Annotated in this window: 43 protein-coding genes (2 of these 43 only partly in view); 28 read left to right on the top strand and 15 right to left on the bottom strand. The window is 60.3% G+C overall.

Annotation, left to right across the window (positions count from 1 at the left end):
• Positions 1-378, top strand: the 3' portion of a protein-coding gene (locus tag Q0899_RS13205; RefSeq protein ID WP_298294689.1) for a glycosyltransferase. 84 nt of this gene lie to the left of the window's left edge; the window shows 378 of its 462 coding nt (coding positions 85-462); the start codon falls outside the window, past its left edge; the stop codon is at positions 376-378.
• Here Q0899_RS13205 and Q0899_RS13200 read toward each other — a convergent pair.
• Entirely contained in the window at positions 325-1,305 is a 981-nt protein-coding gene (locus tag Q0899_RS13200) for a glycosyltransferase family 2 protein (RefSeq protein ID WP_299193330.1), read from the bottom strand. The two genes, Q0899_RS13205 and Q0899_RS13200, sit on opposite strands and share 54 nt — an antisense overlap.
• On the bottom strand, positions 1,302-2,615 hold the full coding sequence (locus Q0899_RS13195; protein WP_299193327.1) for an O-antigen ligase: 1,314 nt from the start codon (positions 2,613-2,615) through the stop codon (positions 1,302-1,304). The genes Q0899_RS13200 and Q0899_RS13195 overlap by 4 nt, the downstream gene beginning before the upstream one ends.
• Positions 2,616-2,770: 155 nt before the next feature.
• Here Q0899_RS13195 and Q0899_RS13190 point away from each other — a divergent pair, with 155 nt between their 5' ends.
• Positions 2,771-3,190, top strand: coding sequence for a DapH/DapD/GlmU-related protein (locus tag Q0899_RS13190; RefSeq protein ID WP_299193325.1), 420 nt, complete (start codon positions 2,771-2,773; stop codon positions 3,188-3,190).
• A gap of 184 nt (positions 3,191-3,374) precedes the next feature.
• Entirely contained in the window at positions 3,375-5,603 is a 2,229-nt protein-coding gene (locus Q0899_RS13185) for a hypothetical protein (protein WP_299193323.1), read from the top strand.
• Here Q0899_RS13185 and Q0899_RS13180 read toward each other — a convergent pair.
• Positions 5,600-6,829 (bottom strand): oligosaccharide flippase family protein, encoded by a 1,230-nt coding sequence (locus Q0899_RS13180; RefSeq protein ID WP_299193321.1) that lies wholly within the window; start codon positions 6,827-6,829, stop codon positions 5,600-5,602. The two genes, Q0899_RS13185 and Q0899_RS13180, sit on opposite strands and share 4 nt — an antisense overlap.
• A gap of 91 nt (positions 6,830-6,920) precedes the next feature.
• On the opposite strand from Q0899_RS13180, the gene Q0899_RS13175 reads away from it, so the two are divergent.
• Positions 6,921-8,126 carry a Coenzyme F420 hydrogenase/dehydrogenase, beta subunit C-terminal domain gene (locus tag Q0899_RS13175; RefSeq protein WP_299193318.1) on the top strand — a complete coding sequence of 402 codons (1,206 nt, stop codon included), beginning with the start codon at positions 6,921-6,923 and terminating at the stop codon, positions 8,124-8,126.
• Positions 8,127-8,160: 34 nt separating this feature from the next.
• Positions 8,161-9,372 carry a polysaccharide pyruvyl transferase family protein gene (locus tag Q0899_RS13170; RefSeq protein ID WP_299195375.1) on the top strand — a complete coding sequence of 404 codons (1,212 nt, stop codon included), beginning with the start codon at positions 8,161-8,163 and terminating at the stop codon, positions 9,370-9,372.
• Between the two features lie 9 nt (positions 9,373-9,381).
• On the opposite strand, the gene Q0899_RS13165 is transcribed toward Q0899_RS13170, so the two are convergent.
• The 7 genes from Q0899_RS13165 to idi form a co-directional block, all read right to left on the bottom strand.
• Positions 9,382-9,642 (bottom strand): hypothetical protein, encoded by a 261-nt coding sequence (locus Q0899_RS13165; protein WP_299193316.1) that lies wholly within the window; start codon positions 9,640-9,642, stop codon positions 9,382-9,384.
• 135 nt (positions 9,643-9,777) lie between these two features.
• Complete coding sequence (locus tag Q0899_RS13160) at positions 9,778-11,643, bottom strand: nucleoside-diphosphate sugar epimerase/dehydratase (protein WP_298294670.1); 1,866 nt, start codon at positions 11,641-11,643, stop codon at positions 9,778-9,780.
• 222 nt (positions 11,644-11,865) lie between these two features.
• Entirely contained in the window at positions 11,866-12,489 is a 624-nt protein-coding gene (locus Q0899_RS13155; protein WP_298294668.1) for a sugar transferase, read from the bottom strand.
• Positions 12,486-13,280, bottom strand: a complete 795-nt coding sequence (locus Q0899_RS13150; protein ID WP_299193313.1) for an NAD(P)-dependent oxidoreductase — start codon at positions 13,278-13,280, stop codon at positions 12,486-12,488. Before Q0899_RS13150 ends, Q0899_RS13155 begins: the two co-directional genes overlap by 4 nt.
• A gap of 2 nt (positions 13,281-13,282) precedes the next feature.
• The gene (rlmH, locus tag Q0899_RS13145; protein WP_298294663.1) at positions 13,283-13,753 is read right to left on the bottom strand and encodes a 23S rRNA (pseudouridine(1915)-N(3))-methyltransferase RlmH; all 471 of its coding nucleotides are present in this window, start codon (positions 13,751-13,753) and stop codon (positions 13,283-13,285) included.
• Positions 13,753-14,076, bottom strand: coding sequence for a ribosome silencing factor (gene rsfS, locus Q0899_RS13140; protein WP_298295936.1), 324 nt, complete (start codon positions 14,074-14,076; stop codon positions 13,753-13,755). The genes rlmH and rsfS overlap by 1 nt, the downstream gene beginning before the upstream one ends.
• 174 nt (positions 14,077-14,250) lie before the next feature.
• Positions 14,251-14,787, bottom strand: coding sequence for an isopentenyl-diphosphate delta-isomerase (gene idi / locus Q0899_RS13135; RefSeq protein WP_298294662.1), 537 nt, complete (start codon positions 14,785-14,787; stop codon positions 14,251-14,253).
• A 165-nt stretch (positions 14,788-14,952) separates the two neighbouring features.
• Between idi and Q0899_RS13130 the strand changes: the two genes are divergently transcribed.
• Complete coding sequence (locus tag Q0899_RS13130; RefSeq protein ID WP_298294661.1) at positions 14,953-15,399, top strand: c-type cytochrome; 447 nt, start codon at positions 14,953-14,955, stop codon at positions 15,397-15,399.
• A gap of 57 nt (positions 15,400-15,456) precedes the next feature.
• Here the strand turns inward: Q0899_RS13130 and Q0899_RS13125 are convergent, their stop codons facing one another.
• From Q0899_RS13125 to Q0899_RS13115, 3 genes are all read right to left on the bottom strand, one after another.
• Complete coding sequence (locus Q0899_RS13125) at positions 15,457-16,299, bottom strand: cobalamin-dependent protein (RefSeq protein ID WP_299193310.1); 843 nt, start codon at positions 16,297-16,299, stop codon at positions 15,457-15,459.
• A 163-nt stretch (positions 16,300-16,462) separates the two neighbouring features.
• Positions 16,463-17,866: a transcriptional regulator PpsR gene (ppsR, locus tag Q0899_RS13120; RefSeq protein WP_299193308.1), complete on the bottom strand. Its 1,404-nt coding sequence runs from the start codon at positions 17,864-17,866 to the stop codon at positions 16,463-16,465.
• A 37-nt stretch (positions 17,867-17,903) separates the two neighbouring features.
• Positions 17,904-18,692: a B12-binding domain-containing protein gene (locus tag Q0899_RS13115; protein WP_298360930.1), complete on the bottom strand. Its 789-nt coding sequence runs from the start codon at positions 18,690-18,692 to the stop codon at positions 17,904-17,906.
• A gap of 262 nt (positions 18,693-18,954) precedes the next feature.
• Here Q0899_RS13115 and bchF point away from each other — a divergent pair, with 262 nt between their 5' ends.
• The 14 genes from bchF to hemA are packed head-to-tail and all read left to right on the top strand — an operon-like array spanning position 18,955 to position 34,220.
• Positions 18,955-19,443, top strand: coding sequence for a 2-vinyl bacteriochlorophyllide hydratase (gene bchF, locus Q0899_RS13110; protein ID WP_298294655.1), 489 nt, complete (start codon positions 18,955-18,957; stop codon positions 19,441-19,443).
• Positions 19,440-20,723, top strand: a complete 1,284-nt coding sequence (locus Q0899_RS13105; RefSeq protein ID WP_298360928.1) for a ferredoxin:protochlorophyllide reductase (ATP-dependent) subunit N — start codon at positions 19,440-19,442, stop codon at positions 20,721-20,723. The genes bchF and Q0899_RS13105 overlap by 4 nt, the downstream gene beginning before the upstream one ends.
• The gene (bchB, locus tag Q0899_RS13100) at positions 20,720-22,252 is read left to right on the top strand and encodes a ferredoxin:protochlorophyllide reductase (ATP-dependent) subunit B (RefSeq protein ID WP_299193305.1); all 1,533 of its coding nucleotides are present in this window, start codon (positions 20,720-20,722) and stop codon (positions 22,250-22,252) included. Before Q0899_RS13105 ends, bchB begins: the two co-directional genes overlap by 4 nt.
• Positions 22,242-25,784 carry a magnesium chelatase subunit H gene (locus Q0899_RS13095; protein WP_299193303.1) on the top strand — a complete coding sequence of 1,181 codons (3,543 nt, stop codon included), beginning with the start codon at positions 22,242-22,244 and terminating at the stop codon, positions 25,782-25,784. The genes bchB and Q0899_RS13095 overlap by 11 nt, the downstream gene beginning before the upstream one ends.
• 19 nt (positions 25,785-25,803) lie before the next feature.
• Complete coding sequence (bchL, locus tag Q0899_RS13090; protein ID WP_298294647.1) at positions 25,804-26,700, top strand: ferredoxin:protochlorophyllide reductase (ATP-dependent) iron-sulfur ATP-binding protein; 897 nt, start codon at positions 25,804-25,806, stop codon at positions 26,698-26,700.
• Entirely contained in the window at positions 26,701-27,369 is a 669-nt protein-coding gene (gene bchM, locus Q0899_RS13085; RefSeq protein WP_298294645.1) for a magnesium protoporphyrin IX methyltransferase, read from the top strand. It abuts the gene before it with no gap.
• Positions 27,366-28,796 carry a PucC family protein gene (locus tag Q0899_RS13080; protein WP_299193300.1) on the top strand — a complete coding sequence of 477 codons (1,431 nt, stop codon included), beginning with the start codon at positions 27,366-27,368 and terminating at the stop codon, positions 28,794-28,796. The genes bchM and Q0899_RS13080 overlap by 4 nt, the downstream gene beginning before the upstream one ends.
• A 33-nt stretch (positions 28,797-28,829) precedes the next feature.
• The gene (gene puhA, locus Q0899_RS13075) at positions 28,830-29,603 is read left to right on the top strand and encodes a photosynthetic reaction center subunit H (protein ID WP_298294641.1); all 774 of its coding nucleotides are present in this window, start codon (positions 28,830-28,832) and stop codon (positions 29,601-29,603) included.
• 54 nt (positions 29,604-29,657) lie between these two features.
• Positions 29,658-30,302, top strand: a complete 645-nt coding sequence (gene puhB, locus Q0899_RS13070) for a photosynthetic complex putative assembly protein PuhB (RefSeq protein ID WP_299193298.1) — start codon at positions 29,658-29,660, stop codon at positions 30,300-30,302.
• Positions 30,303-30,306: 4 nt separating this feature from the next.
• Positions 30,307-30,777, top strand: a complete 471-nt coding sequence (puhC, locus tag Q0899_RS13065) for a photosynthetic complex assembly protein PuhC (RefSeq protein ID WP_298294637.1) — start codon at positions 30,307-30,309, stop codon at positions 30,775-30,777.
• A 21-nt stretch (positions 30,778-30,798) separates the two neighbouring features.
• Positions 30,799-31,095 carry a hypothetical protein gene (locus tag Q0899_RS13060; protein ID WP_298294635.1) on the top strand — a complete coding sequence of 99 codons (297 nt, stop codon included), beginning with the start codon at positions 30,799-30,801 and terminating at the stop codon, positions 31,093-31,095.
• Positions 31,092-32,219 (top strand): magnesium-protoporphyrin IX monomethyl ester (oxidative) cyclase, encoded by a 1,128-nt coding sequence (gene acsF / locus Q0899_RS13055; protein WP_298294633.1) that lies wholly within the window; start codon positions 31,092-31,094, stop codon positions 32,217-32,219. The genes Q0899_RS13060 and acsF overlap by 4 nt, the downstream gene beginning before the upstream one ends.
• Positions 32,219-33,016, top strand: a complete 798-nt coding sequence (gene puhE / locus Q0899_RS13050) for a putative photosynthetic complex assembly protein PuhE (protein ID WP_366941497.1) — start codon at positions 32,219-32,221, stop codon at positions 33,014-33,016. The genes acsF and puhE overlap by 1 nt, the downstream gene beginning before the upstream one ends.
• Positions 33,006-34,220: a 5-aminolevulinate synthase gene (hemA, locus tag Q0899_RS13045; RefSeq protein WP_299193294.1), complete on the top strand. Its 1,215-nt coding sequence runs from the start codon at positions 33,006-33,008 to the stop codon at positions 34,218-34,220. Before puhE ends, hemA begins: the two co-directional genes overlap by 11 nt.
• A 58-nt stretch (positions 34,221-34,278) precedes the next feature.
• Here the strand turns inward: hemA and hemC are convergent, their stop codons facing one another.
• Positions 34,279-35,226, bottom strand: a complete 948-nt coding sequence (hemC, locus tag Q0899_RS13040) for a hydroxymethylbilane synthase (RefSeq protein WP_299193292.1) — start codon at positions 35,224-35,226, stop codon at positions 34,279-34,281.
• Positions 35,227-35,326: 100 nt separating this feature from the next.
• On the opposite strand from hemC, the gene hemE reads away from it, so the two are divergent.
• From hemE to Q0899_RS13000, 8 genes are all read left to right on the top strand, one after another.
• Positions 35,327-36,361, top strand: coding sequence for a uroporphyrinogen decarboxylase (gene hemE / locus Q0899_RS13035; protein WP_298294627.1), 1,035 nt, complete (start codon positions 35,327-35,329; stop codon positions 36,359-36,361).
• 920 nt (positions 36,362-37,281) lie between these two features.
• Entirely contained in the window at positions 37,282-46,329 is a 9,048-nt protein-coding gene (locus Q0899_RS13030; RefSeq protein WP_299193290.1) for a polymer-forming cytoskeletal protein, read from the top strand.
• A gap of 93 nt (positions 46,330-46,422) precedes the next feature.
• Positions 46,423-47,757: a type VI secretion system baseplate subunit TssK gene (tssK, locus tag Q0899_RS13025; protein ID WP_299193288.1), complete on the top strand. Its 1,335-nt coding sequence runs from the start codon at positions 46,423-46,425 to the stop codon at positions 47,755-47,757.
• On the top strand, positions 47,758-49,419 hold the full coding sequence (icmH, locus tag Q0899_RS13020) for a type IVB secretion system protein IcmH/DotU (RefSeq protein WP_299193286.1): 1,662 nt from the start codon (positions 47,758-47,760) through the stop codon (positions 49,417-49,419).
• A gap of 11 nt (positions 49,420-49,430) precedes the next feature.
• On the top strand, positions 49,431-53,018 hold the full coding sequence (tssM, locus tag Q0899_RS13015) for a type VI secretion system membrane subunit TssM (RefSeq protein ID WP_299193284.1): 3,588 nt from the start codon (positions 49,431-49,433) through the stop codon (positions 53,016-53,018).
• A 3-nt stretch (positions 53,019-53,021) separates the two neighbouring features.
• Positions 53,022-53,726 (top strand): type VI secretion system-associated protein TagF, encoded by a 705-nt coding sequence (gene tagF / locus Q0899_RS13010; RefSeq protein WP_298294617.1) that lies wholly within the window; start codon positions 53,022-53,024, stop codon positions 53,724-53,726.
• The gene (locus Q0899_RS13005) at positions 53,719-54,474 is read left to right on the top strand and encodes a protein phosphatase 2C domain-containing protein (protein WP_299193281.1); all 756 of its coding nucleotides are present in this window, start codon (positions 53,719-53,721) and stop codon (positions 54,472-54,474) included. Before tagF ends, Q0899_RS13005 begins: the two co-directional genes overlap by 8 nt.
• Before the next feature lie 3 nt (positions 54,475-54,477).
• Complete coding sequence (locus Q0899_RS13000; protein ID WP_299193279.1) at positions 54,478-56,466, top strand: serine/threonine protein kinase; 1,989 nt, start codon at positions 54,478-54,480, stop codon at positions 56,464-56,466.
• On the opposite strand, the gene Q0899_RS12995 is transcribed toward Q0899_RS13000, so the two are convergent.
• Positions 56,463-57,671, bottom strand: the 3' portion of a protein-coding gene (locus tag Q0899_RS12995; protein ID WP_298294612.1) for a hypothetical protein. The gene runs 9 nt beyond the window's last position; the window shows 1,209 of its 1,218 coding nt (coding positions 10-1,218); the start codon falls outside the window, past its right edge; the stop codon is at positions 56,463-56,465. The genes Q0899_RS13000 and Q0899_RS12995 overlap by 4 nt on opposite strands.

The following is a 57,671-nucleotide window of genomic DNA, read 5'->3' as shown; positions in this document are numbered from 1 at the left end:
CCGGTCGTGGCGCAAACCTTTGATGCGCATAAATGCCGAAACCTAATTGTCGAGCCAATGATCCCCGCAGAGCGGTACGGCCGCGTTGTTTCGCGGGCGCGTTTGGTGGTTTCGCATGCCGGGATTGGTACAGTGCTGGCTGCCCGCGACGTCGGAACGCCAGTTGTATTGGTGCCGCGTCGCGCGGAGCTGGGCGAGCACCGGAACGACCACCAGATGAGTACCGTGAGGGAGCTGGTGGGGAGAAGTGGGATTACGCCAATTTGGAATACAGATCGGCTGGGCGAGGCAATTGCCCAACCAGTTGACCTGCTGGATCAGCCGTCAAATCCGACGCTGGACGATCTCGTTTCTCGGCTGCGCAGCTTTATTGGATGAAATAGGCAACCCGTGTAACGCCCGCAACACTGCAACTGCCTGGGGTGTCTGGCCGAGACGTACCATTTGCCCGGCCTTTGCGAGGCCGTACACATACCCGCCCAGCAAACTGAGCGGCTTGTGCCTGCGAAGAAACTTCATGCGCGCGCGGTGTTTGTAATAGGTAGAAAACGGTGATGCGGCGGTCGTGAGTGTCGGTGACCCAATGGCCGTTCCGGCGCGATGGTACACGGTCGCATCTGGACAGATCGCGAGTGGCAGCCCGCCGCGGCGGAGTGCCCAATCCACCTCTTCATAGTAGAGAAAGTAATCCTCCGACATCAGGCCCGCAGCTTCCACAAAGGCGCGGGATGCGACCATGCTGGCGCCGGATATGAACGCGGCCTGACCGGCGTCGGCAATAGCGGTATTGCGCGCCTGCCCAAGGTTCAGGTTGCCGGTCACTCCGGTGGTCCAATTGATCGTGCCGGCATCCAACTGGACGTGATGCGGAGGGTCTGCATAAAGCAGCCGGTTGCCCATCAGCGCAAACCCGTCCGGAGCGTCCGCCAGCTTTTCGGGCGTTTCGGGAGGAACCAACGTGTCTGGGTTTAGTACCCAAAACCGGTCGATATCCGGTTTCTTCAGCAGGTGTTTGAGGCCGATATTGACCCCCGCCGCGAACCCTCCGTTTGATGGCGACTGAAGCAGAGATATGCGGGTGACGGGCTTTGTGACTGGCCATACCGGAAATGGCGCATCACGAGGCGGGGTATAGCCGTCCTTGCCGCTGGCCCAATCGGTTATTGTGCTCACCGTGCTGTCGGTAGACGCGTTGTCGACCACGACGACCGCCATCTTTGCGGCCGACGACAGCAGCGTCTCAAGGCAATCCCTGATCACATCTGCGGAGTTGTAGGTGACGATGATGACGCCAAGGCGGCTCATGATGCGGCTCGTGTAAATTCTGGTTGGAACGGGCGACGAAACGCGGGTTTCTGTGGAACGGACTTGGCCGCGGCAGGTGCAGCGACGGCCAGAGACTGCCCGGCTCCGAACAGGAAGAACACGTAGGAGTAGACCGCCGTCCAGACATGGACTGTGCACAGCGTGAAGGTCAGTCCGACCATGCAAAACATCCAGGCCGTCTTGAGCGAAGATTGAGGTGCCTTCGCTACCCTGATCAAGCCCGTGACCCAGGCACAAGTCAGCAGGACAAAACCGGGCAACCCGTACCTGACAGCGGCCACAAGCCAGAAGTTATCCATGCTGCCGGAGTTCATGAAATGAGGGCGCACCCAATCGTTGAAGCCCAGGCCGAACACGGGGTTTGCCCAGACGTTATGCATCCCCCATTCGAAGATAAGCCCGCGCCAATACGCGTTGTGAGGCGAAAATGTAGCGTAGCTGAAGAACACCCGAAGCGGCGTCCGGTTGGAGACGAGGTCGACGAAGATGTAGCTAACCACGCAGGCGACGAGGAGCCATACCCATTTGTGCCGCACCTGCGCGAACACCAGGGCCCAACCAATCAGGAACAGCTGGATGAGAACGGAAATGAATGCGCCGCTGGACAGGGCGAGGAAAGTCGTCCCGACGATCAGCACGCTTGCAACCATTCGGGTCGGGTGCGGCATGTTTTGCGACAAACCGATATAGACCAGCGATATTGCGGACGAACAAAACAACCCAAAATGGATGGGATGGGCAAAGATGGCCTGCACCCTTTCCAGCCCGAGGCGCGGGGCGATGGTGACGACGTCAACGCTGGTTATGCCGGGGATTGCCCGGATCAACTGGACGACCAGCGGATCGCCGGTTACTGTTTCGGAAATTGCCAATGGCATGCAGAGCAGCACCAACAACAGCACCGCCTTGATCAGAGATTTGAACTGGTCGTGGGTCTGCACGTAGACGCGCGCGAGCGCATAGCCGCCGAACATTTCCAACAGGGTGATGCCCGCGTGTTCCAGTGCTTGACCTGGCGTGTTGACCTGCATCGCGACAAAGACCCAAGCGACGAAAAGCAGCAGCAAGATGTCTGGCGCAATCCATTTGACCCTGAACATGCGGATCAGAACGAACGGCAGCATGGCCAGCAGAAATACCCGCAAACCCGTCATCTGCAGCGGTCCGGCCATGAACCTTACGGGGGTGACGACGCAGGCCAGATAAAGAATGACGGGCCAGGGGAGCGTCGGTTTCTTGCGGGCGGGGTTGCGGATCATTTCGGTAAACTGACTGTTAACCGTTATCATTCTGTAAAGATTTGAGCAGCTACGGTTCCGTTGATACCATTTCATTACCTGAACGGATGACCGTGACTGCATTGCCGAATTTTGCTGAGCCGCCGGCCAAAGCGCGCCGCCGTGGATTGAACCGGCTGAAATGGCTGCGGCGCGGGTTGGTAAATATGCGTCGCGCATATTTGGTGCAGTTGTTGGGTATGGATCTCGCGCCCAGTGCCGAGCTATCGCTGTCGGCAAATCTGGATCGAACCTTTCCAATTGGAGTGCATGTGGGGGCGAACAGCTACATCGCGTTCGGGGCGGTGGTGTTGACCCACGACCGGACGCGCGGTCTGTATTTGCACACACGCATTGGCGAAAACTGTTTCATTGGCGCGCGCAGCATTATTCTGCCCGGAGTAAAGGTGGGCGATGGCAGCATTGTCGCAGCGGGGGCGGTCGTTACCCGCGATGTTCCCGACGACTGCATTGTTGCTGGCAACCCGGCGCGGGTCATTCGGCAGGGTATTGACGCCGGTCCCTATGGCCGTTTGCCGACGGCTGACCGGCAGGAGCATTGTCTCGCCGTCACAGGTCTGACCTAATCCTTAACCATCCGTCCGCCTGACCAGAGTTTGCGGCAACGGCATTCCGGGCCGTGATACGCCCCGTCCGTCAAGCGGCCCGTTCGCCTGCCATTCCCATCCAGAGACATGCTGCGCCCGAAGATCGAGTTGGCCACGCCATCAGAGCGTCCTCTTCGGCTGCCCCAAATCAAAGGTACGTTCTATGATCACTTTGCTTGGCCTTGGATTGGCCGCCCCGACGTCTAACACAACCGAAACGCCGGAGCCGGTTACCTCCATTTCCATTGCGGACTTCTCGCGTGACAAAACGTTGTTCGACAGCGGCGCCGCGTTTGGCCGAAATGAAGCGACCGTACCGATTGGCGGCACTGCGACCGCCGGCGAAACGGTTCAGGTGCGGGTGTTGACGGAGGGCGGCCCCGCCACGGCGTGGAGCGACCTCACCATGGCGGACGGGAACGGCGATTGGACGGGTTCAGTCTCTGCCGCTCGTGGCGCAGGTTGGAGCCGGATCGAGGTGCGCAACAAGTCCGAACCGGTGACCCGGGCAACGACAGCAAACCGGTTTGGAGTTGGCCACGTGGTGGCGCTATGGGGGCAATCCGAAATCGTAAGGATAAGGTCCACGGCATATAACAACCTGACCCCAGAGCCGCTGCTGGCCGATGACGCTGTGCAAGCGATCTGGTTTGATGGCGCGCCGGTGGTGAAACATCTGACCGACGCCGACCCGCATACCGCGGCACTTGCCGCGATGGCCAATGTTTTTCTGGCTGAGCGACCTGATGACAAGGTCGCACTGGTGTTTCAGGCTGTGTCCGGCACCGGGTTCCGGGCGCTAGTTGATGACAGCGACACCAGCCGCAACTGGTCAGAAGACGCGGCGGTGCATGCGTTCGCCACGGCGGATGGCCAGCATGTCGGGTTGCCGTCCGTGTCCTGGTTCGCTTCGCCGGGTTCGCTGGCGGAACATTACGAGGAGGCGCTGCTGCCGCTGTTTGCGGGTAAGACCACCAGCGGCGCAGACGTGACCTTCCCTGCGCAAATCTCGTTTGGGAGCGGGGGCAGCTATCAGGCTGACCACTGGTTTGGCGAGCTTTATGACCCGGCCCAAACCAAATGGGTCGCTTTCGGCCCGCACCGGTTTGACATTGATGCGGACATGCAAAGCGCCACGGTGCTTGCAGGCGGGGCCATACAGAACAACCTGCAGAACAAAGAGCAGGCCCGCGTCAGCTGGCGAGCACTGATGGACAACCCCCATGCTGATGGCATTTTCCTGCCTCTTGGATTGGAGCCGACGACCTACCAAAACGGTGTCAGCGATGGGTCGGGTGGCTGGACCGACCAAAGCCACCCGTCATCCGACACCGACGATGGCGCCCCGATGTTCGCCCGACTTGTGGCGCATGCAATTTTGCAATCGAGCGGGCTGACCAACTGGTCAGTGCCCGTATTCGACATGGCGGAATGGGAGCCTTCAGGCGCTTATGTTGATGTGTGGTCCAGCGCCGGGCCAGTCACCACGACGAGAGCCCTGCGCGGCGAGCCTGAACTGGACAACAGTCAGCCGCATTGGACCGACGTGTTTGGTTGGCAGATCAACGGATTGCCCGCGCATCGGGCCGAGCTTGAAAATGGCCGCGTGCGGATTTATCCGAACGTCGGAAACTTCGTCTCTACTGACGTGATCCGTTTTGGCGAGGGCGGGGCCACCGGTATGGCGAAGTTCCCCGAAGACCACATCGCCGGGACCTATAAGAACCTGCCGGTTGTCGATCTTGGCCTCGCCGGCGTGGACGGCATCCCAGTGCGGCCGTTGCCAGATGCAAGCATGCTGGCCAACACCTTAACACCACCAGCCGGCGGTTTCAGCACCGGGCCGACCGGGCCGTTCTTCTATGATCCTGCCACCCTGGGCGCTGGAGTCTCTGAGCTCTTTGCGCAGATGGACCTGGCGCCTGTTGTGTCCAGTTCCGGATCCAAAAACCTGCTGACAACAACCGGCAACTATTTGCGGTTGGAGATCCTGCCCAACGGCAAAGTGCGCCTGCGCGTGCGGGATAGCGGCGGTGTGGTTCATGTGGATAACGTGCAAAGTGGCGCCGTTTTGGCCGACAACGTCCAGGCCGACATTAGATTTGGCGTTGACCTGCCAGCCGGATTTGCCCGGGTTTGGGTCAATGACGCGTTGGTGATTGACGAAAGTTTTTCGTCTGCCACGCCAACTTTGCCGTCGAACCGCGCGTTGCTGCTCCTGGCGAGCAATACCGGTGCATATCAGGTCGAAGGTGCCGTATCGAGGCTGGCAATCTGGAAAACGGCGACATCGGACGGAAGCTTGCCTGCCGCCACGCCGTACAAGGACTTCATCGGTCCGGCGGCCGTGGTCAACGCGGATCCTTGGAGGAACGGTACCGCCGCAACCTAGCGGGCGGGTAACACGTGGCGGAGAAGTGCGTAGGCTATGACCAGCCCCACACCCTCCGCCGCGGTTGCAATCCAAAGGGCGGTTTCCAATGACCCGCCAGAGTTCAAACTGGCGTAAATCACGGGCAGCGCAGCGACGCGGGGCAAATTTCCCAGGGTCGCGTTCGTGGTGGCGCCTTGCGCAAGGGCTATTACCGTGACGCCGCTCTTTACAACGCGGATTCCGTGCAGCGCCGCCAGGATCGGAAACAGCGTCATAAGTGGCACAAAGTCGCGCCCCAAAATCCACGGCACAGTTGGGGAGGCAATGGCCAGAACGATACCAAGCGTGCAGCCCGCCAACAGGCAAAAACGCAGCACGGACGCGGCCAGATCATGAAACCTTCCGGGGTTATTGCGGACACTGGTCAGCTGCGGAAGGAGGTAGCTTTGAAGGCTGCGCCCAACAATGAGCGCCGGTGTCAACGTCAGCGAAAACCCCATCGCCAGCAGAGCGAGCGATTCCGAGCCACGCAGATGGCCGACGATTAGCTTCTCTCCATGGAACACCGCCAATAGCAACAAGCCGTTCAGGGCAATTGGCCAGCCAAAGCGAAATGCGCGCCGCAGGTGGTCTGCGCAGAAACCGGCAAGATACCTCCGCTCCGCAACCAGATGGGACATCATTGCCATGCCTGTGTATTGCGTGATGATGGCGACCAGAAGAACGCGGAAATCCCCAAACTTGGTCATCAGCGGCCAGACCAACATCAACGACAGAAATGCCGGGCCAAGCTGCACCCAAATTGACGGGCCAAACCGCTTGTTGCGGTGGTAGCGCCAGGCATCAAGATGTGACAGGCCGGTGAGCAGCGGCACCAACGCGAGGGTCCGGTACGCCCATGCCAGGTCAGGCGTCCCAAAGAAGGCGGCGACGGGGTTTGCGATTGCATAGATTACCGCCGCCCCCACGATGCCACGCCCCAGCTGCACGCAGTGAAGCGAGGATTGGAAGTCGACATCTTCGCCATCCGCGTCCTGCACGATCATTTGCTGCGCGCCGAGTGTTGTCACCATTTCGACGGCTGACACCAGAATTGCGAAAGTTGCGGCGATCCCAAAGTTTTCAACACCAATAAGGCGCGCAACAATGATGTTGCGCAGCAGGGTCAACGCCGCCACGCCGCCATGCCCCGACAGCAACACCAGAAACGGATGTGCCGATCGGCGGGGCGCAGAAAGGGTCAAGTTCGCAATCATTTACACGGACTTAACCAATCTGACCTTAACATCGCGTAAAGAGGCGAAACGGAAGACCATTGTGGCCAGAAGATTGGACGTGACTGACCGCATTGTTGCGGCTGATTTATGCGCCGGCTGCGGCGCCTGCGCCGTTGTCGCCCCGGACCATGTCACGATGACCAAAACGGATGACGGCTTTTTACGACCCTCAGCGACCAAGTTGCCCCGCAAACAAGCACATGACATCTATGCTGTGTGCCCCGGAGGTCGGCAGCGCGGCACCATTGGCGGCGTGAATACCCACCCGCTTTGGGGCGGTTATCATGATGTGACCAAAGGCTGGGCCACCGACATTGCGCTGCGCCATGCCGCGGCTTCCGGCGGCGCGTTGTCGGGCGTTTTGCTTTGGTTAATCGAAAGCGGGCAAGTGGACGGGGCGTTGCACATTGCGGCGGACCCCGGAAACCCCACCGGAAACAGGAACACCATCAGCACCTCGAAAGCCGACATTCTGGCGGCAAGCGCATCAAGATATGCCCCGTCCGCCCCCATAACAGCGGTGCCGGAGCTGTTGGCAACCGGTAGGCGCTATGCCTTTGTCGGCAAGCCATGCGACGTTGCGGCGTTGCGCAACCTCGCGCGATTAGACGCGCGGGTGGATCAAGTATTTCCGGTGATGCTTTCGTTCTTCTGTGCGGGGGTGCCGTCTGAAAACGGGGCCAACGTGATCATCAACAAACTGAGCGTTGCGGCCGCCAACGTGGCGCAGTTCCGCTACCGCGGGCAGGGCTGGCCCGGGCGTGCCACCGTCGTTGAACAAAACGGCGCGGAGCGTTCCATGAGCTATCAGGAGAGTTGGGGCGACGTTTTGTCGAGCCATGTACAGCCACGTTGCCGGGTTTGTGCAGATGGGACCGGCATTGCCGCCGACATCGCATTTGGCGACGCATGGCAAACTGACGAGAGCGGGTATCCATTGTTCGAGGAAGGCGACGGGGTCAGCCTCATTCTTGCGCGGACTGCGCGGGGGGCAGGGCTGGTTAAAGAGGCCGTTGAACACGGGATGTTGCAAACACAACCTGTCCCGATCGCCGTGCTGGAGGCGATGCAACCCGGGCAAGTGCGCAGGCGCAGGGAGCTGCTCGGCAGGCTCGCTGGTCGCGTCATCAGCGGGACGCCGATCCCCGCTTATCGCGCCATGGGCATTTGGAATTGTGCGCGACGCGCGGGCCTGTGGCAAAGCGTTAGAGCCGCGTTGGGCATGGCGCGACGGTGCTTTCTGCGTCGACGTCAGCAATCGTAACCTTCCATTAACCACCAGGCGAACATGGTTGGGCATGTTGCATGTCTGCCTTATCCTGCACGCGTCGCGATCGCCCAACCTTGGAGTTGGCGCGTTGACTGTGGCACAGGTCGCTTTGCTTCGAGACCTGTCCCGTAAGCTGCGAATTCCGATCCATATGACTTTGCTTGATTGGCGCGACAGCGGCCCAGCCTGCGTGTCCGGTGATGACATCTCCATCGTGCCAATTGCCGGGCGCGACTTCCTGTCTCCGACGGGGGTTTGGCGGCATTTGCGCAAGGCGGATTTGGTGGTGGATATCGGCGCTGGTGACAGCTTTGCAGACACCTATGGCGGCAAGCGTCTGCGCCGCATCTTTTGGTTGAAGTTCCTGACCCATTTGGCACGCCGACCATTGGTGCTGGCACCGCAGACGATTGGGCCATTCCGTCACCCTGTGTCGAAGATTCTGGCCCGCGCGACGATTGGGCGTTCTGCCTTGATTTGTTCTCGGGACGAGGCGTCAGTGGCGCATCTGCGGGACATCGGGCTGGCCAAGGATGTGACGGTTGCCTCAGACGTTGCCTTGCGACTTGAGGGCGCGCCTTCAGGTCACCAAAGCGCGCGCCCAACCGTTGGGATAAATGTCTCTGGATTGCTGATGGCCGGTGGTTATGCAAAATCAAACCAGTTCGGATTGAGCGTCGACTACCCCGCATTTATTCGCGCGCTGATCAGGATGTTTTTGTCACATCCGGACCGGCCGGAGGTGCACCTCGTCCCGCATGTCATAAGCCCCGATGCACCTGTCGAAGACGACATGGCCGCCTGCGCGGCGTTGCAAATGGAATTCCCCGGGACAGTTGTGGCTCCGGCCTTTCAAACGCCGTCACAGGCCAAAGGCTACATTGCCGATTTGTCATTCTTCACCGGCGCCCGAATGCACAGCTGCATCGCAGCACTGTCCAGCGGCGTGGCGGTTGTGCCGTTTGCCTATAGCAGAAAATTCGCGGGACTGTTTGATGCCCTGGGGTACCGGCACGTCGCTGACGCGCGAACGCATCTTCACGAGGCGCTGCTGCGGAAGGTGTTAAACGGATTTGAAAACCGAGACATGCTTGCGGCGGAAGCGGCGGCGGCAACTGCTCTTGGCCGCCAACGGTTGGAGACATACGATCTTGCCCTGTCGGACATCATAGCAAGGCTTGCGATGCGCCAGAAAAAACCCGCCACGCGAAGCGCGGCGGGCTTGATGAAGAGCGCTTAGTTCAAGCGACTACCACAGGGCGACAATGGCCTCTGCTGTAGTGCCTGTCGCTGAAACCGATGCCGCGCGGATGGGGAGAATGGCGCCTGAGGGAACCGCTTCGAATGTGACCGTGTCTCCATCCGCAAGAGTTGCGGCGATGTCGCCACCCTGGCCCACATACAGTGCGCGGCTGACCTGAGTGAGCGGCGTTGCGTCATCAGGTGTCACCTGTGCGCCGCCTCGCGCCGGAGAAATCGGCGTTGTTGGGAAATTTGCAAACTTATCCATTGAAATCCTGCCATATCTTGAGTGATGCGCCGGGTCATGGGCGCGAAACGTCGTCGTGGCGGGTCTCACCACGCGGGCAGGTTTTGTCAGGCAAATGTTAAGAAACTCGAACCGGTGCGTTCGCAGCTTGGTCCGTTACTGCACGTTCTTGATGCGAGGTTTGTAGCCATCGATCCAACGGTGCACGGTTTCTTCGGCGGCTTCCACGTCATTGGCAGCAATGGCGTCGCGCATTGCTCTTAGCGCGCTGGCCAGTTCTATCTCGGACAAGCAGTCTTCGCGCGCGCTGAAAATCTTTTCGTGTTTCGTTGTGGTGCGGCCCGCGCTGATCGTCAGCTCTTCGTGCATTTTTTCGCCAGCCCGCAACCCGGTGATGACAATCTCGATATCGCCTTCCGGGTTTTGGTGGTTGCGGACGGTGTAGCCTGACGCCTCAATCACCTGCTCGGCCAATTTGCGCACAGGCACCGGTTTGCCCATGTCGAGCACAAAAACCTCTCCGCCTTCCGCCAAGCTGCCGGCGGTCAACACCAGCTGCGCGGCCTCCTGGACTGTCATGAAATAGCGCGTAACGCTGTCATGGGTCAGTGTAACCGGTCCGCCGCGCGCAACCTGATCCTGGAAAAGTGGAACAACCGAACCCGACGAGCCCAGCACATTGCCGAACCGCACGATGGAGAACACCGTTTGGGTGGCTCGGCTTGCCTGATCCTGAATAAGCATCTCGGCAAACCGTTTGGATGCGCCCATGATGTTCGCCGGGCGAACCGCCTTGTCGGTTGAGACGAGCACGAACCGACCGACACCTGCTTCGCGTGCCTGCACCGCAAGATTTTGCGTCCCCAGTACGTTATTGGACAGACCCGCGATGGGGTTCTTCTCGACCAACGGGACATGTTTGTAGGCGGCGGCATGTAGGATGACGTCGACCTTATGTTCGGTCAGCACGCCCCGCACCAGTTCGGGTTCGACAACAGAGCCGAGCACCGGCACAAGCGTAATGCCATTGCGAGCGGCACTTTCGGCGAGCTCAAGTTCAATGTCGTAAAGCGCAAGTTCGCTTTGTTCGAACAGAACGATCTTTGACGGCGCGCAGCGAATGATCTGGCGGCTAAGCTCGGACCCGATTGAGCCACCCGCGCCGGACACCATGACAACCCGATTGGCGTATTCGTCACACCCAATATCGATGTTGCTGCGCAAATCTTCCCGCCCCAGGAAGACGCCATGCGCGACGTCCAGCGGATCCTTGATTTGCTCCTGGCCAACCAATTGCGCGAAAGAGGGCAGCACATGGACATTGGTATTGGTTTGTTCCAACCGGCGTTCGATTTTGGCGACCGACTGGCGCGGCGCTGACGGCATGGCAATAACCACCCGGTCAGGTCGCGTTTCCGCGATTGCCTCGTCTAATTGTCCGCCGTGATAGACCGGTAGCCCCGCGATGATCTGGTCCTTGAGGGCCGCGTTGTCATCGACAAATCCGATTGGAATGATGTCCGGGTGCGACTTCAGAGCGCTGGCCAACTGCATTCCCGTCTTCCCGGCCCCGTAAATCAGGACTGACGACACGTGTCCGTTCTTGCGGTAGGCGGCCAGCAAAATTTCCAGCATCACAAACCGGCTGCCCGCGCAGAGCATGAAGAACGCCATGGCAAATGTCAGATGGAACCGCATTGGCATCCAAATGCCTGCAAGGCTAGCCAATGTCAGCGAGGCGAGCCCCATCAGCGCCGAAAACACCATGATCTTGCCAACAGCGCTGCGATCAAAGGACTTCAACCGAATGCGGAATATGCCCAAGGCGGTTGATGCCCCTGCTGCAATCATCATCAACGTTATGCAAAACGCCCATTCGTTGACGAACCATTCCAGCACCTGCACCTGGCCGAATTGCAGAAAAATGGCGGTGAGAAGCGCGACCGGGACAAGGCAGATGTCGATTGCGAAAAGCATCGCGCGCTTTTGCGTCCGCGTCAGGTTCAGCAGCCTCGTCATCATCTAAAGTACAAACCCCGTTCGCGGCCTTCTGGCCTTACTCGCTAGCCTATGCTGCTTTGCAGCGTAAATCCAGCCAACCCCATATACTCATGACTTTAGTGCAGAAATCCGCCATTTGCGTGCTGATCGCCAAACACCCCAAGAGAGCCATCCATAGTCTGATTCTTGATAATTACCAAAAAATTTAACCTTTCAGACTGTTACAGCGGCTTTGGCCAGGTTTTAGCGCGGCCCTTTGCGCGCCAGCATTTGACGCAGCGTGCGGTACAAAATCCAGGTGTCGAGGCAGAGATTGGCATTGCGCTGATACATCAGGTCGAGCTTGGCCTTGGCGGGGATACAGATGCGACAGTAGACATCGTCCGTCTCTTGCGGATCGACGCAGTTTTCCAGCAGCTCCGCTTCACGCCGATGGAAAATTAGGGACGCCAAACCGGTGACGCCGGGGCGGCTTTTGAGGACCTGATCGTAGACGTCCGGATACCGTTCCACATATTCCCGTAGCGGTGGGCGCGGGCCGACCACCGTGATGTCACCCTTGAATATGTTCCAAAGCTGCGGCAACTCGTCGAACCGCCGTTTGCGCAGCGCGGCCCCCAACGGGGTGATACGCTGCATTTTGCTGCCACCTGTGACGCCTTGGTCCCCGTCGTGCGCCACCGACATGGTGCGGAATTTGATGAGGCCAAAGGGCTTGTTCGGCGCGTGCATCCGCTCTGAGACATAGAATATGGGGCCGTCGCCCTCCCACCAGATGCGTAGGCAGATCCATCCGAAAAAGGGGAAAATCAGCAGCGTCAACGTAAACGCGCAGGCCAGGTCGAATATACGTTTTCCCCAGGTCATCCTTGATGTCCGATCACCGATTGCCAGTCGTTGACCAACGCTTCCGCGGTGGATTGCCCCGCGCCAATTGGGACGATGGAGCGCAACAACGTGGTATCCAGTTCAACCCGTTCCATTGCCGAGGCTGGGGCGGGTTCCGCGGACCAACTCTTGCCAGCCGCATCCAACAGCTCATTCATTGCAACGGCCTTTGATGTCGCCACGTTCAGTATGGGCGGAAGGGCATTTCGTTCAATGCAGAGGGCTGCAAGGACATGTGCCAGCATCGAAGGCCCGATGTAGCTTCGGCTCACATATTCGCCGCTCGGAAACTGGTGCACGGTGTAGTGGGGTCGGTTGACGCCCAGCAAGGCGTCCCCCCCCACGACATTGCCAATGCGCAGGCAGGTGGCGTTGGGGTGTTTTGAGGCGACTTCTTCCATCAGCTGCTTTGAACGGCCGTAGTCCGAGACAGGCGCCCCCGCGTGACTTTCATGAAGAGGACTGGGCAGGGCCCCATAGACGGCCGCGGTCGATGACAGGAAGACCGGTTTGCCCAACGCGGCATCCAGTGTCGCCTCGGCCAACTTAATGTTGTCATCAAAGGATTTTCCACGGGCATTGGCGGTTACCCCCGCCAGAAGTATGATTCTGTCAGTGCCCGCGCAGGCGTCCTCCAACCCTTGGCGGTCTCGCAAAACATCAAGTGCTGTGCGATTGTACCAGGTTGGATTGGTCTGACCGTCTTGTGGCCAAGCGGCCTGCAAAAGGGTGCCAAGCCGTCCCCCGCTGCCAAGGATCAATACGTTCATTGTCAGGCCCGGTGGTAAGGTGCACCGGCCAGAATAGAGGCCGCGCGGTAAAGCTGTTCGGTGAGCATGACGCGGGCCAGCATATGTGGCCAAACCATCTTGCCAAAGGACAGCAACTGATCTGCCTCGGCCCTTAAGGCCGGGTCGATACCGTCTGCACCGCCGATGACAAGCGCCACGTCTTGCCTGCCATTGTCACGCCATCTGGCCAGCAGCTTCGCAAAGTCCTGACTGCTCATAACTGTACCGCGTTCGTCCAATCCGCAAATCAAGGCCCCCTTCGGCACGGCGCGCCGCAACAGGTCGGCTTCTGCTTGCTGGCCGCCGCCTTTCTTGTCCTCGACTTCGGTCACGCTGGCGGGGCCAAGGCCCTGCGCGCGGCCGGTGCGGTCAAACCGTTTGAGATAGTCGTCTATCATTGTCTGTTCCGGCCCCGCCCGCAGGCGGCCGACGGCGCAGACATGGATACGCATCAGCTGGTTGTCGCGTCAGCATCCGCGGCACCGGGCATCCACATTTTTTCGAGCTGGTAGAACTCGCGGACCTCGGGGCGGAAAATGTGGATCACGACATCGCCGGTGTCGAGCAGGACCCAGTCGCCTGCCGCCTTGCCTTCGATCTTGGCAAAACGATCAAATTCTTCTTTGAGGCGGGACGAAATTTTGTCGGCCAGCGCGGTGACCTGGCGGGTCGACCGGCCAGAGCAGACCACCATGTAATCGGCAATCTCGGACCGTCCGCGCAGATCAATCTGCACGATGTCTTCGGCCTTGTCTTCATCAAGAGAGGTTAAGATCCAAGCCAGCAGCTCTTCGCTGGTGACGGTTGGTTTTGGGGCAGAAACGGTACCCGCGTCAGTTTGTTGAGACAGCGCTCAAACCTCCGAAAAAAGTTGCGTCGCCATGACCCCGACGCTGGGAATTTGTGTCACTTTAGCATCGCTGTCCGGGCTTCTCAACGGACAGCGACGTCAGGTCAGCGTGAGCGTGCCAAAAATGCGGTCCTGATGCTCGGCAAGGTAAATCCGAAGCCATGCTGTGAACAGTTCAGGTGTTTCCGCCACTTCCCGGGTGAGATCGAATGCGCTGATCCAGCGGGTCGCCATAACCTCATCGGGGTTGGGCACAAACGCCAAATCGGCAGGGGCGTCGGCGCGGAACATGTCCACAAGTTCATGCTCTATCAGGCCGCCGCCAACATCGGCCCGGTATTCGACCTGGCCGCGATATTCGGGTTTCAAACCGGCAATGCCCAATTCGTCGTCAAGACGCCGTATGGCGCAGTTTTCAGCGGTTTCTTCCCAATTGGGATGGGTGCAGCAGGTATTCGCCCAAAGGCCGGGGGTGTGATACTTGCTCATCGCGCGCTGCTGAATAAGCACCTTGTCTCCGTGCATGACAAAGACGGATACGGCTTTGTGGCGCAGTCCACGTTTGTGCACCTCCAGCTTTTCAACGGGCCGCAATTTGCCATCGTCCCAGGCGGGTATCATCAGTTGATTGTCCATCTCGCCGAATCCCCCAATCTTGGTATCCTGACGGGCTTTAGAGCGGAAAAGTGCTGGTCTGAATAGATTTTTTTGGGGTCACAATCAGTTTAAATGCCCAAGTTGGCCTTTACGATTCGCCAGACTGCACTAACTTTGTGAATGAATATCGGAGGAGCGATTCGAATGAAATTTCTATCAATAGCCACTCTTGGTTTGTCTTTGATCGCGGCACCCGCTTTCGCGGATGGCCACGCCAGCGGCGACGCAGCTGAAGGCGAAAAGGTTTTCAAGAAGTGCAAATCTTGCCACATGATCGTCGCTGACGACGAGACCGTGATCCAAAAGGGCGGCAAGACAGGCCCGAACCTGTACGGCGTGTACCAGCGTGTTCCAGGGTCCGTGGAAGGCTTCAAATATGGTAACTCGATCAAATCCATCGCCGAAAACGATGTGATGCCGGACGGATGGAACGAAGAACAGTTTGTGTCTTACGTTGCAGACCCGAAAGCCTGGCTGAAAGAAATTCTCGACGACTCGAAAGCGAAGTCGAAAATGTCGTTCAAGCTGAAGGACGCTGAGGATGCGGCGAATGTCTGGGCGTATCTCGTTTCCGTCGGCCCTGCCGAGTAAGAGAAAACCAGATTGGAATTTGGCGGCGGTCCCTGCAGTGGGCCGCCGTTTCTTTGTTTAAGAAGACCTGGCGGCGGCGGCGTCCTCAGCCCAAAGCCGCTCCAGCGCGTCCCGCGCGGAATCGAATTCGGTCGCCATGGCGTCTGGTCCCATCAACCTCACAGTGTCTTCGGCGGTGGCCACAATGTTGCCGCTGACGAGTATCAACGCATGTGGGGCCCATAGCCTAATGGCGACGATGAGTTTTGCGAGGTGGGCAACAGAATGAATTCCCGCGGCGGAGAGACCGATATAGCGATGATCTGAATGTGAGATCAGCTCTATCAAGCTGTCATGGCTCTGCGAAATGTCCAGATCAACTGACCATCCCTCTGCGCGGATCAGATCTGCCGCCATCTGTACGCCAAGCACATGTTCTTCGCCGGGTACAGCGATGAACAGGGCTGACTTGGACGGCAACGTAACGTCGTTATCGGCAAAGAGCGGCTTAAGGCCGCGCATGATTGCATAGATGCGGCCAGTTCCGGTCAGCACCTGGATGAAGGTGACTTGATCCGTTTCCCACCATTCGCCCAAGCGCCGCGCTGCGGCCCCCAGATATGACAGATACAGGGTCTTGATCGAGGCACCGGTCATCCGTTTTGTGGTTACCAGATTGGCTGCAGCATTCTTGTCAGAAGATATGAGTGCATGTGCAAGTTCTTCCACCTGCTCATCAGTGATTGCTGCTGCGACGTCGCTTTCGCCGTCAAAATGCGCAGACAGCCGAGCGACCACTTCCTTTGCCAAGGAAACAACGACGTCTTCAGGCAAGTTCCGCTTCAACGTGCGGATCTCGGAAAAAGTTCGTTCGTATACGTCCTGTCGAAACAGGTGTTTGGCATTGTCAGACGCGGACATGGTCCCCCTTGGATGGTTTGGCCATCCTCGACTCTCTTTGGCTACGAGACGTCCTTAGATTTTAGCGCGAGAAATCTGTAAGGCAACATTTACAGTTTGGGGGCTGTAGAATTCGGGGCTTCGCGGTGGACGCGTTGTGACATCGGAAGGCAGGAAAGCGGAGCTACAACAACCCATATTTGCGCAGCTTGACGTAGAGCGATTGCCTTGAAAGGCCTAACATTTCTGCCGCGGCAACGCGGTTGTTCGATGTCAGTTCGACGGCGGTTTCGATGCACATTTTTTCAACGACATCGGTTGTTTTGGCGACAATGTCCTTGAGCGTTTGACTGCCGATAAGTTCGATCACCGACCGCATATCGGCGTCTGACGTTTGCGGGGTGGACGTGCGAATCGCCTCCGCCCGGCTGGCATCCCGCAATACGAGTGCAAAGACGGCGTCACCCCCAGTGTCCAGACCACTGGTGGAAATTTCGATCGGCCGTTCTGTTCCGTGCTCGCTGATAAGTCGGGTCGCATACAGGCGCATAGACCCGGTCCGACCTGCATTTTCCAACATCACATTCAGATCGACGCTGCCCCGACCAAGGAAGTCGGCAATCGAACGGCCCTTCACCGCCTGCGCGTGGGTTACGTCTGACAGGTTCAGGAAGGCTTCGTTCGCGCTGAGGATGTTGCCAGCCTGGGTAACGAATACCATTGCATCAACACCATCATTGTAAAGGCTGCGCAAATTATCCTGCAATGCATTGGCCTGTATGGAGGCGCCATCGGTGTTTGAGATGCGACACAACAAGACCTGCTCGCCGCCAGAGCGGAACAAAGTTGGATGAACTACAAGCATGCGGCTGGACTTTGCCAACTGCGCGTTAACAGAGGAGGGCGTTTGCTCAGAGGCGGCTGCCACAAGGGTCGCGATCAGATTTGACCCGGATTTGGCATCAAATTGCGAAACAAAGTCAGCGCCTATCAGGCCGCCGCGAGACTCACCGAAGAAGGTGATCGCCGCCTTGTTGCAATCCGTGACTTTGCCGGTGCTAACGGACACGAACAACGTCACTTCGCTGCTGGAGGTCATCAAGACGCGGAAGCGAGTGTCATATTCCCGTTGCGACTCGTAGTCCTTTTCCAAGGCAATCTGTGCGGCGACAAGTTGCTGCTGCATCTCCGCAATGGGCCGCAGGTCATGGCCCAGCATCAGGATCGCACCGTCACTGCCGATCCGGTGGAAGCTATACCGCATCGGAAATTCGGGGTAGCTGTCTGTGCTGGAGTGGTTCAGCTCTACTGGCAAGACCGCATTGTCGCTGCCGACAAATTCCGCCAGGCGGCTTTCGAACTTCGGAATGCTCTCGACGTTCAACTCGTCGATCAAGGGTTGCCCAGCCCAGCCACCAAGATCGGCACTGGGCATGAAATTGGGGCTGCCCATGACACCCATCACTTGACCGGATTGAGAGATAATCAGCGCAAGATCGGCAATGCCGGAAATGATCTCGGTCACGACCTCAGGCTCGATCATCGGGATCAGGCCACTTGTCCAGGTTTTCTCGGCATGAGGTTTCATGGCTGACACACTAGCTCTATGTGGGGATAACACATGGTCACGACTTCGATACCACCCGCAGCATACGTGCATTAAATCCGCAGAAGCCAATGGCTTCCAACACACTGCTCGTGGCAAAGTCTGCACCGGTCACGCGTGCAACATCTTCATTCTGGGACAGCACATTTCCCCCAACGATCACCGGAACGTCCCGCCCGGTTGCGCGCACCTTTCGCACAATTTGGCGAATAACTTCAAGACTTTCCCGTGAAGACGCAGACACCATCACGGCGTCCACCTTCGAATAGGTCAAAATTCCTTCAAGTTGGGCAAGGCCGATGCCCACCTCCAGCGAGACGGATATGCCCGCGCGGCGAAGCTGTCCCGCCAGGATCGTGGCACCCAAAGTGTGTTGCGCGCCCTCGGGGACAACAACCAAACATTTAGGCGCTGACGCGGCAGTGCAGCTGTCATCAGCGCACCATTCCGGACCAAGTGAGCGGAGCAACCCTTGCAACCTAGCGGACCCGATCGTGGTGACTGCGAAGTCGATATTGTCGGCACACCAAGCCTCGCCCAGCCGTCGCGCGACATGCGGGATGTAGTTGTCAGCCATGTCGTAGGTGCTTATGCCCGCCTGCAGCATTTTGTCTTTTACAATGCCGATTTGAGTGCGATCAGGATCAGATACGGCATTGTAAAGCTCACTGGCAAACAGCTCGAACACGCCCTTATCTGAGTGGCCAAACATACGCTGGTCTTCCGCTAGTCTTGAGAGTGCCCGCAATGCAAACTCAACTACATCAGGGGTCGCGCCTTCTTCACATGTGTAGTTCGCTTTTGGCATGGCCATCAGCCTCGGGTTGCAAGCGCTCGTATTTCACGGGCCGGCGAAGAGTAGTTGCGACATTTGGGCGACATGGTCGTTTACTGACTACTATATGTCAAATTATATTGACACTTCGGAATTCGTCTTGAGAACAAACTGATTTAAAACAAAATAAACTGTCATGTTTGGCTGTCACTCAAGTTGCGATACTGTAAATCAAAGTTGACACATTGCGCGCCACCTGACAGATTTTCTGTACAAGCAATCTTCGGGGGACAGCATGTCAGACGCAAATGCGCGTCATATTCCCACTAAACGGCTCTACACGCCCGAGCAGCGCAAAAGACGTGACGCGACCCGCTGGACGATGGTTCAAGGCATTCTTGCGCCGCTGCAGTTCGCCGTTTTTCTGGTCTCTTTGGGGTTGGTTTTGCGCTACCTCGCGACCGGCTCCGGCTACGAGGCCGCCACCGTTTCAATCGTGGTAAAAACGGGCTTTTTGTATCTCATTATGGTCACTGGCTCGATCTGGGAGAAAGTCGTTTTCGGAAAGTGGCTATTTGCCCCCTCATTCTTCTGGGAAGACGTCTTTAGCTTTGTCGTCATAGCACTGCATACCCTTTATTTATATGGCTTGATCTGGGGCGGCTTCACCCCAGATGGGTTGATTGTAATCGCCCTCGCAGCCTACGCGGCCTACGTCGTGAATGCGGGGCAATTCCTCTGGAAATTGCGCGTCGCGCGGCTGCAATCGGAAGTTGTCGCATGACCGAACAATTATCCCCTCCGCCTACCCTTGGGTGCCGTTCCGCGCCGGTGTTGAAACAACGTGGTCAGCGGGAAGTGTTTTGCGGTCTAACCGGCATCATCTGGCTGCACCGCAAAATTCAGGACGCTTTCTTTTTGGTCGTCGGATCTCGCACCTGCGCGCATCTTTTGCAAAGTGCCGCCGGGGTGATGATCTTCGCGGAACCACGATTCGGAACCGCGATTTTGGAAGAATCAGACTTGGCGGGCCTCAATGACGCCCATGCCGAACTGGACAAGACCGTGGCGCAGCTGTTGGCGCGGCGTCCCGACATACGGCAGTTGTTCCTCGTGGGGTCCTGCCCATCCGAAGTGATCAAGCTGGACCTCAGCCGCGCGGCGGAGCGTTTGACCCAGGAATTTGCCCCCAAAGTGCGCGTGCTGGAATATTCCGGCTCCGGGATCGAGACGACGTTCACCCAAGGCGAAGATGCTTGTCTCGCCTCGATGGTGCCAGTCTTGCCTGAAACACAGGACCGCGAATTGATGGTCGTCGGCGCATTGCCCGACGTCGTCGAGGATCAGATGTTAAGCCTTCTCGAAGATCTCGGCATTGGCCCGGTCACCGTCCTGCCCGCCCGCAATATTGACAGCGAGATGGGCGTTGGGCCGAACACCGTCTTTGCGCTGACCCAACCCTTCCTTGGCGAAACTCACTCGGCTCTCGTGCGGCGCGGCGCAACCCATATCGCGGCCCCTTTCCCATTCGGCGAGGAAGGCACAACTGCTTGGCTCGCCGCAATTGCTGCGGAATTCGGTGTCTCGGAAGAACTGTTCAACAAGGTCACCAAGGCTCCCCGCCGTCGCGCCCGCCGAGCCATTGCCCAGGCGTCCGAACCGTTGAACGCCAAGTCGGTTTTCTTCTTCCCCGACAGCCAGCTGGAAATCCCATTGGCCCGCTTCCTGACCCGCGAATGCGGGATGAGCGCGGTTGAAGTCGGATCGCCCTACATCCATGACGCGCTACACGGCCCCGATCTGGACCTGTTGCCCGCCGGTCCCCAAATTTCCGAAGGGCAGGACGTTGATCTGCAGCTCGACCGCTGCCGCGAAGCGCGGCCCGACCTGACGGTCTGTGGCCTTGGCTTGGCAAATCCGCTGGAGGCGGAGGGCCTGTCCACCAAATGGGCGATCGAGCTGGTCTTCACGCCCGTACATTTTTACGAACAGGCGGGGGACCTTGCTTCCCTCTTTGCCCGTCCCTTGCGGCGCAAAGGTATCCTGGGGGTGGCGGCGGAATGAAGTTGACCGTCTGGACATATGAGGGCCCGCCCCATGTCGGCGCAATGCGCGTAGCCACCGGCATGAAAGGCCTGCACTATGTCCTGCACGCGCCGCAAGGCGACACCTACGCCGACCTGCTTTTTACCATGATTGAGCGGCGCGACCACCGCCCGCCGGTGACCTACACCACCTTCCAGGCCCGCGATTTAGGGTCTGATACGGCTGGATTGTTCAAAACCTCCTGCCAGGACGCTTATGACCGTTTCCAGCCGGAAGCGATCATTGTCGGGGCGTCTTGCACTGCAGAGCTGATCCAGGACGATCCCGGCGGGCTAGCCGAAACCATGGGCCTGCCGATCCCTGTGATCCCGCTGGAGCTGCCCAGCTACCAGCGCAAGGAAAACTTCGGCGCGGATGAGACGTTCTTCCAGATCGTCCGCCACCTCGCCAAGCCGATGGACAAGACCGAGCGTGTCACCTGCAACATCCTCGGCCCCACTGCGTTGGGCTTTCGGCATCGCGACGACATTCAGGAAATCACCAACCTGCTCTACGAGCTAGGGGTCGAGGTCAATGTCACCGCCCCCATGACCGCCACGCCGTCCGATATTGCAAAGATGGGGCAGGCGCATTTCAACGTGTTGCTCTACCCCGAAACCGGGGAGCAGGCGGCGCGGTATTGCGAACGGACCTTTGGCCAACCCTACACCAAGATCGTCCCCATCGGCACCGGGGCCACCCATGACTTCATCGCAGAAATCCGCGAGCTGACGGGTTCTACCGCTGAACTAGACACTGATCGGCTGCGCCAGACATGGTGGTCGCGTTCGGTCGACAGCACCTATCTGACCGGCAAGAGAGTCTTCATCTTTGGCGACGGCACCCACGTTAAAGCCGCCGCTCGCATCGCCCGGGACGAGATGGGGTTCGAGGTGGCTGGAATGGGCTGCTACAACCGCGAATACGCCCGCGACATCCGCGCGACAGCCAAGGATTACGGCGTCGAGGCGCTGATCACCGATGACTACCTTGAGGTCGAAAAGGCCATCGAGGCGCTGCAGCCCGAAATGATCCTCGGCACGCAGATGGAGCGCCATATCGGCAAACGCTTGGGCATCCCGTGCGCGGTCATCTCTGCCCCGGTGCATGTGCAGGACTTCCCCGCACGTTACTCCCCGCAGATGGGGTTCGAGGGCGCGAATGTCATTTTCGATACATGGATTCACCCGCTTGTCATGGGACTGGAAGAGCACCTGCTGCACATGTTCCGCGACGATTTTGAATTCCATGACGAGGCCGGTCCAAGCCACCATGGCGGCCATGCGCCCAAGCCACTGCAAGAGCCTAAAGCGGCGAAACTTGAGCCTGTGGCCCCGGCTAATGACAACGTCGTCTGGCTTGCGGATGCCGAGAAGGAGCTGAAGAAGATACCGTTCTTCGTGCGTGGCAAAGCGCGGCGGAACACGGAAACCTATGCGACGCAAAAGGGTCTCGCGGAGATATCGCTCGATACGCTCTACGAGGCAAAGGCCCATTATGCGCGATGAGGTGAATGGCCAAAGCTACAACTTCGTCATTGTGACGCTGGACCGGCACGCTGCCGGTCCTGCCGCGCGTGTCGCCCCGAAGTTGGCGATCGACTATCCGGGACTTAATGTGTCGATCCACGCCGCTGCTGAGTGGGAAAAGGACCCTAACGCGCTGCAACAAGCCAAAGCTGACATCGCGTCTGCCGATATCATCGTCAATTGTGTGTTGTTCCTTGAGGACCACATCAAAGCGATCATGCCCGACCTTTTGGCGCGGCGTGACGCTTGTGACGCCATGGTCGGCGTCGTCTCCGATCAAGAAATCACACAGCTGACGAAGATGGGCGATCTGGACATGTCCAAGCCCGCCACCGGCGCGATGAGCCTGCTGAAAAAGCTGAAGCCTTCAAAGAAATCCGGCAAGTCCGGTGCGGGGCAAATGAAGATGCTGCGCCGCCTGCCAAAGATCCTGAAGCTGATCCCCGGCAAGAGCCAGGACCTGCGCGCGTGGTTCCTGTCGATGCAATATTGGCTTGGTGGCAGCGACGACAATATCGAGAACATGGTCCGCTTCCTGATCTCGCGCTATGCCAATCGCCCCGCGTGGCGCGGCACCTGCGCTGCGGAACCGATCGAATACCCTGATACGGGTCTATACCACCCCGATCTGCCCAACCTGGGTATCACTACACATCTTGAAAACCTGCCTTTCGGCAGCTCAAAAACCACCGTCGGCGTGCTGATGTTGCGCAGTTACATCTTGGCAGGCGACACCGCGCATTACGATCATGTCATTCGCACCTTGGAAGCGCGCGGAATGCGGGTGATCCCTGCCTTTGCAGGCAGTCTTGACGGTCGACCGGCGATTGACGCTTTCATGAAAGGCCGCGTTGACGCTTTGGTCTCGCTGACTGGATTCTCGCTGGTGGGCGGCCCCGCCTATAACGACAGCGACGCGGCCGTCGAGGCGTTGACTGAACTTGATCTGCCCTACATTGCCGCGCAGCCGCTGGAATTCCAAACATTGGATCAATGGGCCACGGGCGGGCAGGGGCTCAGCCCGATTGAGGCGACGATGCTCGTGGCTTTGCCCGAGATTGACGGCGCGACCAACCCGACCGTTTTTGCGGGCCGCCATGGGGCGCAAGGCTGTACCGGCTGCGGGTTCAAATGTCAGGCCTATGGCGACGTCAAAGCCATGGCACCTTGCGTGGAGCGGGTCGAAGCCTTGGCCGAGAAGACCGATCGCCTCGCCACCCTGCGCCGCAAAGAGAACGCAGAAAAAACTGTCGGCGTCGTGCTGTTCGGCTTCCCTCCGAACGCGGGTGCCGTTGGAACCGCTGCTTACCTCTCCGTATTCGAAAGCCTGCACAACACCCTGCACCAGATGTCGCGCGACGGGTATGATGTCGACCCGCCCGAAACCGTCGAAGCTTTGCGCGTCGCGGTGCTGAACGGCAACGCGCAGGTCTATGGTCAGGAGGCCAATGTCGCTGCGACCGTTTCTGCCGATCAAATCGTGACCCACACGCCGTGGCTGGACGAGATCGAGGCGACTTGGGGCCCCGCCCCGGGCCGCGTGCAATCCAACGGGCGGGAGGTCTTCGTTCTTGGTGCGCAATTCGGCAAGGTCTTTGTCGGCGTGCAGCCTGGCTTCGGCTACGAGGGTGACCCGATGCGGTTGCTGTTCGAGAAGGGATTTGCCCCAACCCATGCGTTCAGTGCGTTCTATCAGTACCTCAAGCACGACCTGAAAGCCGACGTGCTGCTGCATTTCGGCATGCACGGCGCGCTGGAATTCATGCCCGGCAAGCAGAACGGGCTCGGCGGCAATGACTGGCCTGAGCGTTTGATTGGCAACATTCCAAACGTCTATCTCTATGCCGCGAACAACCCGTCCGAGGCCACACTGGCCAAGCGCCGTTCCAATGCGGTGACGGTCACGCATCTGACGCCGCCTTTGCAAAGCTCCGGCCTCTATCGCGATTTGGCAGACCTGAAAGACAGCCTGATGAAATGGCGCGGTATGGCCCCGTCTGAGGAACGCGACGAGCTGGCCGAACTGGTCCGCGCGCAGGCCAATGCGGTCGACCTGAATGCCCGCGATATGGATCGGCTGTGGCTGAAACTGCTGGAGACCGAGGACGCGCTGATCCCCGACGGGTTGCACATCGTCGGTAAAACGCCGTCAGAGGCTTCCGTCGAAGACACGCTGAACCTGATGTCCTTCGACACCCCTGCACAGCGCGATACTGCGCGGCAAAACCTGTCCACAGATAGCGAGCTACCAGCCCTTATGCGGGCTATGAACGGCCAGTTCATCACCCCTGTCCCCGGTGGCGACGTGATCCGCGCGCCGGAGATTTTGCCCACGGGCCGCAACATCCACGCCTTCGACCCCTTCCGGATGCCCACAGCCTTTGCCATGCAAGACGGTGCGCGTCAGGCCGAAGAGCTGATCAAGACCCATCAAAGCCTGCCCAAAACAGTCGCGCTGGTGCTTTGGGGGTCTGACAACATCAAATCAAACGGTGGACCTATCGGACAGGCTTTGGCGCTCATGGGTGCGAAGCCGCGTTTCGACAGCAACGGACGGCTCTGCGGCGCGGACCTTGTGCCGCTTGAAACGCTAGGCCGCGCCCGCGTTGACGTCATCATGACCCTTTCCGGCATTTTCCGCGACCTGCTGCCGTTGCAAACCAAGCTGCTGGCAGATGCCGCCTACAAATGTGCAATGGCCGACGAGCCGCTAGAGATGAACCCGATCCGCGCTCACGCGCTTGCCTTCGCAGAGGCCAATGACACCGACATGACCACCGCCGCGCTGCGGGTGTTCTCCAACGCCGAAGGCGCTTACGGGTCCAACGTGAACCAGCTGGTCGACAGCTCTGCCTTTGATGATGAAAGCCAGTTGGCCGATGCGTACCAAGCCCGCAAGTCCTTTGCCTATGGCATGGACGGGGAGGCAACGCAGCAATCCGAGCTTCTTCGAGACACCCTGAAAAACGTCGATCTTGCTTACCAAAACCTTGAATCGGTTGAGCTGGGCGTCACCACCGTGGATCACTATTTCGACACACTGGGTGGCATCGCTTCCGCCGTCAAACGCGCTAAAGGCACCGACGACACACCGGTCTATATCGGTGACCAGACACGCGGAGGGGCCAAGGTGCGCACGCTGGAAGATCAGGTCGCGCTGGAAACGCGGTCGCGCAGCCTGAACCCGAAATTCTACGAACCCTTGCTGAACCACGGCCACGAAGGCGTGCGTCAGATCGAGGCGCATATTACCAACACCGTCGGCTGGTCTGCGACCACCGGCAAGGTGGACCCGTGGGTCTACCAAAAACTCAGCGAGACCTTTGTGCTGGATGAAGAGATGCGTCAGCGCCTCGCAGATCTGAACCCGCAGGCTTCGATGCGGATGGCAAACCGCCTGCTGGAAGCCTCCGACCGAGACTACTGGACACCCGACGCCGACACGCTGGCCGCACTGCAAGACGCAGCCGACGCCATTGAAGATCAACTAGAGGGCATTGCAGCCGAATGACTCTCAGAAGGGAAATATCATGAGCCCACTCGATAGAAGTATTCCGAATATCGGACAGGACGGCGAAGGCTCCGTTCAGGTGCATCAAGACGACTCGATGAAGATCGAGGGCGCGAAGGTGTTCTCGGTCTACGGGAAGGGCGGCATCGGCAAATCCACGACCTCGTCGAACCTGTCGGCGGCGTTTTCCAAACTGGGCAAGCGCGTGCTGCAAATTGGGTGTGACCCGAAGCACGACTCGACATTCACGCTGACGGGTTCCTTGGTCCCGACCGTGATCGACATACTCAAAGAGGTGGACTTCCACCCCGAAGAACTCCGCCCCGAGGATTTCGTGTTCGAAGGCTTCAACGGCGTGAAATGCGTGGAAGCTGGCGGCCCGCCTGCCGGTACGGGTTGCGGCGGTTACGTGGTCGGCCAGACCGTGAAACTGCTCAAGCAACACCACCTGCTGGAAGACACCGACGTGGTGATCTTCGACGTACTGGGTGACGTGGTCTGCGGCGGGTTTGCTGCGCCATTGCAACATGCCGACCGCGCCTTGATCGTCACCGCCAATGACTTCGACAGCATCTATGCGATGAACCGGATCATTGCCGCCGTGCAAGCGAAATCCGCCAACTACAAGGTCCGCCTCGCTGGCTGCGTGGCCAACCGGTCGAAGGACACCGACGAAGTCGACCGCTATTGCAAAACCGTGGGCTTCAACCGCATCGCGCATATGCCTGATCTGGATGCCATCCGCCGCTCCCGCCTGAAGAAGAAAACGCTGTTCGAAATGGACGCCGACGAGGACATCGTCTCGGTCCAGAAAGAATACATCCGCCTTGCCGAAACGCTGTGGAACGGGACTGAACCGCTGGCCCCCGCACCATTGCCCGACCGTGACATCTTTGAACTGCTTGGGTTTGACTAAATGACCTACGAGGCCACACGCAACAACGTCGAAACCTATTTCGACCGCACAGCGACCAAGACATGGGAGCGTCTGACATCAGACGCGCCCGTTTCTGGTATCAGGGCAACTGTGCGTGCTGGCCGGGACAGGATGCGGGATCTGTTGATCGCGCAACTGCCAGACGATTTACACGGCGCGCGCATTCTGGATGCTGGTTGTGGCACTGGTGCTTTGGCGTTTGAGCTGGCGGCACGTGGCGCGGATGTTGTGGGTGTCGATATCTCCCCGCAATTGATCGATATCGCTGAAAAGCGAACGCCCGATGATCTGCGTGGCTCTCTCAGCTTCAGCGCGGGCGACATGCTCGATGCTGGGCTTGGGCCGTTCGATCATATCGTGGCGATGGACTCGATGATCTACTATTCCGCTGACGACATTGCCCGCATCCTCGAAGGCATCGCGCCGCGTCTTTATCAAAACATGGTGTTCACCGTGGCCCCGCGTACACCGCTGCTGATGGCGATGTGGCGCGTGGGCAAACTGTTCCCTCGTTCTGATCGCTCGCCCACAATGGTGCCGCACAGCCCTGAAAAGCTGGCTGCGAAAGTCACCTCCGGCACGCTCCGAAATGTCGAGCGCGTGACATCCGGATTCTACATCTCCAACGCCCTGGAGTTCCGCGCATGATCATTGGTCGCAACACATTCAAGACCCTGACAATGCGCGCATTGCCGTTCTCGGACGCTGTCAGTGAGCAACTGCCACTGGGCCAATTGCTGCGGCTTTCCTTGTTCCAAATCTCCGTTGGCATGGCGGCTGTCATGCTGCTCGGCACCCTTAACCGGGTGATGATCGTGGAACTTGGCGTTGCCGCTTGGCTCGTCGCCATGATGATCGCAATCCCGGTTCTGGTCGCACCTTTCCGCGCGCTACTGGGCTTCCGTTCTGACACCTATCGCTCCGCCATTGGTTGGAAGCGCATTCCGTATCTATGGTTCGGATCCCTCTGGCAGTTCGGCGGTCTGGCCATCATGCCGATGGGTCTGCTTGTGTTGTCTGGCGACCAAGTCACAGGCCCCGCATGGGCGGGGGAGGTTGGCGCGGCGCTTGCTTTCCTGCTGACCGGCCTTGGCATGCATATGACCCAGACCGCAGGCCTCGCGCTCGCCGCCGACCGCGCGACGGAGGAGACCCGTCCGCAAGTGGTGGCGCTGCTCTATGTCATGTTCCTCATCGGAATGGGCGTGTCGGCGATCATCGTCGGCGCGTTGCTGCAAAACTTCTCGGACTTGCGTTTGGTGCAGGTGGTGCAAGGCACCGCGGTCGTCACGTTGCTGCTGAACATCACCGCGCTCTGGAAGCAGGAGAAGGTCAACCCGATGACCAAAGCGGAACGCGAAGCACGCCGCCCGCTTTTCCGCGACGCATGGGCTGACCTGAAAGCCGGCGGCGTTGCTGGCCGCCTGTTGGTCGTCGTCTTCTTGGGCACCATCGCCTTCAACATGCAGGACGTGTTGCTGGAGCCCTACGGCGGCGAGGTGCTCGGCCTATCCGTCTCCGCCACCACGCTGCTCACCGCCCTTTGGGCGGGCGGCGCATTGCTCGGTTTCGGCCTCGCGGCGAAATGGCTGAAGTCCCAAGTCGACCCCTACCGTATGGCCGCGCGCGGCATCCTGTTCGGTCTGATCGCCTTCTGCGCTGTGATCTTCGCGGCACCGATGAACAGCACCACTATGTTCTTCGCGGGCTCCTTCGGCATCGGCCTTGGCGGCGGTCTATTCTCCGTCGCCACGCTCACCGCAGCCATGACGCTCAACACTCAAGGCGCGGCTGGCAAAGGCCTCGCGCTTGGCGCATGGGGCGCGGCGCAGGCGACAGCCGCGGGCGTTTCCATCTTTGCGGGCGGCGCCATCCGCGATGTAGTCAACGCCGCCGCCACCAATGGCAGCCTTGGCGAGGCGCTTACCTCAAACGCAACCGGATACTCCGTGGTTTATCACGTCGAGATCGGGTTCCTGTTCATCACGCTCATCGCGCTCGGCCCCTTGGTCAAGGTCCGGCCGGTGAGCCAAGCAAAGGCGGGGCCCGTTGGGCTGGCCGATTTCCCAACATGACCCGCACAAGAAAATACGACGGAGGACACCACCATGGTTGATGTAGATTTTTTCGGGAATTTCGATCTGGCAAGTGCCGCGATCTGGATGTTCTGGCTGTTTTTCGCGCTGCTGATTTTCTACCTGCAGACCGAGAACATGCGCGAAGGCTACCCGTTGCAAGACGATGATGGTGGGGAGGCGTTGAACCAGGGCCCGTTTCCGGTCCCCGGCGACAAAACATTCCTGCTGCGCGACGGGCGCGGCAAGCTGACGGTGCCATCGGGGCAGCGCGGCGACCGTGCCAAGCTGGCGCTGCAGCGCACCGCCGTCGCGGCCGGCTCGCCCTACGTGCCAACCGGTGATCCCATGGTTGACGGTGTCGGCCCTGCATCCTGGGCGCCACGCAAGGATCATCCGGAACTGGACGCGCACGGTCATGTCAAGATCAAGCCGATCTCCCAATTGCCCGACTTCCACGTCTCTGCTGGCATCGACCCGCGTGGCAAGGCGGTCGTGTCCGGTGATGACGAGGTCATTGGCCGCATTATCGACATGTGGGTCGATATCCCTGAGGCGCTGGTGCGTTTCTTGGTGGTGGATCTGAACCCCGAAGGCTCCGGCCAGACGCGCCTGATCCCGATCAATTTCACCAAGATCAAGGCCAACCGCGTCAATGTGCGGTCGCTCTATGCGCATAACTTTGCGGGCATTCCGGGCATCAAATCCGATGACCAGATCACCTTGCTCGAAGAGGAAAAGATCATGGCATATTTTGGCGGCGGCACGCTTTATGCGGATCCCGCGCGGCTTGAACCACAAATCTAAGGCAACAGGCCGAGCCCTAGCCAGGTCCGGCCCCGAACGTAAGGGACGAAAGAGATGCATCACGACGACTTCAAGTTTGAACCTGTGCGCGGCCTGCCGGAGGCGTTGCCTGCGGACGAGCATATCTTGTGGCAGGGCAGTCCCGACCCGGTGCGATTGGCCAAGGACGCTTGGGGTCTGAATTGGGTGATCGGGTATTTCGTCCTGCTGGCCTTTGGCCGGGTTGCTGCGTCTTCCACCACAGTGCCGCTGACCGAGGCCATGGGCCACGGCATCCCGTTCCTGATTGCGGGCGCTGCGGCGGTGCTGATCATCTTGGTGATCGCGCGGGTTCAGGCCAAGTCGACCGTATACACCCTGACCAACAAACGCGTCGCCATGCGCATCGGGGCGGCCCTGACCATGACGTTGAACCTGCCTTATGTTTGTATCGGCAACGCTAGTGCAGCGGTGCGCAAGTCGGGCATCGGAACCATCACGTTTGACCTGACCGGGGAAACGCGGCTGTCCTATCTGATGACGTGGCCGCATGTGCGCCCGTGGTACATCCGCCGGACCCAGCCCGCGTTCCGCGCGATCCCTGATGCGGCCCGTGTTGCACAAATCTTCGCGGAGGCGGCGGAAAAACGCGTTTCTCAGCCCGTTGTCACCCGTATTGATACAAATCAAGGCGCTTCAGGCGTCGTTGCGGCGGAGTAGGCAGATGCAGAACCAAACCGCCTCTCTCGCCAACCAGATGAAGCACCGCGACCGCGAAATGGTGCCTCGGTTTCTGGTTATCGCCATGTTTTCGCTAATGGCCGCCTCCGTCGCTTTAGTGGGATATGCGCGCCTGACTGATATGGAATTGACCGGCGTCGCGCCTGACAGCCCGGTGATCAACGAACGCCTCATTACGCTGGCCGGCGCAAGGTCTGAAGGCTTTGCCGTTTTGACCGAGGACGGCACCCAAATCGCGCATTCGAAAGAGGCCAAGAATGGTTTCATTGACGTTATCGCCGTCTCTATCGGGCGCGAACGTCTTGTAAATGGTATCACTACGAATGAACCCCTGCGGCTGGTCCGCCGGGAAAATGGCCATGTGGCCGTTATCGACCCCGCCACCGACTGGAAGATCGAGCTTGTCGGTTATGGCGTGGATAATGTTGCGGCTTTCGCCAGGCTGATCGACTGAATTTTATAAGGGACAAAGCAAATGGGATTTCTGACACGAACGAAAGAAACGGCTCCTTGTACGGTGACAATCTCTCACCGGTTCGAGGAGCTTTCCGCACATGTCAAATTTACCAATGGGGCGGTTGTGAACCCCGGTGACTCTGTGCTGGTACATGGGGCGGAGATTATGGCCCCCTATGGCGAGCTGGTCGAAGAAGACCGCACCGCCACCATCACCCGCGCGTCTTGGGTTGAACGGCAGTGGACCCGCTGGACCGGTGATTTCGAATTTATGGAGCTTTGCGAGTTTTCGTTTAGCGAGGAGGTGCTGTCATGAACAAGCCAACCCACTCCGCTTTTGCAAACACCGCCGAAGAAGCCATTGCCGCGCAAGACGCGCTTGATGGCCCCGAGATGACATCGGAGATGGCCACCGAAGTAGCCATGCAGAACACACTTCTGACGCCGCGCTTCTACACCACCGATTTTGATGAGATGGACGCAATTGACGTCTCCCCCGTTCGCGAAGAATGGGACGCGCTGATTGGCCGGATGAAGTCCGACCCTAACAAGGGTCACTTCAAGAAGAACGACGAATGGGACGCCAATTGGGAAGGCATGGACCCGGCGTTGAAAGCCGAGTTTATCGACTTCCTGATCTCTTCCTGCACCGCCGAGTTTTCCGGCTGTGTTCTCTACAAAGAAATGAAGCGCCGTGGCTCAAACACCGACATCACGACGTTATTCCAGCTCATGGCACGCGATGAGGCCCGCCATGCGGGGTTTATCAATGACACCCTTCGTGAAGCGGGCATTCGGGTCAATCTGGGCTTCCTGACGCAGCAGAAGAAGTACACCTACTTCCGTCCGAAATTCATCTACTACGCGACCTACCTGTCGGAAAAGATCGGCTACGCGCGCTACATCACGATCTTCCGCCACCTCGAACAACACCCCGACAAGCGCTTCCACCCGATTTTTCAGTGGTTCCGCGAATGGTGCAACGACGAGTTTTCACACGGTGAGGCCTTCGCGTTGTTGATGAAAACCGACCCCACGCTTACGACAAGCCGCGTCAACAAAATGTGGATCAAGTTCTTCCTCACAGCGGTCTATTCCACAATGTGGGTGCGCGATCACCAGCGCCCGCTGTTTCACGAAGCGCTTGGCGTGGATGTGACGTGGTACGGGCAAGAGGTCTACCGCAAGACGTCAGAAATCTCGAAACAGGTGTTCCCGTTTACGTTGGACATTGACCACCCACGCTGGCGGCCAAATCTGGACAGGATGGAGCGTGCTTCCATCCAAGTCGCCAACGGCAAGGAAAAGGGTGGCATCGTCGGAACGGTGTCCCGCATTGTTGGTATGGCCAAAGCGGCGACCGCGTTCATCGCGATCTTCACCATCCCGGTTATTCACAACGACGTTCCTGAATCCTCAGTGATGGAGCCCGCCTACTAATGATGTCCTCCCCTTGGATAGCCGCGATTTTTGCAGTGTTCGCCTGGTGGTTTTTCACCGGGGCGATCCTGCTGATCGTGCGCAAATCCGACGCGGGGGAGGCCGTCGCCCATGGTCGCGCGGTGTTCTTGTCGATCCCGCTCGCAGCTCTTGGCTTCGCCGGACTGATCGTGTCTTCGGCGGCGCTGACGTTGCAAAACGTCTACATTTCCTTCTTGTCGGTCCTGCTGATCTGGGGCTGGATTGAGCTGGCGTTCCTATCAGGCATCATTACCGGCCCCGAACGCCGCGAATGCCCGCCGGGCCTTGTGGGTAAAGACCGTTTCATCCGCGCCTGGAACACGGTCGCCCATCACGAATTGCTGCTTTTCGGTGCGCTCCTCGCTGTCATCACCATCACCACCGGCGCCGAAAATACCTTTGGCCTATGGGCCTATGTCATCCTCTTTGTCGCGCGCATCTCCGCCAAGCTGAACCTCTATTTCGGAGTTCCGCGCATCAACACCGAATTTGTGCCGCAGCCGCTGCAGCACATCAAATCCTACTTCCGTCAGCGCCAAATCACTGCGGCTTTCCCTATCGGGGTGACCTTCCTGTCCATCACTGCCGCCTGCTTCGCCGAACGTCTCTTTTCCAGTGCCGGCCCGTCCATTGCGGGCTTCGCGCTTCTCACCGCCTTGGCGACACTCGCCACGATCGAACACTGGCTGATGGTCATCCCATTGCCCGACGCAAAACTATGGCGCTGGATGCTTCCCGCCGCCAGCACGACCGAAGGAAAATCCAATGAACTTTGACGCGCTTTTCAACGCCCAGCTCGACGCCCTTAAGGAAGAGGGCAATTACCGCTACTTCGCGGAACTGGAGCGAAAATGCGGTAAGTTCCCTTTGTGTTCAAACCACGTCGATGGGGAGCAGCGCGACGTCACTGTATGGTGCTCTAACGATTACCTTGGTATGGGGCAGAACCAAATGGTGATCGACGCCATGTGCGAGGCGGTCAAGCGCACCGGTACCGGCGCAGGAGGCACCCGGAACATCTCCGGCACGAACCACGATCACTTGTTGCTGGAGGCGGAACTGGCCGATCTGCATAACAAGGAAGCGGCGCTGCTGTTCACCTCCGGCTACGTGTCCAACTGGGCGGCATTGTCCACACTAGGCAGCCGATTGGAAAATTGCGTAATCCTTTCTGACGCTGGCAACCACGCGTCAATGATCGAAGGCATCCGCCACTCCCGCGCCGACAAGGTGCTGTGGAAGCACAACGACGTCGAGGACCTGGAGGCCAAGCTGCAAGCCCTTCCCGCCAACGTTCCAAAGATCGTGGCATTCGAGTCTGTCTATTCCATGGATGGAGACATCGCCCCCATCCTCGAAATCGTTGAGGTCGCAGAGAAATTCGGCGCCATGACCTATCTGGACGAGGTTCACGGCGTCGGGCTCTATGGCCCGCGTGGCGGCGGCGTGGCTGAACAAGAAGGCCTGATGGACCGCATCACACTGATCGAGGGCACGCTCGGCAAAGCCTTTGGCGTCGTCGGTGGTTACATCACCGGCTCGGCGGCATTGTGCGATTTCATCCGCAGCTTTGCCTCTGGCTTCATCTTCACTACCGCGCTGCCACCCGCCGTGGCGGCGGCGGCGAAAACCTCCATCGCGCATCTCAAGCAATCCGATACGGAACGTATGAAGCAGCGGGAGCAGGTCAAGAAACTCCGCGACGGGCTCGACCGCGCGGGCATCCCGCATATGATGAATGACAGCCACATCGTGCCGGTGATGATCAAGGATCCGGTCAAAACCAAGATGTTGGCCGACTACCTGATGGATGAATGGGGCATCTATGTGCAGCCGATCAATTATCCCACAGTGCCCAAAGGCACCGAGCGTCTGCGCTTCACGCCGTCTCCGCTGCATTCGGACGAAGACATCGCCCACCTGCTGAGGGCACTTACAACTCTGTGGAAACAATGCGCAATCGCGCATGCGGTCGCCTGACGCGCCAAACTCTCGAGGAGAGTTTGGATCCAATTCCTCCTCGAGGAATTGGCGCCCCTTACTGACGCCAGTCGAAGAAGGCAGGGCCCGCCTGGGACAACAGTTTTTCAGCCATAGCCCGACCCGCCGCCGCGCCGTCTTCAATGGCGCAGGTCACGTCATCGCCTATCGCTTCTGACCCGTCAGGCCGCAGGACCTCCCCGCGCAGACGCATGGTGTTGCCGTCCAACTCGGACAGCCCCGCAATCGGCGTTTCGCAGGACCCGTCCAGTTTCGCCAGGAAGCTGCGCTCCGCTGCCAGTCGCTGCCCCGTCGGCCCGTCATGAATAGCCGCCAGCATGTCTGCAGCCCGCATATCATCCGCGCGCCGTTCAATCCCTATCGCGCCTTGCGCGACGGCCGGCAGCATATCCTCCACCTCAATCGCGGACTTCGGGACCTCATCCATCTTCAGCCGGATCAGCCCCGCCATCGCCAGGAACGTCGCTTCCGCCACGCCGTCATCCAGTTTCTTCAGCCGGGTCTGCAAATTGCCACGAAACTCCACCACTTCCAGATCCGGACGCCGCAGTTTCAACTGCGCTTTGCGGCGCAAGGATGAGGTGCCAACCACCGTTCCAGCGGCCAAATCGGCCAAGCCGGATGCGCGTGGCGAGATGAACGCATCCCGCACGTCTTCGCGCGGCAGATAGGTGTCCAGCAGCAGCCCATCAGGCTGCGCCGTCGGCATGTCCTTCATCGAATGCACCGCAATGTCGATCTTGCCGGACAACATGTCATCCTCGATCTCGCGGGTAAAAAGCCCCTTGCCGCCGATCTCTTTCAGCGGCCGGTCGATGATCTTGTCGCCAGTTGTCTTAATCACCACAATTGCGAACGCCTCAAGCGGCAGATCAAAGGCCTTTGAAAGCCTTTCGCGCGTCTCATAGGCCTGCGCCAAGGCGAGCGGCGACCCGCGGGTGCCGATGTTTAAAGGCTTGGCGGGGCTGGGTAATTCATAGCTCATGACCACAGTGTTAAAGGTGTAAACTCTGCCTGACAACTCTTGTATCCTGTGCCCTGAAAAAGCATGATGCGGCGAAGAAGTCAGCAGGAAGCACGCCGCTATGAGCAAAGACAAAACCATCCTTCGGGCTCTCGCTGGCGAGACCCTTCCGACCCCTCCGATCTGGATGATGCGACAAGCCGGCCGCTACCTGCCAGAATACCGTGCCACGCGCGCCGAGGCCGGGGACTTCCTGTCGCTCTGCTACAATTCCGAACTGGCCGCCGAGGTCACGTTGCAACCCATCCGCCGCTATGGGTTTGACGCGGCGATCCTCTTCGCGGACATCTTGCTGGTCCCCCAAGCGCTGGGCGCGGACCTGTGGTTCGTCACCGGCGAGGGCCCGCGCCTGTCCACCATCACTACCGCTGATGAGCTGGCCAAACTGAAGCCCGCCGACGACATCCACGAACACCTGTCGCCGGTCTATGAGACCGTCAACATCCTGTCCAAAGAGCTACCAGAGGAGACCACCTTGATCGGTTTCGCAGGCGCGCCCTGGACCGTCGCCACATACATGATCGCGGGCCAAGGCACGCCGGATCAGGGACCCGCCCACGCGCTGAAGGCTGACAACCGTGCGGTGTTTGACGGGCTGATGGAGCGCATCACCGAGGCCACCATTTCTTACATGTCCGCCCAAATCGAGGCCGGGGCCGAGGTGGTCAAAATCTTCGACAGCTGGGCCGGATCGCTTCAAGGCGACGACTTCGCACAATACTCCATCAAGCCGATGCAGCGGATCACACAGGCTTTGAAAGAGAAACACCCCGGCATTCCTGTGATTGCCTTCCCGCGCGGCGCCGGAGAAAAATACATAGGCGCACATGCTGCCATAGGCGCGGACTGCATTGCGGTCGATGATGGCGTCGAGGCTGACTGGGTTGCGGCCAATGTGCAAACCGGCGGCTGCGTTCAGGGCAACCTGAAGTCGACCCACATGGTGACCGGCGGCGATACTCTGGTGTCGGAAACAAAGCGGATTGTGGATGCGCTTAAAGGCGGTCCTCACATCTTCAACCTCGGCCACGGCATCACCCCTGATGCGGACCCGGAGAACGTACAGTTGATGATCGACACGGTGCGTGGCGGCTGATTTCACTAAGGTTGTACCGGCGCACTAACCGAATGAAATTGAAAGCATGAGCAGCGTTGGGCCACTTAGAGCTCAAAACCGCCGGATACGCCGCAGAGCTAGACAATCCGTTGCTCCAATTCCGTTGGGTCATCTACATCCACCTGTCAATATGCGACTTAATATTGCGGCATCTTCCCCAACACGCGCTCGCAATCTCATTGGTTTGCTCATCGCCGAATTGCCCACCCGGTTGCTTCAATTGCGTTTTCCGGCGTTAAATTTTGGTTTTTGCCTATCTGTTTGTTGTCAGCGCTCAACGTGGAACGTCCGTCATTCCTTGGATGCGTGTCTGCATGTCCATAGCGATAGCATCGAGCATCCGGACCCCTGATACAGCGGCGCAATACCAACTCAGCCGCTGTGCTGCCTTACGTTTGGCATTATGCTGGAATATGTAAGGTATTGATTTTGTAATTTTAATTACTTCACCGCTGGATGGGCGTCATCGATTGCGCCTTTACTGCGACATAGCCAAATCGGTCTTTGCAGAGGTGGACGAGATGTCCAATTTTTTGACCACACCTGCGGACGGCATGTGGTGCAGGGCAGCGGGGTGAGCATGATCGGCAACCTAATGGTCGCGTTGCGCGACGCGTACGGGGCCACCCTATGACGCCCAAATCTGAGACAAGCGCAGATGCGAAGGCGCGGCGGGGATGCGTTTGGGTCCGGCGCATTTGGGGTGCTCTGACACCTTGAAGTATTGGACCTGCCCGGGCGCGTTTCTACAATGGTGCGAAACCTGCAACATTGGACACTGCGGGCATGCCGCACTGCACAAAAAACTGCATTTTTTCCTTGCTTATCAACGGTGCTGCCCCGATTCTGGTTAATGGGAACGGAATCAGTTTTTAGAATATTATTTTTTGGGGTTCGTTATGCTTGGTGATCTTCTGGTACGTGCTGGAACTGGACTGACCTTTGGCGCTCTTCGCCGGACCGCGGCTCTTGTGGCTGTGGCGTCCTTTAGCGCAGGTGTGCCCCAAGCGCTCATCGCGCAAACAATTACCTGGAATGGCTCAGATCCGGCCAATGTTGGGGCTGACCCGATTTCTGGCACTTGGGATTTCACCAGCGATGTTTGGTTGAATGTCGTTGTTGCCGAAACATACGCGGATGGTGACGACGTCATCTTCCCAACAAATATCGATGGTACGGACCCGACAGTAACGATCACCGTCGGTACCGCTATTGTTCCAGGCAGCATCGATGTGCAGAGCAACGGTTATACCTTCACCGGCGCTAGCATTGGCGGAGCAGGTGGCACGGTTTCGTTTTCGGTAGCGACTGGTGTTCAGACGACTCTGTCCAATGAATTGATAGGAGGTTTTGCGTTTACCGGCGACGGCGCAGTGATCCTATCGGGGAACTCCGCCGCTTTGGAAGGGTTCACCATCACCGGCCCGACCGTCACCATTTCCAACGGCGCGGCGTTGACCACCACCTCGGCCACGCAGGTCGGGGGCGGCGGCACGCTGAACCTGGACGGGTCGCTGAGCGGCGGGTTGACCAATGCGGGCACTTTGGTGATGAGCTCCACCGGGTCGCTGACCGGCACGCTGAGCAACTCTTTGACTGCGAGCATCGCGGGGTCGGTGACCGGCGCGATCAACAACACCGCCGGCACCCTGACCGTGACCGACGACGTGTCCGTCTCAGGGCTGATCACCAATGACGCCACCCTGACCGTCAACGGCGGGGCCACGTTGACCGCGCAATCCGGCGTCACCCAGAACGGCACGTTGGATGTTCTGCTGGGCGGCGCGTTGAACACCGTAGGGACGTCTTTGGCCAACAACGGCACCATGACCGTCTCGGGCCTAGTGATCACCCCGACCCTGACCAACAACGCCACCCGCACGCTGACGGTGACCGGGGCCATAACCGGCGCTGTCGTCAATGAGGGCATGGCCGACCTTGAGGGTACGATCAACGGCAACCTGACCAACCAGCTGGGCGGCGACGTGGACGTGACCGGCAACCTTACAGGCGTCAGCGCTTTGACCAACCAGAGCGGCGCCAATCTGACAGTGGAGACAGGCACGCTGTCGGCGTTCAGCGTCACCAATCAGAGCAGCGGCGTGCTCACGATCAATACCGGGACCTTCCTGTTCTCGACCTCGCTGGTGCAGAACCTTGTCACGGCGGTGATGAACGTGAACGGCACGCTGACCGGGTCGCTCAACAACGTGGGCACGTTGACCATGGCCACGACCGGGCAGATTCAGGGCGACCTGACCAACTCGGGCGACGCGGATATTGCGGGGACGATCACCGGGACTATCACCAACTCGTCAACGCTGGATGTGGTGGGCAACGCCACCGTGAACGGGCTGATCACCAACAATGTGGGCGGCACGGTGGACGTCAACGCCGGCAATACGTTGACGGCGCTGAGCGGGATCACCAACAACGATGATCTGGATGTGAACGGCACGCTGGCGGGTGCGGTAACGAACAACGCCGGAGCTAATCTGGATGTGGCGGCCCTCGGGCAGATCACCGGCAACCTGACCAATGCCGGGGTTGCCACGATTGCGGGCAATGTGACCGGGACGATTGGCAACACTAATTCGCTGACGTTTGACGGGACTTCGACCGTGACCGGGCTGATCACCAATGACGGTACGATGGAAGTGGCTGCGGGGAACACGCTGACAGCCAATGGTGGTGTTACGAATAACGACGATCTGGATGTGAACGGCACGCTGGCGGGTGCGGTGACGAACTCTGCCACCGGCAATCTGGACGTGGCTGCCCTCGGGCAAATCACCGGCAACGTGACCAATGCCGGGATTGCGACGATTGCGGGCAATGTGACCGGGACGATTGGCAACACCAACTCGCTGACGTTTGACGGGACTTCAACCGTGACCGGGCTGATCACCAATGGCAGCACAATGGAGGTCGCAAGTGGCAACACGCTGACAGCCAATGGCGGTGTTACGAATAACGACGATCTGGATGTGAACGGCACGCTGATTGGTACGGTGACGAACTCTGCCACCGGCAATCTGGACGTGGCGGCCTTGGCGCAGATCACCGGCAACGTGACCAATGCCGGGATTGCCACGATTGCGGGCAATGTGACCGGGACGATTGGCAACACCAACGCGCTGACGTTTGACGGGACATCGACCGTCACCGGGCTGATCACCAATGACGGCACGATGGTGGTCGCAAGTGGCAATGCGCTGACGGCCAATGGCGGTGTGACGAATAACAACGATCTGGACGTGAACGGCACACTGACCGGCAACGTCACAAACACCGACACGCTGGATATTGCCGCGACCGGTAGTGTTGCGGGGAATGTCACCAGCGGTGATCCGGCGGCGAACACGACGGTGACGCTGGCCGAGGGCGGCTCGATCACCGGCACGCTGACCAATGGGTCGGCCGGTGCAACAGCGACCGCGACGATCAACGGTCTGGTGCAAGGTGCTGTGACCAACAATGCGGGCGGCAACCTGACCCAAGGTGCGAACAGCGTCTTCCAGAACAACCTGACCAATGCCGGGACCGTGTCCCTTGGCGGCACGGTTCAGGGCAACGCCACCAATACCGGCCAACTGACCGTTGCGTCGGGTGGCCAGATTCAAGGCAACCTGACCAATTCCAACACCGCGACACTTGTCGGAAATATCGGCGGCCAGTTGATCAACAACGCGGGCACCACGACGGTGCAGGGGACCAGCATTGTGACCGGCGCGGTCACGAACGCTGCAGGGGCCACCATCATTTCGAACGGTGGTACGTTCGGGAACAACTTTACCAATGACGGCATATTCACCGCCAACAATGGCGGCACGGTGACCGGCAATCTGGTCAATAACGACGAGCTGAACGGGCAGGGCGGCACGACGCTGAACGTCTCGGGCACCTTCACCAGCAATGGTGACATCAACCGCATTGGCGGCGGCGGCCGGTTTACCATCATGGCGAGCTCGATCATTATTCAAGCCGGATCAAACTTCAACAACGGTTCCGTTCGACTTGTTGGTAGTGCGATCAACTTTGGCGTCATCAATTACATTTCCGACATCACGCTGGACGGCGGGTTGCAGAACGAAAACATCGTCACCTACGAGGCTGTGGTGACCTACGGCGCCGGCAATGATCTGGACAACAATGCCGATATGGATGTGACCGCCACAGGCACCCTTTTGGGGGTCGACCAAATTACCAACTCGGGCACTTTTGACGTTGCCGCAGGTGGTTCCGCGACCGCGAATGCTGTGACCAACGAAAATGGCGGCGTGCTGACAAACCTTGGCACGATGACCACCAACATCACCAACCAGAGCGGCGGTACGGTGACAACCACCGGTACGCTGACCGGCGACCTGATCAACGATCTGGGCGGCAACGCCAATGTGGCGGGCAGCATCACCGGCATTCTGGACAACTCCGGCACCGCTGTTGTTACCGGCAATGCCACTGTCGGCGGCGCGGTGACCAATGACGGCACCCTGACCGTGAACGCAGGCCAGGAGCTGACGGCGGATGCGGGCACCACCAACGAGAGCGGCGGCACGTTGAATGTCAACGGCACCCTCGACAGCAATCTGACCAACGACGCAGGGGGCACGGTTGATGTGGCCGACCTTGGCGTGATTGATGGCAACCTGACGAATAACGGCACCACCACGCTTGCTGGCGACGTGACCGGCACCGTGGGCAACGCGGGCACCCTGACTGTGGATGGGACCAGCACCATCACCGGCCTGCTGACCACCACCGGGACGACCACCGTTGCCTCCGACACGCTGACGCTGAATGGCGGGACTGCCGGGGCGGGCACGCTGACCGTCAATTCCGGCGCGACCGTGGACACCGGCGCTGCCGTGCTGACCAACACCGGCACTCTGAACATCAACGGCACCGCCAACGGCGCGGGCGTGGTGAACGGCGCGGGCAACACGCTGACCGTCACCGGTACCGTGAATGGCGGGGTGACCAACAACGGCACCGCCGACCTGGAGGGCACGATTACCGGCGACCTGACCAACAGTGGCGCGGGTGCGGATGCCGACGTGACCGGCAACCTCAGCGTGGCCAACATCACCAACAGCGCGGGCGCGGCCCTTGATTTCGAAGCGGGCGCCACGACCACCGCCACCCTGACCAACACCGGCGGAGGCACCGTGACAATTGCGGATCCCGCCACCGTCACCTTGAACGCTACCGCGGACAACCAGACAGGATCGACCCTGAATGTCAGCGGCGACCTAATGGCCGCCCTGAACAACGCGGGCACGCTGGGCATGACCAGCACCGGCCTGATCAGCGGCGACGTCACCAACGCAACCGGGGGCACAGCCAACATTGCGGGCACGCTGCAGGGCATCTTCGACAATAACGGCACCGCCGCGGTGATCGACGACGTGTCGGTTGCGGGCGCGATCACCAACTCCGGCGGCATGACCGTCAATTCCGGCCAGCAGCTGACCGCCACCTCGGGCCTGACAAACGAGTCGGGTGGCACTTTGGACGTAAGCGGCACCGTGCTGGGCGACGTGCAGAACGACACTGGCGGCACCGTCGGCGTGGCCTCCGGCGGCGCCATTAATGGCAACCTGACCAATGACGGTCTGGCCAACCTGTCGGGCAACGTCACCGGCACGCTGGACAACAACGCGACCGGCACCGTCAACGTGCAAGGCAACATGACCACCAATGTGCTGACCAACTCTGGCGGCTTGACGGTGGACGCGGGCGACACCCTGACCGTCACCACGACCAACACCAATGACGGTACAATGACCGTGAACGGCACCGTCGCGGGCGCAGATGTGGCCAGCTCGGGCATCGTGACCGTGAACAGCGGCGGCAGCGTAAGCACCAATGTCACCAACAGCGGCACCCTGACCGTTGCGGGCGGCGGCACAGTCACCGGCACCGTCAGCAACGACGGCACCGCCGCGCTTGACGGCACCGTTCAGGGCAACGTCACCAACCAGGCGGGCGGGACATTGACGCAGGCCTCCACCGGCGTGATGCAGAGCGACCTAGACAATGACGGCACCGCCACTGTGGGTGGCTCGGTGCAGGGCAACGCAGATAACTCGGGCAGTTTGACGGTTGCGGCAGGTGGTTCGGTGGCGGGGACGCTGGCGAACTCTGGCACGGCGGGCGTTGCGGGCGCTGTTGGCACCTTGCAAAACCAGGCTGGCGGCACGACCACGCTGAACGCGGGCGGCTCAATTGCGGGCACCACCACCAACGCGGCGACCGGCACGATCAACGCGGCCGGCGGCGGGTTCACTGGCGACGTGACCAACGACGGCACGTTCAACGTCACAGCCGACACCACCATGGGCGCCAACTTCACCAACAACGCCGACCTGAACGGCAACACCGGCGGCACGCTGACCTTGCAGGTGACCGACACGTTCACCAACAACGGCAATGTCGGCAACACACTGGGTGGCACCTTTGTGATCGACGCGACCGACTTTGTGAACGGCGCGGGATCCAACGTGTCCAACGGGGTGACCATCAACGCCAACGTCACCAACAACGGCACGATCGACTTTGACGGCACTGTGGCCGCGAATGGCGACCTGACCAACAACGGCACGGTGACCGTCACCGGCAACACGCCGTTCAATGGCAACGACATCGACAATGATGGCGATTTTGATGTGGGTGGCACAGGCGCGCTGACCGGCGCGGGGGCGATCACCAACTCGTCGACATTTGACGTCGCCGCGGGCGGAGTCGTTTCAGCAACCAGCGTCACCAACGAAGCGCTGGGCACGTTAAACAACGCGGGCACCATTACATCGAATGTGACCAACCAGAATGGCGGCACGCTGGGCAACACCGGCACGATCATGGGCAACCTGACCAACGATGCGGGCGGCACCGCGACGAGCACCGGCACCGTTTCTGGTGACGTGGCAAACGCGGGCACGATGAGTGTCGCGGGCGCTGTGGGCGGAGACCTTGGCACCGGAGCGGGCGGCACCACCACCGTGACGGGCAATGTCACGGCGGGTACGGCCACCAATAGCGGCCAGCTAACGATCAATGCGGGCACGCTGACGACGACCGGTAGCCTGACCAATCAAAGTGGAGGTACCGTCACGGCGGCGGCGGCCATCAGTGGCGATGTGACCAACCAGAACGGTGGTACGCTGACGAGCTCTGGCGGGATCAGCGGCACGGTTCTGAACGAGGGCGCGGCGTCCTTGGAGGGCACCACCGGTGCCCTCACCAACGCGGCGACCGGGACCCTGACCACCACGGGCGACCTGACAACGAACGGCTTCAACAATGCAGGAACCGCGACAGTCGCGGCGGCGACAACGTTTGATGGCGGCGGCACGGTTGGTAATACCGGCACGATGGACATCAACGGCGCGGTTGCTAATGACGTCAATAGCTCTGGCACGATGACTTTGGCCGGTTCGATTGGCGGCGGGTTGACCAACTCCGGCACCGCAACTGTGGATGGGACCAGCACTGTGACAGGCCTGCTATCGAGCACGGCGGGCACCTTGACCGTAGATGCGGGGCAGACTCTGACCGCCACCACTGGCATTAACAACTCCGGCACCAGTGTGCTGGACGTGAACGGCAATCTGGTGGGCGATCTGGACAACTCGTCCCAGGCTGATCTGGCGGGGACCATGGTTGGTGACCTGACCAATACTGGCAGCGGCGTTGTGGCAATCGCGGGCCAGCTGACCGGCAACCTGACCAACTTCAACAGCGCAAGCGCTGCGGACGTGACGGGCAATGTAACCAACGCCGGCGACGTGACCGTCACCGGCTCAATCGGCGGCAGCCTGAGTTCCAGCGGAACGGCAACCGTTAATGATGTGGCTTTGGATGTGACCAGCAACGGCACGCTGACCCTGAACGGCAGTGTTGGCGGCAACCTGAGCAACACCGGCATCGGGTCTGTCAGCGGAGACGTAGCTGGCGATGCAACCAATGCGGGCGGGCCTGACCTGAGCGCGGCCCCGGGTGGCGGCACCTCATCGGCCCCGACCACGGATGTGCTTGATATTGCGGGCAATGTGGGCGGCAACGTCACCAATGATGGCACTATGACTGTGGGCGGCACAATCGGCGGCAATGCGGTCAACAACTTCAGCCTGAATGTAGGTGGAGATATCACTGGCAACGTGACCAATACAGGGTCGCTGACGCTGGGTGGCAATGTGGGCGGTGACTTGACCTCCACAGGTGGCGGTGCGCTGAACATTGCGGGCGACTTCATGGTTGGCGGTACGTTCAGCTTCGACAGCGCCCTGACGATTGGGGCGGGCAACGTTTACACCGTGGGGCAGTTGTCCAACACGGGCGGCAACTTGATGCTGGACGGCACCATAATCGGCAACACCACCAACGCGGGCACGTTGACCTTTGGCGCGACGGCGGCGATGAACGGCAACCTGAACAACAGCGGCACCACCAATCTGATTGACGGCTCGGTGGTGAATGGATCGCTGACCAATTCCGGGACGATCAGCCTGGCTGGCAACGGCACACCGGGTGATACCGCAACGATCACCGGCGCCGTGACCGGGGCGGGCGGTACGTTTGAGTTGGACATCGACCTCAGCGACAGCGTCGGGTCGAGCGACGCCCATGCCGACACGATCGTGTTCCAAGGCGCAGCCACCGGCGACTTCGTGATTGATCTGAACGTCACCACCGGCCTGACCTTCGGCGACCAGGAAAACGACATCGTCCTGATTGACGTCAATGAAGGGCTTGGCGCGGCCAATAACTTCACCTTCACGCTGGCAGGTGACCTGCCCACATCGGAGCGCTTCGTCTATCTGCTGCAACGCGCAGGTGCGACGGGCACCGGCGATCTGGTTGTCACCGACGCGCTGAACCCGGCCTTGGGTGCGCTTGCTGGCAATGTTGGCCTGACCCAGTCCCTGATCGGATCGGTTGTGAACCGACCAACCAGCCCATTTGTTGTGGGTCTTGGCGTGGATGACGGCAACCCTTGCGGGGTTGGCGGTTGGGCGCGGGCTCTTGGCGGTCAGGCGACTGCCTCCGGGTCGACCACCAGCGGTGCGCTGACCACCGACAGTGAGATTGAGTCCACCTATTACGGTGTGCAATTCGGCGGCGACTTTGCCTGTTTCCAAGGTCATTTCAGCGGCTGGGATTTGGCATTTGGTGGGATCGCGGGCTTCAACACCGGATCAAATGACCAACCGGTGTTCGCAGTTGACCCTGCAACCGGCCTGTCGACCAACCGCCGGCTCAGCACCACCACCACCGAGTTCGACCAGTATTACGCCGGCGTCTACGTCACCGCCGCGCGCGGACCACTGGCGCTGGACCTGCAGATCCGCCAGGAGGAAACGGACTTCACTGCGACCAACACCGCCGTTGGCGGCGGCACCGGACTTGGGCTGGATGGGGCGGAGTTCTCCAGCTCGGCAACCACCATTTCGGGCGCGGTCAGCTACGCCTTCCAGCTTGAAAACGGCTGGAGCCTGGTGCCTACGGCAGGGTTCGCTTATTCGACCACTGAGACCAGCTCGATCACCTTCAGCGACGGCGCGGTGCTTGATATCAGCGACAGCGACCGCCAGATCGGGTTTGTGGGCGGCACCGTGTCACGCATCATCATTGGCGACGACGGCACTTCGGCGTTGAACTACTTCGCCACCGGCACCTACTACAACGACTTTGCCGACCCGCTGCAGACCACCTTCACCCCGATTGACCCGGCCACCGGGCTGCCCGGCGCCCCGGTCAACAACGTGTCCGACAACCTGGGCGCTTACGGCGAGCTGAGCTTCGGTGTGAACTACATCAAGATCCTGTCGCCCAAGCAGGGCGGGCGCGCGGCCCGCCAGTTCAGCGCCTCGGCGCGGGCGGATGCGCGGTTCTCCGGCCAGCTGTCGGGGGCCAGCATCACCGCCCAGGCCCGCTGGCAGTTCTAAGCCGTTAAGCACTTGCCTTGACCCGCACGGGTCGGGGCCCCACTATTGGCCGCGCGCCGGGGTTTGGTGCGGGCCGCGAATGATTGGAATGCCATGTCTTTGTTCAGCAAAGTCGCTTGGAAAGAAGGGCTGTTCATGCAGCCCCAACACCTGCAACAGGCCGACCGCCATGTTGAAAAGCTTATCGATGCGCGCACCCGCCTGACACACCCCTACCCATGGGGCCTGGAGGAGCTGGTGATCGACCGCGACATGGCCCAGCAGGGCAAGGTGGGCCTGCGCAAAGTATCGGGTGCTTTCGCGGACGGCACCCCATTTGAGGCGCCGGGCGCGGGGCCCTTACCAGTTGCCGTCGAGGTCCCTGAGGACGCCGCCGGGTTGAGCGTTTGGCTGACCTTGCCAGAACGATCGCAAAATGGGCGCGACGTGGGGCTGGACGACGAAGGTTCGGCCACCACCCGCTACCGGCTGACGACCGAGACCGTAGCCGACAACGCCTCGTCGATGCGCACCGAGCACGCGCTGGAAATCGCGGTGCCGCGGCTAGAACTGGCGGTTCGCGAAACCGCAAAGCCGGGATACCAATGCATCAAGATTGCCCGCATCAACGAGGTGCGCGACGGCGTCATTTCCCTTGATGAGACGGTCCCGCCGCCTGGGCTGGTTCTGGCCGTACACCCGGTGCTGGAGGGCTTCCTGAGCCGCGTTGTCGGCTGGATCGAGGCCAAGCTGGAAAACCTCGCGCGTTACGCGTCCGACCCGTCTGCAGGCGGCGGTATGCAGGCCGCTGACTACCTGATGCTGATGACCTTGAACCGCAATGTCGGCGTCCTGCGCCATCTTGCGTCGATGCACGCCGTGCATCCCGAATTGTTGTACCGCCACCTGATTGCCCTGGCGGGCGAGCTGTCCACATTCAACGACAGCTCTCGCATGGCCCCGCATTACGCGGCCTATGACCATGGCGACCTGAAGGCGACCTTCACGCCCGTGGTGCAAGACATTCAACGCCTACTGTCGCGCGATGTGGGTCGCGCGGTGCGGCTGGACCTGCAGCAGGTCCGCCAGAACAGCTATCTGGCGCAGGTCCAAGACCGCAACCTGTTCCGCGAGGCGACATTTGTGATCGAAGTGCAGGCGGGCAAGCAGCTGACGCAAGTGCAGCAGCAATTCCCGCAGCTCTGCAAGGTCGGACCGTCCACCCGCATGAGCGAAATCGTCAAAAACAACCTGCCTGGCATCGGGCTGGCGCATTTGCCCAACCCGCCGCGCCAGATCCGTGTGGTTGCGACCAATGTCTACTTCCTCGTGGAGAAGAACACGCCGCTTTGGCAGGAATTCTCGAAAGCACCGGCGATTGGCATGCATTTCGCCGGCGACTGGCCCGACTTGAAACTGGACCTGTGGGCCATCCCGGAGAAGCTGTAAATGGCAGGCAAAGACGACGACAAAACGGTGATCGGAGGCGCGCTGCCTCCTGTGAGCACGCCGCCGTCCTCGCCGTCTTCCGGCCCTGCGCCTGGGCCGTCTGATAGCCCTTTCGCCAATGCACCGGGAGGCCAACCCGCGCCAATAGGTCAGCCGCCGGTCAGCGGTGCGGGAGACAAAACCGTCATAGGTGGCGCGCTGCCGCCACAAGGCCAGCATCCGTTTCCGCAGCAAGGCGGGCGCGTCGCCCCAACGGGCGGTCCGCCGTCTGCGCCTTCAACGGGCGACACTTGGCTGGGTGGTGCGCTGCCGCCTTCCAACCCCGCGCCGGTCGGAGGGCAAAGCCCAATCGGGTCGCCAATTGGCAGTCAGCAAGAAGGATTTTTTCCCGAGACGTCGACAAACCAACCGGTGCAACAGCAAGTCCCGACACAGCAAATCCCGCTGCATCAAGCGCTAAAAGGTACGGGGCTTGGCAAAGGCGGGTCCTCGAACCCGCTGGTGGCTGCGGCCGCGAACTTGTTGATCCTGTTTGGCCGATTGCGCACCGGCATGGTGCAGTTGGACGCGGCCCCGTTGATGGACCACGTCACCCGCGAGATGGACGCTTTTGAGCGCAATGCAATTGCCGCCGGCGTTGACCCGCATACGGCGCGTGTGGGCACTTACTGCCTGTGCGGGACGGCGGATGATATCGTGCAGAACCTGCCCGGGGCGGATAAGTCGGTCTGGCTGCAATATTCGATGGTCGCGCGGGTTTTCAACATGCGCGATTCCGGCGTGGGCTTTTTTCAGGAAGTCGAAAAGGCCATGCAGTCCCCGGGGCAGAACTACAACTTGCTGGAACTGATGTTGACCTGTCTGTCGCTCGGGTTTGAAGGCCGGTTCCGCACCGAAGCCAACGGCGCGGTGCAACTGGCCCGCTGGCGCTCTAGCATTTACGAGACGATGCGCCGCGTAGAGGCGCGGCCTGACGAGGATATCTCGATCAACTGGCTGCCGGTTCTGTTGGGCGGTCGCCGCCGGTTTGGAGGCATCCCGGTCTGGGCCATTGCCGGCATTGCGGCGGCAATTGTGGTTGGGTTCTATGCCACGCTGTCAACGCTGGTGAACCGCGACGGCGCTGCTGTGGCGAACACGTTGTATTCGATGCACCCAACCAATTTTAAGGTGGCGTTGGAACGTTCTGCGGGGCCTGCCTTTGTGGCCAAATCCTCGCAGCTGGAACGCATTCAGGCGACCCTTGCCCCCGAGATCGCCGATGGCAGCGTCGCGGTCGGCACGAAGGGCGATTTCATCTATGTGCGTGTGGGCAACTTGCTGCTGTTTGAAAGCGGGGCCGCAACGGTGAAGCCGGAATTTGCCACGCTTGCGGGGCGTATTGCCGAGACGTTGAACGGCGAACAAGGGCCTGTGAAGATTTTGGGATATACAGACGCCATCCAACCCTCCGGGCGCGGGCAATACAAGACGAATTTGGACCTGTCCGTTGCACGCGCCGAAGGCGTGGCGACGGTGATCCGGGACCAGCTTTTCGACAAAGAGCGGGTGACGGTTGAGGGCAAAGGCGCCGCCGACCCGATTGGCGACAACGCCACCCGCGAGGGCCGCGCCGAGAACCGCCGCGTTGAAATACTGGTCGCGCGGGAGGGCACGTTTTGAGAATTCTCGGCATGTTCCGCCTTAGATATTATAGCTGGATGCGCATCCCGCTGATCCTGCTGGGGCTGATCGGCTTCGTGGCCGCAGTCTGGATCGGTTTCCCGATGACAGGCATTGCCGTGATGGCAACAGTTTGGTTGCGGGCCACGGTCATTGGCGTCGTCCTTGGGCTGTTCTTCATCATCTGGCTGGTCAAATTCATCCGCCGCCGCCGTGCTGCCAAGGCGTTGGAAGAGGCCGTGGTGCCAGTTGAGCCCGAAGGCGACGGCAAGGTTCTGGCCGAGCGTATGTCGGAAGCCTTGGCCACCTTGAAGAAGTCCAGCGGCGGCAGCTATTTGTACGATCTGCCGTGGTACGTGATCATCGGGCCTCCGGGCGCGGGTAAGACCACCGCTTTGGCTAACTCGGGGATCGAATTCCCATTGGCGGGTGACGCCATGGCGGGCATGGAAGGCTTCGGCGGCACGCGGTATTGCGATTGGTGGTTCGCGGAAGATGCGATCATGATCGACACCGCGGGGCGCTACACCACGCAGGACAGCGATGCCACGGCAGACAGCGCCAGCTGGGAAAGCTTCCTTGCGCTCTTGAAGAAGTCGCGGCCCAAGCAGCCGATCAACGGAATCATTCTGGCGTTCTCGGTCGAGGACATGATGAAGGATTCGCCTGACGCTTTGGCGCAGCACGCGGAAACCGTGCGCACCCGTCTGGCCGAAGTGCATGAGACGCTTAAGATCGATTTCCCGGTCTATGTGCTGTTCACCAAGGCCGATTTGATTTCCGGGTTCCGGGAGTATTTCTCAAGCTTCAGCCTGAACCGGCGCAAGGGCGTTTGGGGTGTCACCTTCCAGACCAAGGACCGCAAGACCCTGACGCACGAGGCGGTGCCGCAGGAGTTCGACCAGCTTGTCAGCCGCCTGTCGGACGAGGTAATTGACCGGCTGAACGAAGAACCTGATGGGATTGCGCGCATTGCGATCTTTGGCCTGCCCGGCCAGATGGCCCTGATGCGCGACAATGTCAGCGACTTTTTGCGCCGCGTGTTTGAACCGACCCGCTATAAGACCAACGCAATTTTGCGGGGGTTCTATTTCACATCGGGGACCCAAGAGGGCACCCCGATTGACCAGGTGCTTGGCGCGATGTCGCGTATTGGGGAGGGCGTGGGGGCCATCCAGCCGGGCTTCATGTCGGGTAAGGGCAAAAGCTTCTTCATACATGACCTGCTGAGCCGTGTTATTTTTGAGGAACGCGACTGGGTCAGCCATGATCGCAAGGCAGTGCGCCGATCCTCTATCTTGCGCGGCGTGGCCACGACCGTGATCGTGCTGGCCACAGCCGGGTTGCTGGGCGCGTTTGGCTATAGCTACTGGAAGAATGCGGAGCTGGTGCAGGTGGCCGCCGTTGAGGCGGAGAGCTACTCCCTCGACGCGCAGGACGAGATCCGGCGCGAGCTGATTGATGACACCGATCTGGCCGCGGTGCTGCCGTATCTTGCAGACCTGCGGTCCATGCCCGCGGGGTACGGCGACAGTCAGGAAGCAACGCTTCTTGAAGGCATGGGGCTGGGTCAACGCCGCCGTGTCTCGGCTGCGGCTGAGGCGTCATATTCGGATGCTCTGGAGAAGATGCTGCGGCCCCGGTTGATCCTCGCCCTGGAGCGGCAAATGCCGCAGATTTTGCGCGATGGGGAGACCACGGATGTTTACCGCGCATTGAAAGTGTACATGCTCCTTGGCGGACAGGGCGGCAAGACCGACGATGCCGCCGTGCAAAGCTATTTCGATGAGCAATGGCGCGGGGCCTTTACCGGCCGGTCGGGCATCGACACGCGCGAGCAGCTGACCGGCCATCTGGAAGCGATGCTGGAGCTGGACGACACCCGCGAGCTGCTGGTGGATATTGACGCGGCCACTGTGACAGCAGCGCGCCAGGCGATTGTGCAGCTGCCGCTGGTTGATCAGGGATATGCGTTGATCATGGATGCCGCCGATCAAGCCGGTTTGCCCGACTGGGTCCTGACCGAACGGACCGGGCCGAGCGCCAGCCAAGTGTTCACCACCCGCAACGGTGCCAATCTGGAAGAGCTGCGCGTGCCTGCCGTGTTCACCTATGAAGGGTTCTGGGGTTACTTCTTCCCGCAGCTGGAACAGGTTGGCAACAAGCTGCGCGAGGATCAGTGGGTTCTGGGCGAGGATGGCGACCGGGTCGATTTTGATGCGCAGATCGACCGGCTCGACCGGGCACTTATGGAGCGGTATCGCGGCAAATTCCGTGACGCATGGTTCGACATGTTCGGGCAGATTGGGCTTGCCAACATGTCGGCTGACACGCAGCGGTACCAAGCTTTGGGAGCAGCAGCCTCGGCCACGGCGTCACCACTGCTGATGCTGGTCAAGGAGGTCGATACCGAGACCAAGCTGACCCGCGAACTGGAAGGGCTTGAAGGGCTGACCGCAGAAAGTCTGGTATCCGGCGATATCGGAGCGAACGTATCCAGCCAGGCATTGCAGCGCATGAAGTCGCGCACCAGTGGCGTGCAGCGCATCCTCTTTGATGCGATTGCCGGTAGCGGCAAGACCACCGGTCGTGTCTCGCCATCCGGTGGCGAGGAAGACAACAGCCTGACCCGCCCGATTGAGCGGATCGAAGAAGAGTTCGCCATGTGGCATCAGTTGTTGATGGGGGAGGCCGGACAACGACCCATCGACGCGCTGCTGGGCAACCTTGGCAGCATCTGGTCAAACCTGCGCCTGTCGTCATCCAACCCGGAACAGTCGGCGGCGCTGATGCCTCAGCTTTTGAACAACCTGACGCAGAACAATTCGCAGCTGCCGCCGACGCTGGCTTCGTTGGTCAACGACGCGGAGAGCAACTTCCGCAAGGGCGCGACCGACGCCAACATTGAGACGATGAACCGCGCGTTGACCAACCAGATCACCTTCTTCTGCCGCGAAACCATCGCGCCGTCTTTCCCGTTTGCGCAGTCGTCACGCAGCCTTTCGATGGCCAATTTCGGTAAGTTCTTTGGACCGGGCGGCGACATGGACCGGTTCTACACCGAATACCTGAACCAATATGTTGAGCGCACCAATGACGGGCTGGCCTACCGGCCCGACAGCCCGCTGGCTGGAAGGCTGTCCGCCAACACGCTGCGCCAGTTCGAGCGCGCGGAACGCATCCGCCAGGCATTCTTCTCGGGCGGCAGCACAACGCCGCAGGTGGAGATCACGGTGGCGCATCGTGACAACCACTCCTCCATCGAAAGCGTGCTCTTGATCATCAATGACGAAAAGATCCGCTCTGTCCGGGGGCAACTGCCCAAGACGGTGGTTTGGCCGGGCACCGGCACCTCGACCGTGTTGCAGTTTGAGCCGCCGCTGGACCGCGAAAGCACGCTTTACGTGCGCGGGTCGGCCTGGACTTTCATAGAGTTTTTGAACAAAGCCGTGTCTCGCCAGCAGCAAGGTGATACCACCCGCGCGGTGTTTGCCTTGGGTGGCCGGTCGGTGACGTATGATTTCACCATCAACGCGATCACCAACCCATTCACCATGCGCGAATTGCGGGAGTTCGAATGCCCGCAGAGCCTGGATTGACCCGTGGTTGATGTTGCTGAACCCTCGGCAGGGTTTTTTGGCAAACACCCCGCCTTTGGTGATTTTGTCGGCCATGGCCTGTCTGGCGCGGTGCAGATGGCGCTGCAGGACTGGTTGACCGGCATGCTGGCGCAGGCGCGCGCCATTCTGGGCGATGACTGGCAACCGGTCTACGACGCATCGCGCCCCATCCGGTTCTGGGCGGGCTCGGACGTGTTCAACACCCAAGTTCTGCGCGGGGTGATTTGTCCCAGCCATGACAAGGTTTTACGCCGTTACCCGTTCGTGCTGGTGCAGGAAAATGCGCCGGTTCTGCCGCCGGTGCTTGATACCGACCAAACCTTCCATGCCGGTGCCGAGGCGTTTGGCGCCGTCGCGTTGGAACGCACACCCGAGCGATCGGTGGACATTATGGCGACGTCGTCACACGACCGCAAAGAGGATGCCGCGCTGGACTCACCGATGTTCTGGGCCACCAACCCGGACCAGGATGTCGCTGGATTGCTGGGGGCCACGGCGTCAACCGATCATGCGCGCGCGGCAGCCAACCGTAGCTATTGGTGGGTGGCCGGGACCGGCATACGCGCCTCCGCCATGCTGAGCTGCGAAGGCCCGTTGCAGGCGGACGGGCTGGCCTGGCTGCTGCGCGGCACGACGAATGAAGAGCAGATAACAGACCCGGAAAAAGAGGGCGCGACCAGTGATTGAGAATGAATATTTCAAGTTTCAGACCGGGCAGGCGACTGACACCGGCAAGGTGCGTGACCATAACGAGGACAGCCATCTGGCGCGGCCCGATTTCGGGCTTTGGCTGGTGGCGGATGGCATGGGCGGGCATGACGCGGGCGACTTTGCCAGCCAGACCATCGCGGCAGAGGCGGCCTCGGTCGGGATGTCGTCATCATTGCAGGACCTGCAAGCCCGCTTCATGGAACGGCTCGGCCGGGCGCATAGCCTGATCCAGACCCATGCCGCGGAACTGGGGGGCGGCACGGTGGGGGCGACGCTGGTCACCTTATTGATCCACGAGGACGAATACGCCTGCATCTGGTCAGGCGACAGCCGCATCTACCTGCTGCGCAACGGGCAGCTGGTGCAGCAGACCCGCGACCACACCGAGGTGCAGCAGCTGCTTGATACCGGCGCCATTTCCGCAACGGAGGCCGAAACCTGGCCCCGCAAGAACGTCATCACCCGCGCCATCGGCGTGTCTGACGCGCCGCAATGCGACGTGGTCACCGGCACTCTGGAAGCGGGCGACACTTTCGTTCTGTGCTCGGACGGGCTGACGGAACATCTCAGCGACGGCGACATTGCACAATTCACCGGCAACGGATCGGAAGCCGGGGCGCAGATGATCTGCAACGAGATGATCCGCGAAACTCTGTCCCGTGGGGCGAAGGACAACGTCACCACGGTGGTGATCCGGTGCTTCGCCCGCGAAGAGCTGGTGTGATCCATGGCTGAGGAAGACGAAGACGACGACAACCTGGTACCGGTCCCCGAAGGGTCCGACGTCCCTCCGCCCGACACCACCCAAGGCGACAATCTCGTCGGGCGGATGATCAACAACAACTACACCGTGCACCAGCTGATCAGCGCCGGCGGCATGGGCGAGGTCTACCGCGGCGAAGGCGTGTTGGGCGACCCGGTGGCGATCAAGATCGTGCTTGAAACGCTGGCCCAGGACGAAAAGGTTCTGACGCTGTTCAAGCGCGAGGCCCGCATCCTTGCCCAGCTGAACGACGACGCGATCGTGCGGTATTTCAACTTTGTCAAAGACGCAGATCTCGATCGGTATTGCCTGATCATGGAATTCATCGACGGCACGCCGTTGAACGACATGGTCGCCGAAAAAGGCCCGATTACTGTCGACGAGGCCAAGCGGCTGATGAAGCGGCTCGCACGGGGGCTGGACAAGGCGCACAAACGCGAGGTGACCCACCGCGACCTGTCACCAGACAACGTCATGCTGCCCGAAGGCGACGTTGACCGCGCCGTCCTGATCGACTTTGGCATCGCCAAATCGACGGAGATGACCGAAGGCACATTGCACGGCCAATTCGCTGGCAAGTTCAAATATATCTCCCCCGAACAGCTGGGCCATTTCGACGGCGCCATCAGCCCGCGCACGGATGTATATGGCATGGCGTTGCTGGTTGCGGCGTCAGTGCGGGGCACCGCGTTAGACATGGGCACCTCGGTGGTTGAGGCCGTCAACGCCAGGCGAGAAATCCCAGACCTTGAGGGCATCTACACGGAGCTGCGGCCCCTACTGGCGCATATGCTGGAACCCGACCCGAACAACCGGCCCGCCAGCATGCGCGACGTGGCGCGGATGTTGGACGACCCCTCGCGCATACCGCCCAAATACGGCGCGGCAGACGCCGACAAAACGAGAATCGCGCCGCCACAAGGGGAGGGCGACCGCACGGTTGTTGCGCCGCTTTCGACCCCACCTGTCGGTTTGCAACGCCCCCCGACCGCCGCGCCAAGCACGGCCGCACCCGTCACCGGGTCGGGGTTGCAAGACGCCTCGCACAGCCCGTTTGGAGGACCCACCGCTGCCCCGATTGGCTCGCTGCCGCCGGTTCCCGAGGTCACCGCTGCCGGCGCTGCGTCAGTGCCCGAAAAGAAGGGCGGCGGGCGGCTGGTTCTGCCGCTGATCCTGCTGCTTGCTGCCGGGGGCGGGGGAGTATGGTACGCGATGCAGGCGGGTCTGATTGGCGGGACCGCTGTGGAAGAAGCCGCACAGACACCAGAGGCCGAGGAAGCTGACCCCGAAGATCCGGTTGCCCAGATGCCCGCCCCGGACAGCGATACCCGCGAAGGTTTTCTGGCGGGCTACAAAGCCAATGTCGGGTGCAGCTATGCAAGCCGCGTCGCGTCCGGCGTCAATGCCGGTAAGCTTGAGGTGATCGCAGGCGCTGACAACATGATGCCAGACCTGCCGCAAGCCTATCAGGTGCAGTTTGGGGCTGAGCCCGCGATGGTGGAACGTGCTGTCAGCGCCGAGCAATGCGCCGCCTTGGATCTGGTCCGTAGCCTTCAGGGTCGTGAAGCCATTCCACCTGTTTTGACGCTCGATACTGACAGCGTGAAAAGCGGCGGCTCGGTGGCCGGTCGGGTGCGGGATGTCCGCGGACGGACGGTCTGGATGTTCCTCGTTTCCACAGCCGGTGGGGTTTACAACCTGTCGCCACGGCTGGAGTCGCAAGCGGATGGGTCCTACACATTCGGTTTCGGCATGAGCCTTGCCGCTGGCGCCGAGGCCTCCCCGCAACTGATCGTGACGCTGGCCTCTGAGGCGCCGCTGCTCAGTGCAGCGGCGGCGACCGATGGGTCGAGTGCGGAAGACATATTGCCGCTCGTCTTGGCCGAGATCGCCGGGCGTGGCGGCACGGCGGCGGCTGATATTGGCTGGTTCCAGTTGGAAGGCGAAGGTTAGCGCAAATCGAACGGGACGACGGCCATTATGGCCCCGCGCCCAATCTCTGCCTCAAGTGCCGGGAAGAAATCGGCGGCCAATCGGCCTGCCAGATTGCTGACGGTGGCGGGTCGTCCCTGCGTCGCAATGGCGATCAACAGCTGGCTGGTGTCGCGCGCGGCCCCGTCGCGGGTCACCGGCACTTCGAATGCCGCGCGGCCGGATTCAAACCGGACGAAGCGCCGCAAATCCTGAACCACCCCATTGTCATCCACCAACAGCAGCGAGGTATAGAAGCCCGCGACGTTGTCGATGCTGCCGCGCAGCTCGTTGCCCGAGTTGATCAGCGACGCCTGCAGCCGCAGCGGTACTTTGAAGGACGGGTAGCTTGGCCGGGCGCGGGCAAAGTCCAGCGCGGCGCATTGCCGGTTGTCGACAACGATCGAGCGTTGGTCGACTTGCAGGTCTGGGTCGTCCAGCACTTCGCGGGCGAAGGTCGCCATGGTGCGGTCCTGGTCTGACACGAGCACAACCAGCGGGTTTCCCTGCGCACCTTGGCTTTGCGGTAGCGCGACAAGGCACGGGTCGCCCAGCCGGTTGCGGATGCGTTCGATCAGCTCGACCAATTGTAGTTGCTCAGGCGTCGGCGGCGGAGCGGGGGGTGCCAGGCTGGTTTGAGTTTGCGTGCGCGGGATCACCTCGACCGGGGCGACGCGGGTGGCTGTGGTTTGGGTGGCAGCCCCCGCAGACGGGCTGACAGGCGCAATGCGTTCAGGCTGGGTTGGCAGCGTCCTGTTGCCCTGCAGCACGGTGCCTTCCTCAGGGGTGATCGGGTTGAGCTGCGCCGGGCTCACGGCGGCCAGCCTTTCAGGTTCCGGCTCTGCCGTCAGGGTCTCGGGCTCCGGTTCGGCGGCGGCGACTTCTTCGGGCTCGGCCCCGGGTGTTTCGGCGGCGGGTGCGACAGGGTCCAGCGTCTCGGGCTCCGGCTCTGCCTGGGCGGACGGTTCTGGGGCCGCCTCTGGCAATGTCTCGGGGGTCAGTTGCTCTTGCGGCTGTTCTTCAAAGACGATGTTGGAGATCGAAATCTCTGGAAAGCTCACGGGCGGCGGCGGCGCGCCGGCTTGCCACGGCACCAGCCCAAAGGCGTAGACAAACACCCCAGCATGCAGCGCCGAGGAGACGGCGAAAGCCATGCCCCAATGCGACGGGCGTTCGGGATGCGGCTG

This window comes from uncultured Litoreibacter sp. (genome assembly GCF_947501785.1).
Lineage (GTDB): Bacteria > Pseudomonadota > Alphaproteobacteria > Rhodobacterales > Rhodobacteraceae > Litoreibacter.
The sequence above is the reverse complement of the archived record's forward strand: the minus strand, read 5'-3'. Positions and strand labels throughout refer to the sequence as shown.

Excerpts from the sequence above, each read along its gene's own strand:
- Q0899_RS13200 (WP_299193330.1), bottom strand. The coding sequence starts at position 1,305 with ATGAGCCGCCTTGGCGTCATCATCGTCACCTACAACTCCGCAGATGTG.
- Q0899_RS13195 (WP_299193327.1), bottom strand. The coding sequence starts at position 2,615 with ATGATAACGGTTAACAGTCAGTTTACCGAAATGATCCGCAACCCCGCC.
- Q0899_RS13190 (WP_299193325.1), top strand. The coding sequence starts at position 2,771 with ATGCGTCGCGCATATTTGGTGCAGTTGTTGGGTATGGATCTCGCGCCC.
- Q0899_RS13185 (WP_299193323.1), top strand. The coding sequence starts at position 3,375 with ATGATCACTTTGCTTGGCCTTGGATTGGCCGCCCCGACGTCTAACACA.
- Q0899_RS13170 (WP_299195375.1), top strand. The coding sequence starts at position 8,161 with ATGTTGCATGTCTGCCTTATCCTGCACGCGTCGCGATCGCCCAACCTT.
- Q0899_RS13165 (WP_299193316.1), bottom strand. The coding sequence starts at position 9,642 with ATGGATAAGTTTGCAAATTTCCCAACAACGCCGATTTCTCCGGCGCGA.
- Q0899_RS13160 (WP_298294670.1), bottom strand. The coding sequence starts at position 11,643 with ATGATGACGAGGCTGCTGAACCTGACGCGGACGCAAAAGCGCGCGATG.
- Q0899_RS13155 (WP_298294668.1), bottom strand. The coding sequence starts at position 12,489 with ATGACCTGGGGAAAACGTATATTCGACCTGGCCTGCGCGTTTACGTTG.
- Q0899_RS13150 (WP_299193313.1), bottom strand. The coding sequence starts at position 13,280 with ATGAACGTATTGATCCTTGGCAGCGGGGGACGGCTTGGCACCCTTTTG.
- rlmH (WP_298294663.1), bottom strand. The coding sequence starts at position 13,753 with ATGCGTATCCATGTCTGCGCCGTCGGCCGCCTGCGGGCGGGGCCGGAA.
- idi (WP_298294662.1), bottom strand. The coding sequence starts at position 14,787 with ATGGACAATCAACTGATGATACCCGCCTGGGACGATGGCAAATTGCGG.
- Q0899_RS13130 (WP_298294661.1), top strand. The coding sequence starts at position 14,953 with ATGAAATTTCTATCAATAGCCACTCTTGGTTTGTCTTTGATCGCGGCA.
- Q0899_RS13125 (WP_299193310.1), bottom strand. The coding sequence starts at position 16,299 with ATGTCCGCGTCTGACAATGCCAAACACCTGTTTCGACAGGACGTATAC.
- ppsR (WP_299193308.1), bottom strand. The coding sequence starts at position 17,866 with ATGAAACCTCATGCCGAGAAAACCTGGACAAGTGGCCTGATCCCGATG.
- Q0899_RS13115 (WP_298360930.1), bottom strand. The coding sequence starts at position 18,692 with ATGCCAAAAGCGAACTACACATGTGAAGAAGGCGCGACCCCTGATGTA.
- bchF (WP_298294655.1), top strand. The coding sequence starts at position 18,955 with ATGTCAGACGCAAATGCGCGTCATATTCCCACTAAACGGCTCTACACG.
- Q0899_RS13105 (WP_298360928.1), top strand. The coding sequence starts at position 19,440 with ATGACCGAACAATTATCCCCTCCGCCTACCCTTGGGTGCCGTTCCGCG.
- bchB (WP_299193305.1), top strand. The coding sequence starts at position 20,720 with ATGAAGTTGACCGTCTGGACATATGAGGGCCCGCCCCATGTCGGCGCA.
- Q0899_RS13095 (WP_299193303.1), top strand. The coding sequence starts at position 22,242 with ATGCGCGATGAGGTGAATGGCCAAAGCTACAACTTCGTCATTGTGACG.
- bchL (WP_298294647.1), top strand. The coding sequence starts at position 25,804 with ATGAGCCCACTCGATAGAAGTATTCCGAATATCGGACAGGACGGCGAA.
- bchM (WP_298294645.1), top strand. The coding sequence starts at position 26,701 with ATGACCTACGAGGCCACACGCAACAACGTCGAAACCTATTTCGACCGC.
- Q0899_RS13080 (WP_299193300.1), top strand. The coding sequence starts at position 27,366 with ATGATCATTGGTCGCAACACATTCAAGACCCTGACAATGCGCGCATTG.
- puhA (WP_298294641.1), top strand. The coding sequence starts at position 28,830 with ATGGTTGATGTAGATTTTTTCGGGAATTTCGATCTGGCAAGTGCCGCG.
- puhB (WP_299193298.1), top strand. The coding sequence starts at position 29,658 with ATGCATCACGACGACTTCAAGTTTGAACCTGTGCGCGGCCTGCCGGAG.
- puhC (WP_298294637.1), top strand. The coding sequence starts at position 30,307 with ATGCAGAACCAAACCGCCTCTCTCGCCAACCAGATGAAGCACCGCGAC.
- Q0899_RS13060 (WP_298294635.1), top strand. The coding sequence starts at position 30,799 with ATGGGATTTCTGACACGAACGAAAGAAACGGCTCCTTGTACGGTGACA.
- acsF (WP_298294633.1), top strand. The coding sequence starts at position 31,092 with ATGAACAAGCCAACCCACTCCGCTTTTGCAAACACCGCCGAAGAAGCC.
- puhE (WP_366941497.1), top strand. The coding sequence starts at position 32,219 with ATGATGTCCTCCCCTTGGATAGCCGCGATTTTTGCAGTGTTCGCCTGG.
- hemA (WP_299193294.1), top strand. The coding sequence starts at position 33,006 with ATGAACTTTGACGCGCTTTTCAACGCCCAGCTCGACGCCCTTAAGGAA.
- hemC (WP_299193292.1), bottom strand. The coding sequence starts at position 35,226 with ATGAGCTATGAATTACCCAGCCCCGCCAAGCCTTTAAACATCGGCACC.
- hemE (WP_298294627.1), top strand. The coding sequence starts at position 35,327 with ATGAGCAAAGACAAAACCATCCTTCGGGCTCTCGCTGGCGAGACCCTT.
- Q0899_RS13030 (WP_299193290.1), top strand. The coding sequence starts at position 37,282 with ATGCTTGGTGATCTTCTGGTACGTGCTGGAACTGGACTGACCTTTGGC.
- tssK (WP_299193288.1), top strand. The coding sequence starts at position 46,423 with ATGTCTTTGTTCAGCAAAGTCGCTTGGAAAGAAGGGCTGTTCATGCAG.
- icmH (WP_299193286.1), top strand. The coding sequence starts at position 47,758 with ATGGCAGGCAAAGACGACGACAAAACGGTGATCGGAGGCGCGCTGCCT.
- tssM (WP_299193284.1), top strand. The coding sequence starts at position 49,431 with ATGTTCCGCCTTAGATATTATAGCTGGATGCGCATCCCGCTGATCCTG.
- Q0899_RS13000 (WP_299193279.1), top strand. The coding sequence starts at position 54,478 with ATGGCTGAGGAAGACGAAGACGACGACAACCTGGTACCGGTCCCCGAA.